General features: G+C 63.8%; 61 protein-coding genes and 2 pseudogenes (1 of these 63 running past the window's edge). 10 read left to right on the top strand and 53 right to left on the bottom strand.

Annotation, left to right across the window (positions count from 1 at the left end):
- From HUK82_RS01095 to HUK82_RS01080, 4 genes are all read right to left on the bottom strand, one after another.
- On the bottom strand, nt 1–109 hold the 5' end (the start) of the coding sequence (locus HUK82_RS01095) for a hypothetical protein (RefSeq protein WP_176612179.1). The gene continues 143 nt to the left of window position 1, outside the view; 109 of the gene's 252 nt are visible here — the first part of the coding sequence; it begins with the start codon at nt 107–109; its stop codon lies beyond the left edge, outside the window.
- A 246-nt stretch (nt 110–355) separates the two neighbouring features.
- Nucleotides 356–1,483, bottom strand: a complete 1,128-nt coding sequence (locus HUK82_RS01090) for an acetoin dehydrogenase dihydrolipoyllysine-residue acetyltransferase subunit (RefSeq protein ID WP_176612178.1) — start codon at nt 1,481–1,483, stop codon at nt 356–358.
- A 1-nt stretch (nt 1,484) separates the two neighbouring features.
- Nucleotides 1,485–2,513: an alpha-ketoacid dehydrogenase subunit beta gene (locus HUK82_RS01085; protein ID WP_176612177.1), complete on the bottom strand. Its 1,029-nt coding sequence runs from the start codon at nt 2,511–2,513 to the stop codon at nt 1,485–1,487.
- A 15-nt stretch (nt 2,514–2,528) separates the two neighbouring features.
- Nucleotides 2,529–3,503, bottom strand: a complete 975-nt coding sequence (locus HUK82_RS01080; protein WP_176612176.1) for a thiamine pyrophosphate-dependent dehydrogenase E1 component subunit alpha — start codon at nt 3,501–3,503, stop codon at nt 2,529–2,531.
- Nucleotides 3,504–3,749: 246 nt separating this feature from the next.
- Here HUK82_RS01080 and HUK82_RS01075 point away from each other — a divergent pair, with 246 nt between their 5' ends.
- The 3 genes and pseudogenes from HUK82_RS01075 to HUK82_RS17640 all read left to right on the top strand — a co-directional run.
- Entirely contained in the window at nt 3,750–4,685 is a 936-nt protein-coding gene (locus HUK82_RS01075; RefSeq protein WP_176612175.1) for a helix-turn-helix domain-containing protein, read from the top strand.
- Between the two features lie 153 nt (nt 4,686–4,838).
- Nucleotides 4,839–5,036, top strand: a complete 198-nt coding sequence (locus HUK82_RS01070) for a hypothetical protein (RefSeq protein ID WP_176612174.1) — start codon at nt 4,839–4,841, stop codon at nt 5,034–5,036.
- Between the two features lie 166 nt (nt 5,037–5,202).
- Nucleotides 5,203–5,460, top strand: a pseudogene (locus tag HUK82_RS17640) (diguanylate cyclase); the annotation flags it as partial.
- A gap of 303 nt (nt 5,461–5,763) precedes the next feature.
- On the opposite strand, the gene HUK82_RS01055 reads toward HUK82_RS17640, so the two are convergent.
- On the bottom strand, nt 5,764–6,528 hold the full coding sequence (locus tag HUK82_RS01055) for an aspartate dehydrogenase domain-containing protein (protein WP_212647831.1): 765 nt from the start codon (nt 6,526–6,528) through the stop codon (nt 5,764–5,766).
- Between the two features lie 624 nt (nt 6,529–7,152).
- Between HUK82_RS01055 and HUK82_RS01050 the strand changes: the two genes are divergently transcribed.
- Nucleotides 7,153–7,944: an NADPH-dependent F420 reductase gene (locus tag HUK82_RS01050; RefSeq protein ID WP_306308927.1), complete on the top strand. Its 792-nt coding sequence runs from the start codon at nt 7,153–7,155 to the stop codon at nt 7,942–7,944.
- 136 nt (nt 7,945–8,080) lie between these two features.
- Nucleotides 8,081–9,217 (top strand): annotated as a pseudogene (gene tal / locus HUK82_RS01045) (transaldolase); the annotation flags it as partial.
- A gap of 56 nt (nt 9,218–9,273) precedes the next feature.
- Here tal and HUK82_RS01040 read toward each other — a convergent pair.
- A complete protein-coding gene (locus HUK82_RS01040; protein ID WP_176612188.1) occupies nt 9,274–9,837 on the bottom strand; it encodes a DsbA family protein in 564 nt (187 codons plus the stop codon).
- Nucleotides 9,838–10,026: 189 nt separating this feature from the next.
- Here HUK82_RS01040 and HUK82_RS01035 point away from each other — a divergent pair, with 189 nt between their 5' ends.
- Nucleotides 10,027–10,566 carry a Dps family protein gene (locus HUK82_RS01035; protein ID WP_176612171.1) on the top strand — a complete coding sequence of 180 codons (540 nt, stop codon included), beginning with the start codon at nt 10,027–10,029 and terminating at the stop codon, nt 10,564–10,566.
- A gap of 80 nt (nt 10,567–10,646) precedes the next feature.
- Here HUK82_RS01035 and HUK82_RS01030 read toward each other — a convergent pair whose 3' ends face one another.
- The 46 genes from HUK82_RS01030 to HUK82_RS00805 all read right to left on the bottom strand — a co-directional run bounded on the left by HUK82_RS01030 (nt 10,647) and on the right by HUK82_RS00805 (nt 49,986).
- Nucleotides 10,647–11,087 carry a Fur family transcriptional regulator gene (locus HUK82_RS01030; RefSeq protein WP_176612170.1) on the bottom strand — a complete coding sequence of 147 codons (441 nt, stop codon included), beginning with the start codon at nt 11,085–11,087 and terminating at the stop codon, nt 10,647–10,649.
- A 224-nt stretch (nt 11,088–11,311) separates the two neighbouring features.
- The gene (locus HUK82_RS01025) at nt 11,312–11,464 is read right to left on the bottom strand and encodes a DUF3309 family protein (RefSeq protein ID WP_176612169.1); all 153 of its coding nucleotides are present in this window, start codon (nt 11,462–11,464) and stop codon (nt 11,312–11,314) included.
- A 147-nt stretch (nt 11,465–11,611) separates the two neighbouring features.
- Entirely contained in the window at nt 11,612–11,785 is a 174-nt protein-coding gene (locus tag HUK82_RS01020; RefSeq protein ID WP_176612168.1) for a DUF1328 domain-containing protein, read from the bottom strand.
- Nucleotides 11,786–11,918: 133 nt separating this feature from the next.
- Nucleotides 11,919–12,149 carry a hypothetical protein gene (locus HUK82_RS01015; protein ID WP_176612167.1) on the bottom strand — a complete coding sequence of 77 codons (231 nt, stop codon included), beginning with the start codon at nt 12,147–12,149 and terminating at the stop codon, nt 11,919–11,921.
- Between the two features lie 162 nt (nt 12,150–12,311).
- Complete coding sequence (gene rplQ, locus HUK82_RS01010; protein WP_176612166.1) at nt 12,312–12,737, bottom strand: 50S ribosomal protein L17; 426 nt, start codon at nt 12,735–12,737, stop codon at nt 12,312–12,314.
- 33 nt (nt 12,738–12,770) lie between these two features.
- Nucleotides 12,771–13,790: a DNA-directed RNA polymerase subunit alpha gene (locus tag HUK82_RS01005; protein ID WP_176612165.1), complete on the bottom strand. Its 1,020-nt coding sequence runs from the start codon at nt 13,788–13,790 to the stop codon at nt 12,771–12,773.
- 88 nt (nt 13,791–13,878) lie between these two features.
- Nucleotides 13,879–14,271 (bottom strand): 30S ribosomal protein S11, encoded by a 393-nt coding sequence (gene rpsK, locus HUK82_RS01000; RefSeq protein WP_003621069.1) that lies wholly within the window; start codon nt 14,269–14,271, stop codon nt 13,879–13,881.
- Between the two features lie 117 nt (nt 14,272–14,388).
- A complete protein-coding gene (rpsM, locus tag HUK82_RS00995; RefSeq protein WP_176612187.1) occupies nt 14,389–14,766 on the bottom strand; it encodes a 30S ribosomal protein S13 in 378 nt (125 codons plus the stop codon).
- A gap of 168 nt (nt 14,767–14,934) precedes the next feature.
- On the bottom strand, nt 14,935–15,603 hold the full coding sequence (locus HUK82_RS00990; protein WP_176612164.1) for an adenylate kinase: 669 nt from the start codon (nt 15,601–15,603) through the stop codon (nt 14,935–14,937).
- Nucleotides 15,600–16,946 carry a preprotein translocase subunit SecY gene (gene secY / locus HUK82_RS00985; protein WP_176612163.1) on the bottom strand — a complete coding sequence of 449 codons (1,347 nt, stop codon included), beginning with the start codon at nt 16,944–16,946 and terminating at the stop codon, nt 15,600–15,602. The genes HUK82_RS00990 and secY overlap by 4 nt, the downstream gene beginning before the upstream one ends.
- A gap of 123 nt (nt 16,947–17,069) precedes the next feature.
- Nucleotides 17,070–17,552, bottom strand: coding sequence for a 50S ribosomal protein L15 (gene rplO, locus HUK82_RS00980; protein ID WP_176612162.1), 483 nt, complete (start codon nt 17,550–17,552; stop codon nt 17,070–17,072).
- 1 nt (nt 17,553) lies between these two features.
- Entirely contained in the window at nt 17,554–17,742 is a 189-nt protein-coding gene (rpmD, locus tag HUK82_RS00975; protein ID WP_176612161.1) for a 50S ribosomal protein L30, read from the bottom strand.
- On the bottom strand, nt 17,735–18,304 hold the full coding sequence (gene rpsE / locus HUK82_RS00970) for a 30S ribosomal protein S5 (RefSeq protein ID WP_176612160.1): 570 nt from the start codon (nt 18,302–18,304) through the stop codon (nt 17,735–17,737). The genes rpmD and rpsE overlap by 8 nt, the downstream gene beginning before the upstream one ends.
- Nucleotides 18,305–18,321: 17 nt before the next feature.
- On the bottom strand, nt 18,322–18,684 hold the full coding sequence (rplR, locus tag HUK82_RS00965; protein ID WP_176612159.1) for a 50S ribosomal protein L18: 363 nt from the start codon (nt 18,682–18,684) through the stop codon (nt 18,322–18,324).
- Nucleotides 18,684–19,217, bottom strand: coding sequence for a 50S ribosomal protein L6 (rplF, locus tag HUK82_RS00960; RefSeq protein ID WP_176612158.1), 534 nt, complete (start codon nt 19,215–19,217; stop codon nt 18,684–18,686). The genes rplR and rplF overlap by 1 nt, the downstream gene beginning before the upstream one ends.
- A 10-nt stretch (nt 19,218–19,227) precedes the next feature.
- Complete coding sequence (gene rpsH / locus HUK82_RS00955; RefSeq protein ID WP_176612157.1) at nt 19,228–19,626, bottom strand: 30S ribosomal protein S8; 399 nt, start codon at nt 19,624–19,626, stop codon at nt 19,228–19,230.
- A 12-nt stretch (nt 19,627–19,638) separates the two neighbouring features.
- Complete coding sequence (rpsN, locus tag HUK82_RS00950; protein ID WP_176612156.1) at nt 19,639–19,944, bottom strand: 30S ribosomal protein S14; 306 nt, start codon at nt 19,942–19,944, stop codon at nt 19,639–19,641.
- 105 nt (nt 19,945–20,049) lie between these two features.
- The gene (gene rplE, locus HUK82_RS00945) at nt 20,050–20,619 is read right to left on the bottom strand and encodes a 50S ribosomal protein L5 (RefSeq protein ID WP_176612155.1); all 570 of its coding nucleotides are present in this window, start codon (nt 20,617–20,619) and stop codon (nt 20,050–20,052) included.
- Nucleotides 20,620–20,629: 10 nt separating this feature from the next.
- On the bottom strand, nt 20,630–20,950 hold the full coding sequence (gene rplX / locus HUK82_RS00940) for a 50S ribosomal protein L24 (protein WP_176612154.1): 321 nt from the start codon (nt 20,948–20,950) through the stop codon (nt 20,630–20,632).
- A complete protein-coding gene (gene rplN, locus HUK82_RS00935) occupies nt 20,950–21,318 on the bottom strand; it encodes a 50S ribosomal protein L14 (RefSeq protein WP_048847724.1) in 369 nt (122 codons plus the stop codon). The genes rplX and rplN overlap by 1 nt, the downstream gene beginning before the upstream one ends.
- A gap of 15 nt (nt 21,319–21,333) precedes the next feature.
- A complete protein-coding gene (gene rpsQ, locus HUK82_RS00930; protein WP_176612153.1) occupies nt 21,334–21,606 on the bottom strand; it encodes a 30S ribosomal protein S17 in 273 nt (90 codons plus the stop codon).
- A 13-nt stretch (nt 21,607–21,619) separates the two neighbouring features.
- A complete protein-coding gene (gene rpmC / locus HUK82_RS00925; RefSeq protein WP_176612152.1) occupies nt 21,620–21,859 on the bottom strand; it encodes a 50S ribosomal protein L29 in 240 nt (79 codons plus the stop codon).
- A gap of 1 nt (nt 21,860) precedes the next feature.
- Nucleotides 21,861–22,277, bottom strand: a complete 417-nt coding sequence (gene rplP / locus HUK82_RS00920) for a 50S ribosomal protein L16 (RefSeq protein ID WP_176612151.1) — start codon at nt 22,275–22,277, stop codon at nt 21,861–21,863.
- A gap of 57 nt (nt 22,278–22,334) precedes the next feature.
- A complete protein-coding gene (gene rpsC / locus HUK82_RS00915; RefSeq protein WP_176612150.1) occupies nt 22,335–23,012 on the bottom strand; it encodes a 30S ribosomal protein S3 in 678 nt (225 codons plus the stop codon).
- 3 nt (nt 23,013–23,015) lie between these two features.
- A complete protein-coding gene (rplV, locus tag HUK82_RS00910; protein ID WP_176612149.1) occupies nt 23,016–23,426 on the bottom strand; it encodes a 50S ribosomal protein L22 in 411 nt (136 codons plus the stop codon).
- A gap of 2 nt (nt 23,427–23,428) precedes the next feature.
- Nucleotides 23,429–23,707, bottom strand: coding sequence for a 30S ribosomal protein S19 (gene rpsS, locus HUK82_RS00905; protein ID WP_176612148.1), 279 nt, complete (start codon nt 23,705–23,707; stop codon nt 23,429–23,431).
- 11 nt (nt 23,708–23,718) lie between these two features.
- Nucleotides 23,719–24,549, bottom strand: coding sequence for a 50S ribosomal protein L2 (gene rplB / locus HUK82_RS00900; RefSeq protein WP_176612147.1), 831 nt, complete (start codon nt 24,547–24,549; stop codon nt 23,719–23,721).
- A 16-nt stretch (nt 24,550–24,565) separates the two neighbouring features.
- Nucleotides 24,566–24,862: a 50S ribosomal protein L23 gene (locus HUK82_RS00895; protein ID WP_176612186.1), complete on the bottom strand. Its 297-nt coding sequence runs from the start codon at nt 24,860–24,862 to the stop codon at nt 24,566–24,568.
- Between the two features lie 35 nt (nt 24,863–24,897).
- Nucleotides 24,898–25,512, bottom strand: a complete 615-nt coding sequence (gene rplD, locus HUK82_RS00890) for a 50S ribosomal protein L4 (protein WP_176612146.1) — start codon at nt 25,510–25,512, stop codon at nt 24,898–24,900.
- A gap of 10 nt (nt 25,513–25,522) precedes the next feature.
- The gene (gene rplC, locus HUK82_RS00885; protein WP_176612145.1) at nt 25,523–26,206 is read right to left on the bottom strand and encodes a 50S ribosomal protein L3; all 684 of its coding nucleotides are present in this window, start codon (nt 26,204–26,206) and stop codon (nt 25,523–25,525) included.
- Between the two features lie 10 nt (nt 26,207–26,216).
- Complete coding sequence (gene rpsJ, locus HUK82_RS00880; protein WP_007282720.1) at nt 26,217–26,525, bottom strand: 30S ribosomal protein S10; 309 nt, start codon at nt 26,523–26,525, stop codon at nt 26,217–26,219.
- Between the two features lie 125 nt (nt 26,526–26,650).
- On the bottom strand, nt 26,651–27,841 hold the full coding sequence (gene tuf, locus HUK82_RS00875; protein WP_176612144.1) for an elongation factor Tu: 1,191 nt from the start codon (nt 27,839–27,841) through the stop codon (nt 26,651–26,653).
- 93 nt (nt 27,842–27,934) lie between these two features.
- Nucleotides 27,935–28,411 carry a 30S ribosomal protein S7 gene (gene rpsG / locus HUK82_RS00870; protein WP_176612143.1) on the bottom strand — a complete coding sequence of 159 codons (477 nt, stop codon included), beginning with the start codon at nt 28,409–28,411 and terminating at the stop codon, nt 27,935–27,937.
- Between the two features lie 13 nt (nt 28,412–28,424).
- Complete coding sequence (rpsL, locus tag HUK82_RS00865) at nt 28,425–28,796, bottom strand: 30S ribosomal protein S12 (protein ID WP_176612142.1); 372 nt, start codon at nt 28,794–28,796, stop codon at nt 28,425–28,427.
- Nucleotides 28,797–29,222: 426 nt separating this feature from the next.
- Nucleotides 29,223–33,407 (bottom strand): DNA-directed RNA polymerase subunit beta', encoded by a 4,185-nt coding sequence (rpoC, locus tag HUK82_RS00860; protein WP_176612141.1) that lies wholly within the window; start codon nt 33,405–33,407, stop codon nt 29,223–29,225.
- Between the two features lie 100 nt (nt 33,408–33,507).
- A complete protein-coding gene (gene rpoB, locus HUK82_RS00855; RefSeq protein WP_176612140.1) occupies nt 33,508–37,683 on the bottom strand; it encodes a DNA-directed RNA polymerase subunit beta in 4,176 nt (1,391 codons plus the stop codon).
- Between the two features lie 252 nt (nt 37,684–37,935).
- On the bottom strand, nt 37,936–38,310 hold the full coding sequence (gene rplL / locus HUK82_RS00850) for a 50S ribosomal protein L7/L12 (RefSeq protein WP_176612139.1): 375 nt from the start codon (nt 38,308–38,310) through the stop codon (nt 37,936–37,938).
- Nucleotides 38,311–38,418: 108 nt separating this feature from the next.
- Nucleotides 38,419–38,943 carry a 50S ribosomal protein L10 gene (rplJ, locus tag HUK82_RS00845; RefSeq protein ID WP_176612138.1) on the bottom strand — a complete coding sequence of 175 codons (525 nt, stop codon included), beginning with the start codon at nt 38,941–38,943 and terminating at the stop codon, nt 38,419–38,421.
- 277 nt (nt 38,944–39,220) lie between these two features.
- A complete protein-coding gene (gene rplA / locus HUK82_RS00840; RefSeq protein ID WP_176612137.1) occupies nt 39,221–39,916 on the bottom strand; it encodes a 50S ribosomal protein L1 in 696 nt (231 codons plus the stop codon).
- A gap of 4 nt (nt 39,917–39,920) precedes the next feature.
- Entirely contained in the window at nt 39,921–40,355 is a 435-nt protein-coding gene (rplK, locus tag HUK82_RS00835) for a 50S ribosomal protein L11 (protein ID WP_176612136.1), read from the bottom strand.
- Between the two features lie 103 nt (nt 40,356–40,458).
- Nucleotides 40,459–42,063, bottom strand: coding sequence for an efflux transporter outer membrane subunit (locus HUK82_RS00830; protein ID WP_176612135.1), 1,605 nt, complete (start codon nt 42,061–42,063; stop codon nt 40,459–40,461).
- Nucleotides 42,060–43,355 carry an efflux RND transporter periplasmic adaptor subunit gene (locus HUK82_RS00825; RefSeq protein WP_176612134.1) on the bottom strand — a complete coding sequence of 432 codons (1,296 nt, stop codon included), beginning with the start codon at nt 43,353–43,355 and terminating at the stop codon, nt 42,060–42,062. The genes HUK82_RS00830 and HUK82_RS00825 overlap by 4 nt, the downstream gene beginning before the upstream one ends.
- Complete coding sequence (locus tag HUK82_RS00820; protein WP_176612133.1) at nt 43,352–46,525, bottom strand: efflux RND transporter permease subunit; 3,174 nt, start codon at nt 46,523–46,525, stop codon at nt 43,352–43,354. Before HUK82_RS00820 ends, HUK82_RS00825 begins: the two co-directional genes overlap by 4 nt.
- Before the next feature lie 89 nt (nt 46,526–46,614).
- On the bottom strand, nt 46,615–48,009 hold the full coding sequence (locus HUK82_RS00815; protein WP_176612132.1) for a sensor histidine kinase: 1,395 nt from the start codon (nt 48,007–48,009) through the stop codon (nt 46,615–46,617).
- Nucleotides 47,996–48,715 (bottom strand): response regulator transcription factor, encoded by a 720-nt coding sequence (locus HUK82_RS00810; protein ID WP_246495121.1) that lies wholly within the window; start codon nt 48,713–48,715, stop codon nt 47,996–47,998. Before HUK82_RS00810 ends, HUK82_RS00815 begins: the two co-directional genes overlap by 14 nt.
- A complete protein-coding gene (locus HUK82_RS00805; RefSeq protein ID WP_176612185.1) occupies nt 48,712–49,986 on the bottom strand; it encodes a DNA recombination protein RmuC in 1,275 nt (424 codons plus the stop codon). Before HUK82_RS00805 ends, HUK82_RS00810 begins: the two co-directional genes overlap by 4 nt.
- A 225-nt stretch (nt 49,987–50,211) precedes the next feature.
- On the opposite strand from HUK82_RS00805, the gene dctA reads away from it, so the two are divergent.
- From dctA to HUK82_RS00785, 4 genes are all read left to right on the top strand, one after another.
- Entirely contained in the window at nt 50,212–51,501 is a 1,290-nt protein-coding gene (gene dctA / locus HUK82_RS00800; protein WP_176612130.1) for a C4-dicarboxylate transporter DctA, read from the top strand.
- A gap of 64 nt (nt 51,502–51,565) precedes the next feature.
- The gene (locus HUK82_RS00795) at nt 51,566–52,828 is read left to right on the top strand and encodes an MFS transporter (protein ID WP_373318287.1); all 1,263 of its coding nucleotides are present in this window, start codon (nt 51,566–51,568) and stop codon (nt 52,826–52,828) included.
- A 121-nt stretch (nt 52,829–52,949) separates the two neighbouring features.
- Nucleotides 52,950–54,236, top strand: a complete 1,287-nt coding sequence (locus HUK82_RS00790) for a sugar porter family MFS transporter (protein WP_176612128.1) — start codon at nt 52,950–52,952, stop codon at nt 54,234–54,236.
- Complete coding sequence (locus tag HUK82_RS00785) at nt 54,209–54,349, top strand: hypothetical protein (RefSeq protein ID WP_176612127.1); 141 nt, start codon at nt 54,209–54,211, stop codon at nt 54,347–54,349. Before HUK82_RS00790 ends, HUK82_RS00785 begins: the two co-directional genes overlap by 28 nt.
- A gap of 18 nt (nt 54,350–54,367) precedes the next feature.
- On the opposite strand, the gene HUK82_RS00780 is transcribed toward HUK82_RS00785, so the two are convergent.
- Nucleotides 54,368–55,843: a SulP family inorganic anion transporter gene (locus HUK82_RS00780; RefSeq protein ID WP_176612126.1), complete on the bottom strand. Its 1,476-nt coding sequence runs from the start codon at nt 55,841–55,843 to the stop codon at nt 54,368–54,370.
- Nucleotides 55,844–55,997 lie beyond the last annotated feature (154 nt).

Genomic DNA, 55,997 nt, shown 5'->3' with positions numbered 1-55,997 from the left:
GGGTCGCGTTGTCGAGCACCAGCGTGCCCGACCCGCTCAGGCGCGTTGAATCGAGGACGACGTTACCGTCGTTGTTACGGATCGTCAGCGTGCCTTCGATCTCGTTCACACCGCCAAGTTCGACCCCTGGACGGTGTGTCGACGACGATCGCGCCGTTGCCGCGAATCTCGAAACCCTGCGTCGCAAAGGCATAGCCGGGGCCCGATGTCTGCGCAGTGATGACCAGCGTCGCATCGCTCATGACCGACAGGCTGGTGAACTGGCGACGCGTGATGGTTCAATCGGTCTGAACTGGGGCTTTTCGAAAACACGAACGCCGCGTCCGCTAAGCAGCGAGCGCGGCGTGTGGTCTACTCAATGGGCGGCAAGAAAAGCGATCAGAAGTTTGTTGACCGCAGCCGTTTGCTCCATCTGCGGCATATGCCCGGCACCGGCCAGAACATGGACCGCGATACGATCGGGCAGGTCGGCCGACTGGGCCACCGGCACGACCGCATCGGCCTCGCCCCAGATGATCTGGACCGGGGCCGACAGTTCCTCCAGCCTGGACCGTGTGAGGTCGGCCTGATGGCCGTCGGGGAAGTTGGCAGCCGCAATGGCGCGCAGTGCCGCTGTCACGCCATCGATGCGCTTGAAGCGCTGCATGTCCTGAACCATGTCGCGGCTGACCAGCCCGGGATCGGCGAACAGTGGGCGCAACCCGGCTTCTATGTCGCGCGTGCGCGTCGCCTCGGCCATCGTCGTGATGAAGTCGCCATTGATCTCCGAACCCAATCCGGCCGGTGCGATCAGGCTCAGCGACGCGACGCGTTCCGGTGCGGCGGCGGCCGCAGCGATCGCTACCCCACCGCCGAGCGAATGCCCGACCAGATGCGCCTTGTCGACACCCAGCGCATCGAGAACGCCCAGCGCCACCTTCGCCAGGGCTTCCTTGCTGCCGTCCTCGACGGTCTTGTCCGAACCGCCGTGACCAGGCAGATCGAAGCTGATCGCCCGACGCTCGACGGCCAACGGCGGCTGGGTGAACAGCCAGCCGTTCAGATCGCCGCCAAATCCGTGGATCAGCAGCACCGGCACACCGTCGGGGCCATGCAGGTCCAACACACGGATGGATTGGCCGCCGATGTCGATCTGCGTGGGTTCGGTGACCGTCGCGACCGCGCCCTCGTCATCCTCGACGACGGCGGTGGACTGGAACGTCTCGATGAAGCTGTCGATGTCGGCATCAGACACGTCGGCCGGAGCCACGACACCGATCAACGCACCGACGCGCAGCGTGTCGCCCGCCGCCGCGACCTTGCGGCGCAGGACACCATCGACCGGGCTTTCGTAGGCGTTGGTGATCTTGCTGGTCTCGATATCGGCGATTTCGTCACCGACCTTCAGCGTGTCTCCATCATCCACGGACCAGAACGCAAGCTTGCCCTCCGTCATGGCCAGACCGAACTTGGGCATGACGATCGGGGTAATGGTGTCGGCCATGTCAGGCGACCCTTTCGGCGGTTTGAGGCGCGACGGACCGAACCGCCGAGATGATGCGGTTGACGTCGGGCACGTAGAGGGACTCGAGCGTGCTGGCGAACGGCACCGGGGTGTGCGGCGGCATCACGCGACGGATCGGCGCCTTCAGGTCGGCGAACGCTTCCTCGGCGATCAGGGCCGACAGGTCAGCCGCCATACCGCAGCGCGGGCTGGATTCATCGACGATAACGACCCGGCCCGTCTCGGCCACGCATTCCAGGATGGTCGCGGTGTCGAGTGGCGATGTCGTGCGCGGGTCGATCACGGTGCAGCCGATGCCCTCGGCCTTCAGGCGGTCGGCGGCCTCGTTGGCCAGCTTCACCATGCGCCCGATGGCGATCAGCGTCACGTCGCCGCCCTCGCGGGTCAGGTTCGCCTCGCCGAACGGGATGGAATACATCTCGTCGGGCACTTCTTCCTCGTCGTCATACATGACCTTGTTCTCGAAGAAGATCACCGGATCATCGTCGCGGATCGCCTCGATCAGCAGCCCCTTGGCTTCGTACGGCGAGGACGGGACCACGACCTTGAGGCCGGGAATATGCGTGAACAGCGGATACAGCGCCTGGCTGTGCTGTGCCGCCGCGCTGAAGCCCGCGCCATACATGGTGCGGATGACCAGCGGGGTGCGCGCCTTGCCCCCGAACATATAACGGAACTTGGCCATCTGGTTCATGACCTGATCCAGACAGCTGCCGATGAAGTCGACAAACATCAGTTCAGCGACCGGACGCAGACCTGTAGCCGCCGCACCTGCCGCAGCGCCGATGTACGAGGCCTCGCTGATCGGTGTGTCGAGCACCCGGTCAGGGCCGAATTCGGTGTACAATCCCTTGGTAACGCCCAGAACGCCGCCCCAGGATTCGTTGTTCCCCGCTGATCCTCCACGGCCGCCGGCCACGTCCTCGCCGATCAGGACGACGCGCGGATCACGCCGCATTTCCTGCCGCAGCGCTTCGTTGATCGCCTGGCGGTAGCTTTTCTTGCTCATGATGTCGTATCCCGCTCAGTAGGAAACATAAACGTCGGACAGCAGGTCGGGCGCCTCGGGCATCGGAGCCGCCTTGGCGTTGCGCACCGACAACTCGATCTCGTCGCGCACCGCCTGATCGACGGAATCCAGCTCGTCAGCGGTGAACAGGCCGGCCTCGGTCGTGCGGTTGCGGAACTTGACCAGACAATCGCGGTCGCGACGTTCGGCGGCAACATCCTCGGACTTGCGGTAGCTCATCGAGTCACCCTCGAAATGACCATACCAGCGCGAGAGATGGACATGGACCATTGAGGGGCCCTCGCCACGGCGAGCGCGTTCGATCGCCTTGCCGGCCACCTCGTAGACGTCGAAGAAATCAGTGCCGTCGCATTCAAAATATTCCATGCCGAAGCCGGCCGCGCGCGCTTTCTGCGTGCCTGCCACGGCATAGCTGGCGGCCGTCGCCTCGCCATAGCCGTTGTCTTCGACCACAAACACGGCCGGCAGGTGCCAGACGCTCGCCAAGTTAAGGCTTTCGAGCGTCGTGCCTTCGTTTGAGGCACCGTCCCCATAGAACGCAACCGCGACACCGCCGTCTTTCAGCAGCTTGTGCGAAAGCGCCGCACCACAGATCAGGGGCGGACCACCACCGACGATCCCATTGGCGCCCAGCATCCCGCGTGAGAGATCGGCAATGTGCATCGACCCCCCCTTCCCGCCACAGATACCGCTTTTGCGTCCATAGATTTCAGCCATCATCGCGCCCACATCGACGCCCTTGGCAATACAGTGGCCGTGCCCGCGATGGGTGCTGGCGATGGTGTCGTTGTCGGTCAGGTTTGCGCACACGCCCACCCCCGACGCTTCCTCGCCGCAATAGAGATGAACAAACCCCGGGATTTCCCCGGTGGCGAATTCGATATGCAACCGTTCCTCAAAATCCCGGATCGTGCGCATCGCGCGATAGGATCGGGCCATGACATCCCGATTGATCTGCAGGGTGGACATACGAGACTCCCCGTTTTCTTGCTTCGTTCCGGCCGGCCCGCGTCACTGACGAACGCGTTGTCTCCGACGGCGTGCACGATCCAAGCTCGGCCTGCGCCACCCCGGAAAGGCGCCACAGGTGGGGAGTCACGCCTTATTGAAGCTTCAAAGCCGGGGTGTCGCGGAATTGCGACAGGCATGCGCCGCCTATCGCTGGTATGAGCGCTGTAACGGCCCCGGCGGGGGCGAGAAGGCCCTGAGGTCCCGATGTCCGCAACCTTGCACACCCACACCAGCCGGAGTCCGGCCAACGCGTTTCTGGCCTCCTCCTGGCAGCGGTGCGAATCCCGATATCACCTCGACCCGTCGACGCGGAAAATCACGGATCTGCTGAGCAGTCACGAGGTCCGGTATCTGTGCGACCGGGCGGGGCCCCTCCTGTCGGCGGCACTACCCGAGATGCAGCGTCTTATCACCATGGTCGGCGACATGGGCTTCACCGTGCTTCTTGCCGATCCCCATGGCGTGGTCATCGCCCGCCAGAGCAGCGCGCAGACCGAACGCGGCTGCCGGAAGTGGCACCTGTGGACCGGGGGCGTCTGGGACGAGGCGACCGAGGGGACGAACGGCGTGGGTACCTGCCTTGCCGAGGAGAAGGCCGCTCTGGTCGTCGGCCGCGAACACTGGCGCTGGAGTTTCCATGCCCTGACCTGTCTGGCGGTCCCGCTGTATGATGCGCAGGGGCGTCTGGTCGGTGCCCTGGATATCAGCGCCATGGGCGTGGAACTGCCGCCCGGCTGTCTGAAACTTCTGCTCGACAGCCTGAGCCAGGCGGCGCGCCGGATTGAAATGCGCCTGTTCCGTGCCTGTTATGACACCCACATGCTGGTGATGATCGGCGAGGAAAGCGGCAGCTCCGCGCCGGTTCTGGCCATCGAGCATGGCGGTCGCGTGAACGGAGCCACGTTCGCCGCCCGCCAGTTTATGGGCTGGGGCCGCGACGGCGCACCTCTGCCCGACAGCGCTTTCGCCCCCGAACCCGGTCAGGCGAACGCCTCGTTCGACGACGCCGAACGCCAGGTGGTGCGCACGGCGCTTGCCGCCACGCAAGGAAACGTCACCGCGGCGTCCCGTGCGCTGGGGATCAGTCGTGCCACCCTGCATCGCAAGATACGTGCGCTGGGGCTCGGGGCCCCGTCCTGACCGACGTCGCGCGTTACGAACGGGGAACGACGGCGCACGGCGCTTCACGGGGTCTCAGGACGAAGGGATCATCGGCGGCAACGTCGCGCGCTTCTATACCGACATCGATCGCGCCAGGGCCCTGTCCGAAAGCGGTCTCTGCAAGGGCTGCTTTTGTTCGACCGCAACGAAGTGCTCGTCCTGCTGGACGCCCGGCGCGATGAGCTGCTGGGCGTCACACGCGCTATCCTCAAACCAGGCTCCATCGACAGAAACGTTTCGACATTTCATTACAAAGCATTGGATATTCCGAACGTCACCATCGCCGAACAGGCGGAGCGCGTGCAGCCGCCATCTCCATCGAGGGCATGACCGGGGTCGAAGAGCTGTCCCTGAACGGGCGCACAGTGTCGCTCAGCCACCGGCGCCTGCCACAAGGCGGTCGGTTGCCCACCCTTGACGACCTCACCGAGCAACGTCACCTCGCGAACCGGATCATCTATCTCGCGCATCATGATCCGCTGACCGGCTTCCAAATCGCAAACTGTTCAATGAACAGCGTCTCGATAGGACCACCGTGTCAGAGGGCGAAACGAGGGCGGTCGTTCTCTATGTCGATCTGGATCACGTCAGGCCGGTCAACGATAGTTCCGGCCACGTGACCGGCGACTGTGTGCTCGACTAGGTCGCCCGGCGTATCCAGTCGCATCTGCGCCCAGACGACAGCGTCTGCCGTCCGGGCGGCGACGAATTCGCTGTCCTGATGCCACGTTGCCGTGCCGAAACCGACGCGATCGGCGAGATCGCCGTGACAATCGGCGCCTGCGTGGGTATCGCGTTTTCGCCATCATACGGGACAGCGCCGGACATTCTTCTGCGCGATGCCGATCAGGCACTGTACCGTGCCAGGGAAACCGGTCGTGTTTGTCAGGGTGTTTACAACAATAACATGGAGTCTCTCCTCCGTGAGAGACGGGAGTTCCAGCGCGACCTTCAAGCGGCCATCGGCACTGCGGCGTTCCTTCTCCATGACCAGCCGGTCGTGGATGCGCGCCGCAGCCCCACCCCGACCCGTCGTGCGAACCGGCCTGAGGCGCCATCAGCCGCCCGATGCTCGCTCCAGATGCGCCAGAGCCAGCGCCGCCACGCTAAACGCCGTGATGCGCGACGTTTTCGGATTACGCGGGTCAGGCGCGTTCATGAATTCAAAATGCGCATGGCCGAGCGCGCTCTGAACCCGAACCTCGTGCGTATTGTCCCGCACGGTCGGATCGGCAACAACCCTTACCCGCGTGTGGTCGAGCCCGGCCGCCAGTGCGACAGCCAGCCCGGCGTTCAGGTTGCGCGGGTACCGCTGTGCCGCCGTCACGGCGTCCCCTTCAAACAGAACGACCTCGTTCCCGATATGGTCGACATCGTGACCCATCTGACGCAACTCGTCCCGCCAGGCCGCCACCGGCTTGCGCGACGTGTAAACCACGGACAGATCCGCCGCGCGTGACACGGTCGCCAGATAGTCCAGCCCTCCGACGGCGCCGTGGGGCAGCAAAAGTCTGGCAGCGGTCGTTGTCCTGAAAGCCTGCAGACGGGCACGAAAGACGGTATCGGCCAGCGCGCCAACCGAGGCCCCCACCACGTCGATCCCGGCCGCCAGAACCCGGGGGGCGATGTCGCACAACGCAGCCTGCCCGGCGACTTCGATCACCAGCGCCGGTCGCAGACGCAACGCCTCGTCCAGCGTACGAACGCCGTCCCGATCGCTGCCCGATCGGTTGAACCCGATGACGTCATGTCCCGCCGCACGCAGGGCATCGATCAGCGGGCGCCCGATCGCGCCCGTCCCGATCACCACACACAAAGGCATTTCATCTCTCCCCACGCCCGATGGGACAGTCCCTGTCCGAAGAACCGGCCGCACCTCACAACGTTGCCTGTCTATCGTCTTCAACCCCACCGTCTCACGCGCGGAGCGTTCCATGAAAGGTCGCTCGTTTGACGACATCCTCACACTGCCCGGATCCACGCTCGGCCAGGATCGTCTGTCGCGCGCACCGCCTTGACGACCGGGCCTGCCCGAACAGTGTACACTCGATCGTAAAGGCGGGGTGCCCGCGACGCCCGATCTGTCGGTCATCGTGTCGTGCGACGCGGTGGCTGTGTCAGGCAATGGTCCGACCGCCGCGTTCGACGACATATTCGCCGCGGATGACTGGCTGCCCCAGCGGCACAACGGCGTTTATGAGGCCCATCATTATCACAGGCGGACCACGAAACATGGCGTCTCCACCGGGGAGGCGCCGGTCGCACGCCGGTGGCTCCGGGGGCCGGACGATGATGGTCCGGGCCCGGGACGTGGCAGTCTTGCCGGCGGGAACACACCGCTGCACACTGGACCGGGATGGCGATTTCGCCGCCTCAGGCGTTCATCCGTCCGGTCCGTCGTTCGACATCGGGCGCACGGCACCGGACCCGGTCCGCGGGCACGGCCGTGGAACAGACCGCCGCCGCGACTGGACCCGATGACGGGGGAGGCGGCGTGCTGAAAAACTCTCTGGAGGTGTCGTTGATGCAGCGCCGATCGTTTGTCACAGCGTCAATCGCGACCATGGGGCTGAGCCTGACACGCCATGGCCTCGCCGCCCCGGTAGCCGCTCCCGCCATCGGCAGCCTCGGCGCCGGGCAAGTCGGCAGCACGCTGGGCGAACTCTGGATAAGGTCCGGTCTGCACGTCATGTTTTCGGCCTCGACACTCAGCCAGCCGCGCGCTCTCGCGGCGTCGCTCGGTCCGCTCGCATCGGCTGGCACGCCCGAACAGGCCGTTGCGTTCGCAGACGTCATCCTTCTGGCCGTGCCGTACGGCGCCATCCCGCACCTTGCGCCGCGTCTGGCGGCCGCGATGGCCGGCAAAATCCTTCTGGACGCGACCAACCCCTATGGCGGCCGCGATGGTGCCGTCGCCGCCCTCGCAGAGCGCGACGGCGCTGGCCCGACCACACAACGCTATTTTCCCGGCGCGCGGGTCGTGCGCGGCTTCAACGCACTAAGCATGAGCATCCTGCGGCGCGAAGCGTTTCGACCCTCCCCCCGGCTGGCGGTGCCCTTGGCCGGTGACGACGTCGATGCCGTCGCCACGGTTGAAACCCTCGTCCGCCGCGCCGGGTTCGACCCGGTCGTCACCGGCGGCCTGGACACCGCCATCCGGTTTCAGCCGGGCCACCCGGGTTTCGAGCGCCAGGACGACGCCGCCGGGCTACGGGCGGCATTGAGCGGCCGCGATTAGCCACGCCGGATGCCTTGCGGGGCGACGCCGGCTGTCCATCTGTTAAGGGACAGCGGCACCGGGCAATGCCGATGCGGGAACTGTGCTAGGCTTGCGGTGCGCTGCGTCACGCGACGCACGATCAGGAGGAACAATAATGTCCGCGTCATCACCCAACCCACTCAAGCAACTCGAACAGTTCGGCCAGTCGCCGTGGCTGGATTTCATCCAACGATCGTTCACGGAAGACGGCAGCCTTCGCAAGCTTGTCGCGGAAGACGGCCTGAAGGGCGTTACGTCCAACCCCGCGATCTTCGAAAAAGCCATGGGGCACGGCACGGATTACGACCCGCAGATCAAGGACATCCTTGCCAGGCAGCCCGACATCTCGGCGTCCGACCTGTATGAAACGCTCGCTATCGACGACATCAAGGCTGCGACACGGGTACTGAGGCCCGTCTATGACGCAACGCGCGGGCTGGACGGCTATGTCAGCCTCGAAGTCTCACCGTTTCTGGCCTTCGACACCGATGGCACGATCGAGGAAGCCCGCCGCCTGTGGAACGCCGTCGACGCGGAAAACCTGATGATCAAAATCCCTGGCACCAAACAGGGCACCGAGGCTTTCCGCGTCGCGACCTCCGAAGGCATCAGCGTGAACGTCACGCTCCTGTTCTCGCTCGACGCCTACAAGGCTGTGCTGGAAGCCTACCTGACAGGTCTGGAAAGCCGCCTTGAGGCAGGCCATGACATCGCGCGCATCGCCTCGGTCGCATCGTTCTTCGTCAGCCGCATTGACGGCAAGATCGACGGCGCGATCGACAAGCGTGTCGCGGCCGGTGACAAGGATGCCGATGCCCTGAAGGCGCTGCGCGGCAAGGTTGCGATCGCCAACGCGAAGGTGGCCTATCAGCATTACCTCGACGTGGTCGCCAGCCCGCGCTGGAAAAAGCTGGCCGACGCCGGCGCGCAGCCTCAGCGCCTGCTGTGGGCGTCGACGGGCACCAAGGACAAGGCCTACAGCGACGTGCTGTATGTCGACGAACTGATCGGCGCGGACACGGTCAACACCATTCCGCCGGCGACCTTCGACGCGTTCCGCGACCACGGCACGGCCAGCGAGACGCTGACCAAAGACGTCGACGCCGCCCGCGCCGTTCTGGCCGAGGCCGAGCGCCTGGGTCTCGATCTGGCCGGGGTCACGCAGACGCTGGTGACCGAGGGTTGTGCGTCGTTCGAGGTCGCTTTCAAGGCGCTTCTGGACTCGGTCGGCGCGAAAAAGGCTGAAGTCCTCGAAGCGGTGTCCTGATACGGGTGCCCCGGTAATCCGGGGCACACCGCCTGGCGACGTCAGGCCTGCGACGCCAGTGTGTCCGCCCACGCCTCGATCGAGTCGCCGCTGCTCATCCCCGGAGTGACAAGGCCGTCGATCATGAAGGTCGGCGTGGTGTGGATGCCATTCTGACGCGCATAGCGGCACTGCCATTTGATGGCCCGATCCAGGTCAGGGGTCGAGAACGCGGCGCGGAGAGGCACACCGCTCAGATGCTCCAGTCGAGCAATGATGTCATTCGGCGTCGCGTCCCGATTGGGGCCGTCGCAGTGATGTTCGAATTCGAACGCCTCCCGCCTCGCCGCAACGGCGGCCATCACGCGACGGGCCTGTTCCCTGCCCTCGGGCAGGGTCGATGCCGCCAGAATGCACCGCACGATGAGCCCGGAAAACAGGTGCCACGGCTGAGACTGCAGTCTGATGGTGATGGAAAGCCGATCCGGACCGACGTGCTCAAGTAGAACCCATAGCTTGTTGAAGGTCTTGACCGAAAACGGGCAGGTTGGTTCCAGAAAGACGTCCAGACGCCTGGGCCCGTGTCCCCACGTCAGTTCTGCGGCATGCCATGCGGTCGTAACCATGGTCGGGGTCCTCTCGATCCCGCCGTTGCGCAACGCGCCGGACGGACAGGCGTTGAACAGTGCCGACATCGCGCCGCCGAGGCGCCATGTGCAATGCCGGCATGTTTGATTAGGGTCATGGTATCAGCTCTGAGCCGCCCTACATATGTCTGGCGTGGCCACAAGGCTGCTCACACAAGGAGGATTACAATGGCCGAAAAGTCCACTGCCGCGAAATCTGCGCAGATCAAGTCGCACCTCGGCACCCCCACCGACCTCGGTGCCGATGCCGTGCGCGACGTAAGCGCTGGCCTTAAGGAACTGCTGGCCGATGTCTTCGCGCTTTACATCAAGACGAAGAATTTTCACTGGCACATGAGTGGTCGCCACTTCACGGAGTATCACGAACTGCTCGACGCACAGAGTGATCAGATCTTCGCCATGACCGATCCTCTGGCCGAACGCGCACGCAAGATCGGCGGAACGACACTGCACTCCGTCGGCGAAATCGCACGCCTCAAGCGCATCCCGGACAATGATGCCGAGTATGTCACCCCGGAAGACATGCTGGCTGAGCTCCGCGAAGACAATCTGTCCCTGACCCGCAGCCTGCGCGCGGTCCATGCCGTATGCGACGAGGGCAACGACGTCGCGACGGCCAGCCTTATTGAGAACTGGATCGACGAGACCGAGCGTCGGACGTGGTTTCTGTTCGAATCCACCCGACCGGCCCCGGGCGCCAACAGCTGATGTCAAAAAAAGCCTGGAGGCGCCCTGCGCACCTTCAGGCTAATATTCTCGTCTCAGGGCGTTCCTGATTGAACCAGGCGTCAGGCTTTGGACTTGCGAGACCGCGCCCGGCCGAACAGCTCGAGACGGCGGCTGACAAGGTCATAGCCCATTCGCGCGGCAATCGTCTCCAGCAGCTTCTCAAGCGCCGCGTCCTCGAATTCCGTCACGCGACCGCTTTCGATATCGATCAGATGGTAATGCTGATGGTCGTCCGTCCGCTCGTAACGCGCCCGACCGCCGCCGAAGTCCCGCCTGTGAAGGATGCCGTGCTCCTCAAAAAGTCGCACGGTCCGATAGACAGTCGCTATGGAAATACGTGGATCGACGGCCATGGCGCGCCGATAAAGCTCCTCAACATCGGGATGATCGTCTGATTCCGACAACACATGGGCGATTGTTCGCCGTTGTCCGGTCAGTTTCATTCCCTTTTCGCGGCATAGTTCAGCGATCGGGGAGTCCAGGGAGGGCGTATCACTCATCAGGAGGCAGTGTAGCGACGAAAGAGCATCAGGGTCCAACTGAATCAGAAAACACAGCGTCCGCGAAGCGGTGGACGATCACAGTCGATCAGCACGCTTTGGATGCCGCCGCGTTACACCACCATGTCCGCTCTGACCTCGTCTAGACGACCCGTGCGGCGGGCGCAATCGCCATCCGCCGGACCGAAGGGGTCGGGCCCGGCGTGACGCCAGGCCCTTATCCGTTACAACCGGCCCATCACCAGAAGAATGATCACGATCAGCAGTACCAGGCCAAGGCCGCCCGAAGGGTAATAGCCCCAACCAGCACTGTAGGGCCACGTCGGCAGCGCGCCCAGAAGCAGCAGGATCAGAATAATAAGCAGAATTGTACTCATGAACGGGGTCCCTTCGCTTTCTTGGCGCCAGCCCGTAAGACTGATCTTTCGTATAAGGGATGACGACGACAGAAGTTCGCGGCACCCATCACGATATTAAAACAAAAAAGGCGGCCCGGAGGCCGCCTTTCCTGTTTGTCGACATGCTTATGTAAATAGACTGACACCAAGAAGCGCCATGACCAGAAACACGACGAAAATCAGTATGGCGATAAAGAACAGGATACGGGCCACACCCGCAGCGGCGGACGAAATGCCCGTGAAGCCCAAGAGGCCCGCGACCAGCGAAATCACCAGGAAAAGAAGCGCAAGCTTCAACATGTGTGGAATTCCCCAACTTATACCCGCATCCGTGTGATACGGGCTCAGATGTGGGCTATACGCGCGAAATGCGTGTCAGTTCACGCCTGAAACGGCGCAGTAACGATGTTGTTCGCCGCTTCGCGTGCGCGCATTATCGACGCCGGATCATCCGCCCCAGCACCAGACCCACAAATGCCGAGACCCCAAGAGCCAGCAAGGGTCGGTCAACGGTCCAGTCCCGCAGCACACCCAGCGAACCGCATCCACTCTTGCACACGCAACGCGTCATACCGGCAACGCTGCAGCCGGACGCAGCCTCGGTCGCGAGGGGGCGCACGCCACTTTCGAGAGAGAATGGCTCCACAGTCGTATCGTCGCTCATCAGTTCCTCCTGTCACAAAACAACCCGAGTCTAGCGAACCCGAGTGCTGCAGGGAACGCCTGAGCGTGTCCCGGGTCCGTCTCCGTTCCCGACCGTTGTGCATAAAAAAAACCGGCCCCTGAGGGCCGGCTTTTCTCCACGCACCAACGGCGATCACGGAGATCAGGCCGCGAGAGCATCGTCGTTGTTGATTTCCGGCTTCGGGCCGCTGTCCTGACCCTTGGCCAGAACGTCGCGATCAACGAGCTCGATCACGGCCATGTCGGCGGCATCACCATAACGCATGCCGGCCTTCAGCACCCGGGTATAGCCGCCCTGGCGCGTCGCATAACGCTCGGCAACCGCCGAGAACAGCTTGGCAACAATCGTGTTATCGCGAAGCTGGGCATAGGCCTGGCGACGGGCGTGCAGATCGCCACGCTTACCGAGCGTGATCAGCTTCTCGACCACCGGGCGAAGCTCCTTCGCCTTGGGCAGCGTCGTCGTGATCTGCTCGTGCTTGATGAGGGCGACGGCCATGTTGCGGAACATGGCGGCGCGGTGGGTAGACGTTACGCCGAGTTTCCGGCCGGCAACACCATGACGCATGATAAGTTCTTCCTGTTCTTCCGGTCCAGAGGCTCAGAACGGCTCGTCGAGCCGCTTGGCCAGATCCTCGATATTCTCCGGCGGCCATGCCGGCACATTCATGCCCAGCGACAGACCCATGGAGGTCAGAACCTCCTTGATCTCGTTGAGCGACTTGCGGCCAAAGTTAGGCGTCCGCAGCATTTCCTGCTCCGTCTTCTGAACGAGATCGCCAATGTAGACGATGTTATCGTTCTTCAGGCAGTTCGCACTGCGGACCGACAACTCCAGCTCATCCACCTTGCGAAGAAGGTTGCGATTGAACGGAAGATCGTCCTGCGGCTCTTCGGTGCGGACCGGACGGGGCTCGTCGAAATTGATGAACAGCTGCAGCTGATCCTGAAGGATGCGCGCAGCGAGAGCCACCGAGTCCTCAGCCGTCACCGCGCCGTTCGTCTCAACCGTCAGAAGCAGCTTGTCGTAGTCGGTGACCTGACCAACACGGGTCGGCTCCACCTTGTACGACACGCGACGCACGGGCGAGTAGATCGCATCGATCGGGATAAGGCCGATCGGCGCGTCTTCGGGACGGTTGGCGGCAGCGGGCACGTACCCCTTGCCGACATTGACCGTCAACTCCATGCCGAGCTTCACGCCTTCGTCCAGCGTGCAGATCACCAGCTCGGGGTTCATCACTTCGATGTCGTGACCGGTCTGGATCTGCTTGGCGCGAACCTCACCAGGCCCGGTCGCCGTCAGCATCATCCGCTTCGGCCCCTCGCCGTGCATACGCAGGGCAAGTTGCTTGATGTTCAGCACGATGTCGGTGACATCCTCGCGGACGCCGGGCACCGACGAGAACTCGTGCAGGACGCCGTCGATCTGGATCGCCGTAACCGCAGCACCCTGCAGCGACGACAACAGGACACGCCGGATCGCATTGCCGAGCGTCATGCCAAAGCCGCGCTCAAGCGGCTCGGCGACAACCGTCGCGGTGCGAGACGGCTCGGAGCCCGGCTCGACTTCCAGCTTTTCCGGCTTGATCAGGGACTGCCAGTTTTTCTGGAGGACCAAGGTGATGGCCTTTCAAAATGCGTGACCCCGGCAGTCGCGGGGCAAGGAGGGCGAAGCGTTCCAGCCCCCGCTTTCGCGGGGCGTAGACTCAGACGCGGCGACGCTTGCGCGGACGGCAGCCGTTGTGGGGCACCGGCGTCATGTCACGGATCGCCGTGATCGAGAAGCCGACGGCCTGCAGCGCGCGAAGAGCGCTCTCGCGCCCCGAACCCGGGCCGGACACTTCGATCTCGAGGGTCTCCATGCCATGTTCACGGGCCTTGCGTCCCGCGTCCTCGGCAGCGACCTGGGCGGCATACGGCGTGGACTTGCGCGAGCCTTTGAAGCCCTGCGCGCCAGCCGACGACCAGGCGATCGCATTACCCTGCGCGTCCGAGATCGTGATCATGGTGTTGTTGAACGTGGAAAGCACATGGGCCACGCCCGAGATAATGTTCTTGCGCTCTTTCTTACGAATACGCGGAGCGGCGGCCTTCGCCATGGTTTCTTCGTCCTGTCAGTTCGGGCGCCGGTAAAGGCCGGATAACCCTTCAATATCGTCACTCAAACGCCGGGAGAGGCTCACCCGGTCACCCGGGCAGCCCCTACCGCATCGCTATCAGCGCGTGGCCTTCTTCTTGCCGGCGATCGCCACAGCCTTACCCTTGCGGGTACGGGCGTTGGTATGCGTCCGCTGACCGCGCACCGGAAGACCGCGACGATGGCGGAGGCCGCGATAGCAGCCCAGATCCATCAGACGCTTGATGTTCATCGCGACCTCACGACGAAGATCACCCTCGACACGATATTCGCCATCGATCAGCTCGCGGATCTTGGCAATTTCGTCATCGCTCAGCTCGTTAACACGACGGGCATCGGCGATCTCAAGGCGCTTGCAGATTTCCTGCGCCTTCGTCTCACCGATTCCGTAGATATAACGCAGCCCAATCGTCACCCGCTTGTTGGACGGGATATTCACGCCGGCAATACGCGCCACGCCATTCACTCCTAGCCTGCCAGGTGTTGTTCCCGGCATGAAAAATTGTCCCGCCCGTGTCCGGGTCCGGGCCTTCCCGCAGCAGCCGCTCGCCGCCGTCAGGGAAAAATGTCCATATCCAGAGGGCGCGGCATAAACCGAGACCCATCCAGAGTCAACGAAATCAGATCACTTTTTCGTGATCTCCTCGATCCGCTGCATGACGATATCCACCGCCTGGCTTACAGACGCGATGTCCTGCATGCCGTCGACACTGAAAAGTCGCCCCTGCGCACGGTAGTGCGGCAGGATGGGTGCCGTCTGCCGGTGGTAGGCCTCAAGTCGCGCCTTGACGGTTTCACGGTTGTCGTCGGCACGGCGGATGAACTCATGCCCGCCGCATACGTCGCAGACTCCGGCCACTTTCGTGGGTTTGGACACGTCATTGTATCCGGCACCGCACGCGGCGCACGTGAACCGTCCCGCGATGCGGTCGGCCAGTGCCGAATGGTCAACCTCCAGCGACAACACGCCGTCGATTTTCACGCCCCGAGACGCCAGCATAGCGTCCAGTGCGGCTGCCTGTGCTTCGGTTCGCGGGAATCCGTCGAGAATGAAGCCCCGCGCGCAATCCGGCTGCGACACACGAGACTCGAGCATCGCGATAATGATCGAATCGGGAACGAGCTGCCCGGCTTCCATCAAAGCCTTCGCCTCGAGGCCGATCGGTGTCGACGCCTTCACCTCCGCCCGGAGCATGTCCCCGGTCGAAATCTGAACGATCCCGTACTTCTCTTCCAGACGCTTGGCCTGCGTTCCCTTGCCCGCACCAGGGGGGCCCAGCAAAATGAGATTCATCGCCCGCGTCCCCGCCGCCGGGAGCGCTGGATCAGACCCTGATACTGGTGTGCCACGAGGTGGGACTGAATCTGGGTGACCGTATCGATGGTGACGGACACGATGATGATCAGGCTGGTCCCACCAAAATAGAACGGAACGTTGTAATGGCTGATCAGCACCTGCGGCAGCAAGCAGACCGCTACGAGATACAATGCTCCGATAACGGTCAGTCGCGTCAGGATACGGTCGAAATAGGTCGCCGTGTTGGCGCCGGGTCTGATCCCCGGCACGAAGCCGCCCTGCTTTCGCAGATTATCGGCCGTCTCTTCCGGATTGAACGTCACCGCCGCATAGAAAAAGGAGAAAAACAGGATCATCAGCGCATAGAACAGCATGTACAGCGGCTGCCCCTGCCCCAGTTCCTGCCCCAGGAACGAGAGCCAACCCGGCATGTTCTTGCCGTTCATGAAGCCCGCCACCGTGACGGGGATCAGCAGCACTGACGATGCGAAGATGGGCGGAATCACGCCCGCAGTGTTGACCTTGAGCGGCATGTGGCTCGACTCGCCGCCAAACATGTGTCGGCCCACCTGACGCTTGGGATACTGGATCACCACGCGGCGCTGCGCCTGTTCCATGAACACGATGAACGCGATCGTCGCCGCCGCCAGCATGAGAAAGATGATCACGAAGATCGGCGACAGCGCGCCCGTGTAGCCAAGCTGGAACAGACTGGCCAGAGCATGCGGCAGGTTCGCGACGATACCCGCGAAGATGATCAGCGAGATACCGTTGCCGACGCCACGGGATGTGATCTGCTCACCCAGCCACATCAGGAACATCGTCCCGCCAACCAGAGTGATGACGCAGGACACGATGAAGAACACACCGGGATTGATGACCGCAGAGCCTGCCTGGCTGTGCATGCTCTCAAGCCCAACGGCAATCCCGTAGGCCTGAAACAGCGCAATGACCACCGTCAGATAACGGGTGTACTGATTCAGCCGCTTGCGCCCCTGCTCGCCTTCCTTCTTCAGCGACTCCAGCGAGGGAAGCGCCGTCGACATCAGCTGAACGATGATGGACGCGCTGATATAGGGCATGATGTTGAGTGCGAACACCGTCATGCGCCCCAAGGCGCCCCCGGTGAACATGTCGAACATGCCAAGAATGCCGCCCTGATGCTGGGCAAGAAGTTGCCCCATCACGGTCGCATCCACCCCGGGGACCGGGATGTAGGTTCCCAGGCGATAGACGATCAAGGCGGCCAGAGTAAACCAGATCCGCTTCTTGAGTTCTGTCGCCTTGGAAAATGCCTTGATGTTGATGCTGGCAGCGATCTGATCCGCGGCGGATGCCATCCGCAGTCCTTTCACAAAAACAGCGTCGCCGCGAAGCGGGACGCTGTCATGGTCTCTGTCAATTCAGGATGACCGGCATCGCCGGAAAGGCAAGCGAATTCGCATCCGCTTGCCCCACCGACATCAGGCAGCGGCCGGGGCCTCGGTCGCCGGGACCTTCACCGATCCACCCGCCTTCTCCACCGCAGCAACGGCCGCAGCAGACGCGCCGGACACTTCGACAGTGACCGAGCGGCTGATCTCACCCGACGCCAGAAGGCGGACACCAGCATAACGGCCCGTGCCAACCAGACCAGCCTTGGCCAGAACCTCTTCGGTCACAACCGCAGAGCCGTCGATCTTGCCGTCCGCGATCGCCTTGTCGAGCGCACCGAGATTGACCGGTGCATAGACCTTGCGGAAGATATTCTTGAAGCCGCGCTTGGGAAGACGGCGATACAGCGGCAGCTGACCACCTTCGAACCCGTTCAGCGAGACGCCTTCACGCGCCTTCTGACCCTTCACACCCTTACCGGAGGTCTTGCCCTTACCGGATCCGATGCCTCGGCCGAGCCGCTTCTTACGATACCGAGAGCCCTCGTTATCGCGCAGTTCGTTCAAATTCATCTCAGTCCTCCACCTTCACCAGGTGGGCCACCTTGCGGATCATGCCGCGCACGGAGGGTGTATCCTCCAGCTCGCGCACGCGCCCGATGCCATTAAGGCCAAGACCAACCAGGGTTGCCTGCTGGCCCGGCTTACGTCCGTTACCCGATGCGATCTGACGGATACGAACGGTCGCTTTTGTCTCAGACATCTGCCACCTCCGCCGCTTCGCGCTTACCAAGGATATCGGACACCTTCTTGCCACGACGATTGGCAACCAGACGCGGGCTCGCACAACGCTCCAGAGCGGCAAACGTCGCCTTGACCATGTTGTGCGGGTTCCGCGTGCCGAGTGACTTCGCCACAACGTCGTTAACGCCAAGGCTCTCGAAGACGGCGCGCATCGGGCCGCCCGCGATGATTCCGGTGCCGGCGTCAGCCGCGCGCAGGATGACCTTGCCCGCGCCAAAGTGACCAGCGACGTCGTGATGAAGGGTACGACCCTCCTTCATCGGGACGCGGATCATGTGACGCTTCGCGTGCTCTGTTGCCTTGCGGATCGCCTCGGGCACCTCACGCGCCTTACCGGCGCCAAAGCCGACACGGCCCTTCTGGTCGCCGACGACAACGAGGGCCGCAAAGGCAAAACGACGGCCGCCCTTGACCACTTTCGCAACGCGATTGATCGTTACCAGCTTGTCGACGAGGCCATCGTCCTCGCGCTCACGTTGCTCGCGGCCGCCTCGGCCGCCTTCTCTCGGTTCACGTGCCATGTGCGTGATCCTTCCGCTCAGAACGAGAGACCGCCCTCGCGGGCAGCCTCCGCCAGGGCCTTGACGCGCCCATGATACAGATACGAGCCGCGGTCGAAGACAACCAACGACACACCCGCCGCGACCGCGCGCTCAGCAACGAGCTTACCGACCGCCGACGCTGCGGCGATGTCCGCCCCCGTCTTGCCACCTTCGCGAAGCGACTTGTCGAGCGTCGAGGCGGACGCAAGCGTCACGCCTGCGGCGTCGTCGATCACCTGAGCGTAAATGTTCTTGCCTGACCGGAACACCGACAGGCGCGGACGCCCGCCGCTCTTGCGGCGAAGCTGGAAGCGCAGACGCGTGCGGCGGCGCTCCCGCAGATCCTGCTGCGTGCTCATTACTTCTTCTTGCCTTCCTTGCGACGGAGGACTTCCGTCTCGTAGCGGACACCCTTGCCCTTGTAGGGCTCAGGCTTGCGGAAGCTGCGGATGTCGAGGGCAACCTGCCCCACGCGCTGCTTGTCGATTCCTTCGACCACCACCGCCGTCGGGCGGGGCGTCGTGATCTTGATCCCCTGCGGGATCGGATACACGACATCGTGCGAATAACCGAGATTCAGCACCAGGTTGGAACCCTGCACCGCGGCACGGTAACCCGTTCCGGTGATTTCGAGCGTCTTCGAATATCCTTCGGAAACCCCCTTCACCAGATTGGCGACCAGAGCGCGGGTCGTGCCCCACATCATCCGGGCCTGCGCGTCCTCGCCAATCGGCGTGACCGAGACCTTTCCGTCCTGAATTTCCGTCGTGACCTTGTCCGACAGAGGCAACTGCAGCTCGCCGAGCTTACCCGTCGCCTTGAGGATTCCGTCGACGATCGTCACCTGCACACCGGCAGGCAGTTCGACCGGATATTTACCAACTCGTGACATATCGCCCTCCTCAGAAGACGCGGCAGAGGACTTCGCCGCCAACATTGGCAGCGCGCGCCTCGGCGTCGGAGAGGACGCCACGCGGCGTCGACAGGATGGACACGCCGAGACCGGCATACACCCGCGGCAATTCCTTGATCTTGGAATACACGCGACGGCCCGGCTTGGACACGCGGTGGATTTCCTTGATGACCGGCTCGCCGTCCGTGTACTTCAGTTCAATGCGAAGCTGAGCGACACCCTTACGGATTTCCTCAAGCGAGAAACCGCGGATATAACCCTCGCGGCGCAGAGCCTCGAGGACATTCGCGCGCAGCTTCGAGGCGGGCGCAACACAGGCGGCATGACGCGCGCGCTGTGCGTTGCGGATCCGGGTGAGCATATCACCCAGCGGATCTGAAAGAGACATCTTAAACCCGCCTTACCAGCTCGATTTGACCATACCGGGAATCTGACCGTTCGAGGCCAGATCACGCAGCGCCACGCGGCACAGCTGGAACTTCCGGTAGTTGGCGCGGGGACGACCCGTCAGTTTGCAGCGAAGACGCACGCGAACGCGTGAGCCATTACGCGGAAGCTCCGCCAGCTTCAAGGACGCATCGAACCGCTCTTCCACAGGAAGGGTGCGATCCATGACGATGTTCTTGAGTGCGGTCCGCTTTGCCTCGTCCCGCTTCGCCATGCGCTCACGGCGATCGTTGCGGTTGACGGCAGAGATCTTGGCCATGCCTGTATCTATCCTCCGGAACCTGTCGGGCCAGTCCCAACGGTTTTCCAAACAACGTGTCTATAAAGTCTTTCGACCACCGGGCGAAAGCCCTAATTTGCCGCTTCAGGCGGCAAATGGCATGTCAAAAGCCTTGAGAAGAGCCTTTGCCTCGGCATCGGTCTTGGCGGACGTCACGAAAATGATGTCCATTCCGCGAACGTCGTCGACCTTATCGTACTCGATTTCCGGGAACACGATCTGTTCCTTGAGACCCAGCGCGAAATTGCCACGTCCGTCGAAGCCCTTGTTCGCCGGGAGTCCACGGAAATCGCGAATGCGCGGCATCGCGATCGTGACCAGGCGATCCAGGAATTCGTACATCTGCGCGCGACGCAGCGTCACCTTGCAGCCGATCGGCAGACCTTCGCGAATCTTGAAGCCGGCGATCGCCTTCTTCGCGACCGTCTTGACAGGCTTCTGACCTGCAATCAACGTCAGCTCCGCCACCGCGGTGTCGAGCTTCTTCTGGTCGCCGGCAGCTTCGCCCACGCCCATGTTGATCACGATCTTCTCGAGGCGCGGAACCTGCATCTCGTTGGTGTAGGCAAACTGCTCGCGCAATTTCGCGCGCAGCTCGTCCTGGTACAGCTTGTGCAGCCGGGGCGTCGGCCGGCCAACCGTTGAGTCAGACATCCCCGCCTCCTCAGCCTTCGATGACTTCGCCGGTCGCCTTGGCGACGCGGACCTTACGACCGTCCTCGAGCACACGGAAACCAACGCGCGTCGGCTTGCCACTCTTGGGGTCAACGAGCTTCAGGTTCGACAGGTGCACCGATGCCTCACGCTCGATGATCCCACCTTCCTGACCCATGCGGCCGGGCTTCGTGTGACGCTTGGCCACGGCAACACCACGCACCACAGCGCGGTCATCCTTCGGCAGGACGGCCAGCACCTCTCCCTGCGTTCCCTTGGAGGAACCCGTCACGACGACGACCTGGTCGCCTTTCTTGATTCGCGCAGCCATCACAGCACCTCCGGCGCCAGCGAGATGATCTTCATGAACTTGCGCGCGCGCAGTTCACGGACGACCGGGCCAAAGATACGCGTGCCAATCGGCTCCTGCTGCTTATTGATCAGCACGGCTGCGTTCTTGTCGAAACGGATGGCCGAACCATCGGGGCGGCGAACCGGGTAGGACGTACGAACGATGACGGCCTGATGGACATCACCCTTCTTTACCTTGCCACGGGGGATCGCTTCCTTGACGGACACGACGATCACGTCGCCGACCGAGGCAGTCTTCCGCTTGGAACCGCCCAGCACCTTGATGCACTGCACCTGACGCGCACCCGAGTTATCGGCGACGTCGAGGTTGGTCTCGGGATGGATCATTCTCTAATGCCCCTCTTACGCTTCGACGCCGACTGCGTCAGCGCCAATGGTCGAGCCATTGCGTGCGACGACGGTCCAGGTCTTGCGCTTTGAAATCGGCGTGCATTCTTCGATGCGCACCATATCCCCGATCTTGCACTCGTTCAGTTCATCATGAGCCGCATACTTCTTCGAGCGGCGGATGAACTTCTTATAAAGCGGATGCATGACGCGGCGATCGACAAGGACGGTCACCGTCTTGTCCATCTTGTCCGACGTCACGCGCCCGGTAAGGACGCGCTTTGGCATCGTCCCGAACTCCTTACGATTTAGCCGCAGGCGCAGTGGCGCCCGCGGTATTCTTTGCCACGGCCTGCGCCGCGAGAGTCTTGACCCGGGCGATGGCGCGGCGCACCACGCGAACCCGGCTCTGTCCTTCGGTCTGACCAGTCGCGCTCTGGAACCGCAGATTGAACTGCTCACGCTTCAGCTCCAGCAGCAGCGCCTGCAATTCGTCCGCGGTCTTGGCACGCAGATCAGCCGGCTTGTATGCCTCAGCCATCTTACGCCTCCCCGACACGGGTAACGAATTTCGTCTTGATCGGCAGCTTCGCGGCACCCAAGGTCAAGGCTTCCTTGGCGACTTCCGGCGGCACGCCTTCGATCTCGAACAGGATGCGGCCGGGCTTGACCCGTGCCACCCAATATTCCGGAGATCCCTTGCCGGAGCCCATACGCACTTCTGCAGGCTTTGTCGAGACCGGAAGGTCGGGAAAGATACGAATCCACACGCGACCGGCACGCTTCATCGCGCGGGTGATGGCCCGGCGCGACGCCTCGATCTGTCGCGCGGTGATGCGCTCTGGCTCAAGGGCCTTCAGGCCGAACGCACCGAAGTTCAGTGTCGTGCCGCCCTTCGCCAGCCCATGAATGCGGCCCTTGTGGGCCTTGCGGAATTTCGTCCGCTTCGGAGAAAGCATTGTCCTGTATCCTCTGCGCCGCGCGGCGCCCTAGCGTCCAGTGACCAGTCCTGCAGCTTAGCGCTGCGGAGCCTGCTCGGCAGCGCGACGATCCTGCGCCAACGGGTCATGGGCAAGAATTTCGCCCTTGAAGATCCAAACCTTCACGCCACACGTGCCGTAGGTGGTCTTCGCCGTCGCGACACCGTAATCGATGTCGGCGCGCAGCGTGTGCAAAGGCACGCGGCCTTCGCGATACCACTCGACACGGGCGATCTCGGCACCACCCAGACGGCCACTGCAGTTGATCCGGATCCCCTGCGCACCCAGACGCATTGCCGACTGAACCGCACGCTTCATGGCGCGACGGAAGGCGACTCGACGCTCGAGCTGCTGCGCGATGTTCTCGGCGACCAGGGTCGCATCGATCTCGGGCTTGCGGATCTCGACGATGTTCAGCGCGACGTCGGCCTTGGCCATGCGCGTCAGCTCCTTGCGGAGCGCGTCGATATCCTGACCCTTCTTGCCGATGACAACGCCAGGGCGTGCAGCGTAGATCGTCACGCGCGGCTTCTTGGCCGGGCGCTCGATGACCACGCGCGACACACCAGCACCAGAAAGCTTGCGACGCAGGTGCGAACGCAGCTTCAGGTCATCATGCAGCAGACGGGCATAGTCCGCACCGGCATACCAGCGGCTGTCCCAGGTGCGATTGACGCCGAGACGAAGCCCGACAGGATTGACTTTGTGTCCCATGGATCAGGCCGCCTTCTGCTCGGTCGAGGGTGCTTCGGCTTCGGGCGCGCGCTCGGCGACGACGATCTTCAGATGACTGAAGAACTTCTCGACGCGCGCCGACCGGCCACGGCCACGCGCATGGAAACGGCGCATGACGATGGACTTGCCAACCTCGGCCGTCTTGACCACGAGCTGGTCGACGTCGAGCTGATGGTTGTTCTCCGCGTTCGCGATCGCGCTCTCCAGGGTCTTCTTGACTTGCTGGGCGATGCGACGCTTGGAGAAGGTCAGCGTCGCGACGGCCTGCGAGGCAGGCTTGTTGCGAATCAGACCGGCAACCAGGTTCAGCTTGCGCGGGCTGACGCGGATATTGCGCGTCACGGCCTGCGCTTCGGTTTCCGCGAGCGTGCGCGGATGCTTCGGCTTGCTCATGATCAGCCCCGCTTCGACTTCTTGTCCGACGCATGGCCGGTGAAGGTGCGGGTCGGTGAGAACTCGCCGAACTTGTGTCCGACCATGTTCTCGGTGACCTGCACCGGCAGGAATTTGTGACCGTTATAGACGCCGAACGTCAGACCGACGAACTGCGGCAGGATCGTGGAACGACGCGACCAGATCTTGATCACCTCGTTGCGACCGGAAGCGCGGGAGGCTTCGGCCTTTTTGAAAAGGAACCCGTCAACGAACGGTCCCTTCCAGACGGAACGTGCCATCTCTGTGCCCCTTACTTGCCGGTCTTGCGGCGACGGATGATCAAGCTGTCCGTCTTCTTGTTGACGCGGGTCTTGTAACCCTTCGTCGGCTTACCCCATGGCGTGACCGGATGACGGCCGCCCGACGTACGGCCTTCACCGCCACCGTGCGGATGGTCGACCGGGTTCATGACGACGCCTCGGTTGTGCGGACGACGGCCCAGCCAGCGCGAACGGCCGGCCTTGCCCATATGCTGGTTCATGTTGTCCGGGTTGGACACGGCGCCCACGGTCGCCATGCACTCACCGCGCACAACGCGCAACTCGCCCGACTGCAGCTTGATCTGTGCGTAGCCGGAGTCCTTGCCCACCAGCTGGCAGTAGGTGCCAGCCGAACGCGCAATTTTGCCACCGGCGCCCTGCTTGAGCTCGATGTTGTGCAAGATCGTGCCGACGGGAATGGCCGACAACGGCATAGCGTTGCCCGGCTTGATGTCGACGCGCTGGCCGGCGACAACCTGGTCGCCCGCCTTCAGACGCTGGGGTGCCAGGATGTAGGACAGCTCGCCGTCCTCATACTTGATCAGCGCGATGAAGGCCGTGCGGTTCGGATCGTATTCCAGCCGTTCGACAGTGCCGACCACGTCGAACTTGCGACGCTTGAAGTCGACGTAACGATACGACTGCTTGTGACCACCGCCACGAAAGCGCGACGTCGTGCGACCGTGATTGTTACGGCCGCCGGACTTGTTCTTGCCCTCGGTCAGCTGCTTGACAGGCTTGCCCTTCCACAGTTCCGACCGATCGATCAGAACCGTTCCGCGCAGGCTCGGCGTAACGGGATTAAAGTGCTTGAGTGCCATGGTGTCCTATCCCGCGTCAGCCCAGCTTCGCGGTCAGGTCGATCGACTGACCTTCGGCAAGCTGAACAAACGCCTTCTTGATGTCGGAACGCTGGCCGGGACGGCCCTTGAAGCGCTTCGTCTTGCCCTTCTGGACAAGCGTATTCACGCCCAGGACCTTCACACCGAACAGGGTCTCAACCGCGACCTTGATCTCCGGCTTGGTCGCGTCGATCGCAACCTTGAAGACCACCTGGTTCTTTTCGGAGAGGGCCGTCGCCTTCTCCGTGATCAGCGGCGCGCGAACGATGTCATACATCGCCTCACGCGACAGCCGCTCCGCCTTGCGACGGATTGCAAGCACGTTGGTCATGCCAGGCGCTCCTTCAGGCCCTCGACCCCGGCGCGGGTGATCACCAGCACCTCGTGGTTGAGGATGTCATACACATTCGCGCCCACCGTCGGCAGAACGTCGATCTTCGGCAGGTTGCGTGCCGCACGGCTGAACTGCTCGTCCACCGTCGCGTCGACGATCAGCGCCGATGTCCAGCCCAGCACCTTCAGCTTCGCCGCGAGATCGGCAGTCTTCGTCGCACCTGACGCAGCGTCGAGCACGATAAGCTTGCCATCCGCCGCCTTCTGCGACAGGGCCGAGATCAGACCGAGGCGACGAACCTTCTTCGGAAGGTCATAGCCATGGTCACGCACGACCGGGCCATGCACGGCGCCACCGGTCCGGAACTGCGGCGCGCGCAGCGAACCCTGACGGGCCGAGCCCGTGCCCTTCTGCTTGTAGGGCTTCTTGGTCGTCCCGGAGACCTCCCCCATGCCCTTCACCTTGTGGGTGCCGGCACGGCGCTTGGCGAGCTGCCAGTGAACGACGCGCGCCATGATGTCGGCACGCGGAGTTGCTCCGAAAATCTCGTCCGGCAGCGTGGCCGTGCCTGCGCTGCCATTGTCGAGGGTCTTGATATCGTAATCCATAACCCGCACCTCAGCCCGCAGCCGCTGCCAGAGCCGCCGGATACGGCGCCTCGGCATGACGGGCCTTCTTGATCGCATCCCGAACCAGAACGAGACCATTCTTGCCGCCCGGGATCGAGCCGCGCACCATGATCAGGTTCTTGTCAACGTCGACAGCCGCGATCTCGAGGTTCAGCGTGGTCACACGCTCAGAACCGAGATGGCCTGCCATCTTCTTGTTCTTGAAGGTCTTGCCCGGATCCTGGCGGTTACCGGTCGAACCATGCGAACGGTGCGAAACCGAGACACCGTGCGAGGCTTCGAGACCGGCGAAGTTCCAGCGCTTCATCGCGCCCGCGAAGCCCTTACCCTTGCTGGTGCCGGTCACGTCAACCTTCTGGCCGACCACGAAATGGGCCGCCGTCACGGTTGCGCCGGGCTCAAGCAGGGCGTCGTCGGCGACGCGGAACTCAACCAGGTTCTTTTTGGGCTCCACCTTCACGCGGGCAAAATGGCCGCGGTTCGGCTTGGAGACATTCTTCACCTTGGCGTTGCTGATACCCAGCTGCACGGCGGTGTAGCCGTCGCGCTCCTGAGTACGGGCATCGACCACCTGCACATTATCGAGATGCAGGACAGTGACCGGCACATGTGTGCCGTCTTCCTTGAAAAGCCGGGTCATACCCAGCTTCTTTGCGATCAATCCGGTGCGCATCGTCTGGACCTTAGAGTTTGATCTCGACATCCACGCCAGCGGCGAGGTCGAGCTTCATGAGGGCGTCCACGGTTTGCGGCGTTGGCTCGACGATGTCGAGCAGGCGGCGATGAGTCCGAATCTCGAACTGCTCGCGGCTTTTCTTGTCCACGTGGGGTGAGCGGTTCACCGTGAACCGTTCGATATGCGTCGGCAGCGGGATAGGACCCCGAACCCGCGCACCCGTACGCTTCGCCGTGTTCACGATCTCCTTCGTGCTGTTATCCAGCACGCGGTGATCATATGCCTTCAGGCGAATGCGGATGTTCTGGTTGTCCATCTTCTGTTCAGTCCAACTGTGCTGGGTCTGCCAGCGATAACTGGGGGTACTGTCCCGACCGCTAAAGCAGACCCCGGCCGGATTGCTCCGGCCGGGGCCGCCAGTTCCGGGCCGTGTGACCCGTTTTACTCGGTGATGGAAGCCACCACGCCGGCGCCAACCGTGCGGCCGCCTTCGCGGATCGCGAAGCGCAGGCCTTCATCCATGGCGATCGGGGCGATCAGCTCGACATCCATCGAAATGTTGTCGCCCGGCATCACCATTTCCGTGCCTTCCGGCAGATGGACGACGCCCGTGACGTCGGTCGTGCGGAAGTAGAACTGCGGACGATAGTTGGTGAAGAACGGCGTGTGACGGCCACCCTCTTCCTTCGTCAGGATGTAGGCTTCCGCCTTGAACTTCTTGTGCGGCGTGATGGAGCCCGGCTTGGCCAGAACCTGACCACGCTCGACGTCTTCACGCTTCGTGCCGCGCACCAGCGCACCGATGTTGTCGCCGGCCTCTCCACGATCAAGCAGCTTGCGGAACATCTCAACGCCGGTCACGGTCGTCTTGACGGTCGCGCGCAGGCCCACGATTTCCACTTCGTCACCGACATTGACGACGCCACGCTCGACACGGCCGGTCACCACGGTGCCACGACCCGAGATCGAGAACACGTCTTCGATCGGCATCAGGAACGGACGGTCAACCGGACGCTCCGGCTGCGGGATGTAGTCGTCAACCGCCGCCATCAGCTCAAGAACGCGGTTCTCGCCGACTTCAGGATCGCCCTCTTCGAGCGTCACAAGAGCCGAGCCCTTGACGATGGGGATATCGTCGCCGGGGAACTGGTAGGACGACAGAAGCTCGCGGACTTCCATCTCGACCAGCTCGAGCAGCTCCGGATCGTCAACCTGATCGACCTTGTTCAGGAACACGACCAGGGCCGGAACGCCAACCTGACGGGCCAGCAGAATGTGCTCACGGGTCTGGGGCATCGGGCCGTCAGCGGCCGACACGACCAGGATCGCGCCGTCCATCTGCGCCGCACCGGTGATCATGTTCTTCACGTAGTCAGCGTGACCCGGGCAGTCGACGTGCGCGTAGTGGCGCTTCGCCGTCTCGTACTCGACGTGCGCGGTCGAGATCGTGATGCCACGAGCGCGCTCTTCCGGCGCCGCATCGATCTGGTCATACGCCTTGAAGGTCGCGCCGCCGGTCTTGGCCAGCGTCTTGGTGATCGCGGCGGTCAGCGAGGTCTTGCCGTGGTCGACGTGACCAATCGTGCCGATATTGCAGTGCGGCTTCGTCCGCTCGAATTTAGCCTTTGCCATCGTCTCTCTCCGTTACCTTGGTCAGCGACCAGGATGCGGTTGTGAATTCTCAATCTTGGCTCGCGCCGACCGAAACCGGCCGACACGACACCATTACCAGCGGTAGTGGCTGAAAGCCTTGTTGGCTTCGGCCATACGGTGCGTGTCTTCGCGCTTCTTGACGGCGGAACCACGATTATTGACCGCGTCCATCAGTTCGTTGGACAGACGGTCCTGCATCGTGTTTTCGCCACGCTTGCGCGACGCATCGATCAACCAGCGGATCGCCAGCGCCTGACGACGCTCGGTGCGAACCTCGACCGGGACCTGATACGTTGCACCGCCGACGCGACGCGAACGCACCTCGACGGCCGGCTTCACATTGTCCAGCGCCGCATGGAACATAGCGACCGGATCAGCGGAAGCACCACCACGACGACGCAGAACGTCGAGCGCACCGTAGACGATGCCTTCGGCAGTGGACTTCTTGCCATCATACATCAGCGCGTTCATGAAACGCGTGATCACGACGTCCCCAAATTTGGGATCGGGAAGAATCTCGCGCTTCACGGCGCGATGACGACGACTCATAACTCGGTATCCCTTACTTCGGACGCTTCGCGCCGTAGAGCGAACGGCGCTGACGACGCTTGGCAATACCCTGGGTATCGAGCACGCCGCGCAGAATGTGGTAGCGCACGCCCGGAAGATCCTTGACGCGACCGCCACGGATCAGAACCACGGAGTGCTCCTGCAGATTGTGCCCCTCGCCGGGGATGTAGCTCACGACTTCGTAGCCGTTGGTCAGACGAACCTTCGCCACCTTACGGAGCGCCGAGTTCGGCTTCTTCGGAGTCGTCGTGTAGACGCGCGTGCAGACGCCGCGCTTCTGCGGACAGCCCTGAAGGGCCGGCACCTTGTTGCGCTTGGCCGCCGGCTCGCGTCCGTTGGCGATCAGCTGATTGATGGTCGGCATTCGCCTTTCCCGATCCTTACAAAATTCGGCCGGCCAACCCAAACCGGCTGCCGACTGTCGTTCACAGTGCACCCGCGCAGCGGAAAAACCGCCACCGAGCGTATATCCACATCCGGCCTGGCCCGAACGATGTTCGGAGAACCGCATGCGCCCAATGCTGTATGCGACGGCCAACAGCACCCAGATGGATGGGGCTAGCCGAGGGCGCGGAACCTACGAAGACCAGACGCGGGAGTCAAGGGCGAGAGCGGAGTCGCGAAACTTATCATGTCGACGACAGCGATCAGGCCTCCGCGCGCATGGCCGGACGGAACCGATGGCGCCTTTTAGCGGTGAATGCCCGGATTTACCACAAAAAAAGACCAGTGCGACTCGCGTCGCACTGGTCTTTTTCACGATTCGACGCCCAGAGCGCCGAACGCCCTTTTACTCGGCGGCGCGCGGCGTGCCGGTGGCCTTCAGACGCTGACGATCCTGGCTTGCCGCCACGGCCCGCAGCTTATTCATCACGCTGCCGGTGCCGGCCGGGATCAGACGCCCGACGATGACGTTCTCCTTCAGGCCGTTCAGCGTGTCGACCTTGCCCGCAGTTGCGGCCTCGGTCAGAACGCGCGTCGTCTCCTGGAACGACGCGGCCGAGATGAACGACTGCGTCTGCAGGGACGCCTTGGTGATGCCCTGAAGGACCGGCATTGCCACCGCCGGGCGCTCACCCGCGTTGAGACGCTTCGTATTCTCGGCCTCGAACTCGATCCGGTCCGCCGTCTCGCCGATCAGATAGGTGGTATCTCCCGGCTCGAGGATCTCGACCTTCTGCAGCATCTGCCGGACGATGACCTCGATGTGCTTGTCGTTGATCTTCACGCCCTGCAGTCGATAGACGTCCTGAATTTCGTTCACGAGGTAGTCGGACAGAGCCTCCACCCCCATGACCTTCAGGATGTCATGCGGCACGCGCGGACCGTCGACCAGCGGATCGCCCTTCTGGACGAAATCGCCTTCCTGCACCGAGACGTGCTTGCCCTTCGGGATCAGGTAGTCCGTCTCTTCGCCGGTCTCGTCGTTCTTCACGATGATACGGCGCTTGGCCTTGTAGTCCTTGCCGAACTCCACGCGACCTTCGGTCTCCGCGATGATCGCGTGATCCTTCGGACGGCGTGCCTCGAACAGTTCTGCCACGCGCGGCAGACCACCCGTGATGTCACGCGTCTTGGAGCCCTCGCGCGGGATACGGGCCAACACGTCACCGGCATGCACGGTCGCGCCATTCTCCACCGACAGCAGCGAATCGGGCGACAGGAAATAGCGTGCATCGTTACCGTTGGCGAGCTTGACCACCTCGCCCCTCGCGTCCTTGAGCTGCAGACGCGGACGCAGATCGACCCCCTTGGACGCCTGCTTGTAGTCCACGACCACCTTCGACGTCAGGCCGGTCACCTCGTCCATCCGCTCGACCAGAGTGATCGAGTCGATCAGGTCGAGATACTCGACCGTGCCAGCCTGCTCGGTGATGATCGGGAGGGTGTAGGGATCCCACTCGGCCATCTTCTGCGCGCGTGCGACCTCGACCCCATCGTCGACCAGAAGACGGGCACCGTACGGCACACGGTAACGGGCACGTTCGGTGCCCTTCTCGTCCGTCAGCAGGATTTCGCAGTTACGCGACATCACGACCGGGACGTTCTGGCTGTTCTGCACCACGTTGCGGTTACGGATCGTGACCTTGCCGTCGCGCGAGGCCTCAACCATCGACTGTTCCGCGCCGCGGGTCGCCGCACCGCCGATGTGGAAGGTACGCATGGTCAACTGCGTGCCGGGTTCGCCGATCGACTGCGCCGCGATCACGCCGACGGCCTCACCGATGTTCACCGGCGTGCCGCGCGCAAGGTCGCGGCCATAGCAGTGGCCGCATACGCCGACGCGCGAGTCGCAGGTCAGGACCGAGCGGATCAGCACGCTCTCGACCCCGGCCTTCTCGATCGCCTCGGCCTCGGCCTCTTCGACTAGGGTGTTGCGCGGATACAGAACCGCACCGGTCGCCGGCTCGACGACGTCGGCGGCCAGCGTGCGGCCCAGGATACGCTCCGACAGCGACGACACGACTTCGCCGCCATCCATGACGGCACGCACGGTCAGGCCGCGTTCGGTGCCGCAGTCTTCCTCGACGATGATGCAGTCCTGAGCCACGTCGACCAGACGGCGCGTCAGGTAGCCCGAGTTCGCGGTCTTCAAAGCCGTGTCCGCCAGTCCCTTACGGGCACCGTGGGTCGACGTGAAGTAATCGAGAACCGACAGACCTTCCTTGAAGTTCGCGATGATCGGCTGCTCGATGATCTCGCCCGACGGTTTAGCCATCAGGCCGCGCATACCCGCAAGCTGCTTCATCTGCGCCGGCGACCCACGCGCGCCGGAATGGCTCATCATCCAGACCGAGTTCGTCGGCTTGCCAATCTCCTGACGGGAGATCTCCTTCATCATCGCGGCCTGCACCTCATCGGTGCACCGCGACCATGCGTCGACGACCTTGTTGTAACGCTCGCCGGCGGTAATCAGGCCGTCCTGATACTGCTGCTCGAACTCCTTGATCTCCGCCGCTGTCCGCTCGACCAATTCCTTCTTCGCATCAGGGATGATCATGTCATCCTTACCGAAGGAGATGCCGGCCTTAGCTGCATGACGGAACCCGAGGCCCATCAGGCGGTCACAGAAAATGACGCACTCTTTCTGGCCGCAGTGACGATAGACCGCGTCGATCACGTCCGAGACGTTCTTCTTGGTCAGCTGCTTGTTGATCAGCGTGAACGGAATTGCATGATGACGCGGCAGGATCTGCGCGATCAGCATGCGGCCCGGCGTCGTGATGAACGACTGCAACACGGACTTGCCATCCGCGTCGACCGTGTCGAAACGCGCGCGGATCTTGTCGTGCAGCTTGATCGCGCCCGTCGTCAGCGCATAGTCGATCTCGCCGATCGAGGCAAAGGACGACGCGCCCTGAACCGTCAGCTTGCCGTCGGCATCGTACTCGTTCTTGTCCGGCGTCACGCCGAACTCGGGCACCTCGAGGCTGAGATAGTACAGCCCGAGCACGATGTCCTGCGACGGCACGATGATCGGCTTGCCGTTCGCGGGGCTGAGGATGTTGTTGGTCGACATCATCAGCACACGCGCTTCAAGCTGGGCCTCCAGGCTCAGCGGCACATGAACGGCCATCTGATCGCCGTCGAAGTCCGCGTTGAACGCGGTGCACACCAGCGGATGCAGCTGGATCGCCTTACCTTCGATCAGGATCGGCTCGAACGCCTGGATGCCCAGGCGATGCAACGTCGGCGCGCGGTTGAGCATCACCGGATGTTCGCGGATAACCTCTTCCAGGATATCCCAGACTTCCGGACGCTCCTTTTCCACCATCCGCTTCGCGGCCTTGATGGTCGTGGCGTGCCCATAGAGTTCGAGCTTGGAATAGATGAACGGCTTGAACAGCTCGAGCGCCATCTTCTTCGGCAGACCGCACTGGTGCAGCTTCAGCTCGGGACCGACGACGATCACCGAACGACCCGAATAGTCGACACGCTTGCCGAGCAGGTTCTGACGGAAGCGGCCCTGCTTGCCCTTGAGCATGTCGGACAGCGACTTCAGCGGACGCTTGTTGGCGCCCGTGATGGCCCGGCCGCGGCGGCCGTTGTCGAACAGGGCGTCAACCGCCTCCTGCAGCATGCGCTTTTCGTTGCGCACGATGATATCGGGCGCGCGCAGCTCGATCAGACGCTTCAGACGGTTGTTACGGTTGATGACGCGGCGATACAGGTCATTCAGGTCCGACGTCGCGAAGCGACCACCGTCCAGCGGCACCAGCGGGCGCAGTTCGGGCGGGATGACCGGCACAAGATCCAGAATCATCCATTCCGGCTTGGAGCCGCTCTCGGCGAAGGCCTCGACCAGCTTCAGACGCTTGACCAGCTTCTTGCGCTTGGCCTCGGAGGTCGTCTCCTTCAGTTCCTGACGCAGATGGACCTTCTCGGCATCACAGTCGATGCGGGCGAGCACCTTCTTGATGGCCTCGGCGCCGATCCCGACCTCGATGCCCTCGTCGCCGTACTCGTCCATGACGTCGACATACTGGTCTTCGTTCAGCAGGCTGTACTGCTTCAGCGGCGACGTGCCCGGCTCGAGAACCACGTAGTTCTCGAAATACAGGATCTTTTCGAGATCCTTGAGCGTCAGGTCCACCATCAGGCCGATGCGCGAGGGCAGCGACTTCAGAAACCAGATGTGCGCCACGGGGCTCGCGAGTTCGATATGGCCCATGCGCTCGCGGCGCACCTTGGCCAGCGTGACTTCCACGCCGCACTTCTCGCACACGATGCCGCGGAACTTCATCCGCTTGTACTTGCCGCACAGGCACTCATAGTCCTTGATCGGACCAAAGATGCGCGCGCAGAACAGGCCGTCACGCTCCGGCTTGAACGTGCGATAATTGATCGTCTCGGGCTTCTTGATCTCGCCGAACGACCACGACCGGATCTGCTCGCTCGACGCAAGCTGGATCTTGATCTGGTCGAAGCTCTGGCTCTGGCCGGTCTGGCCGAGAATTTTCATGAGTTCATTCATGCGCCGAAAACCCCCTGAGGGAACAGGACAGGGCATGCTCGCAGCACCCCTGTCCCAGTAAAGAAAAACGAACCGGACGACACAGCAGGAGGGTTCACCCTCAAACCGACCCCTGCTCCAGATCGACATTGAGACCGAGCGACTTCAGTTCCTTGATCAGAACATTGAAGCTCTCCGGGATGCCGGCCTCGAAATCGTCCTGCTCGCGCACGATGGCTTCATAGACCTTGGTACGCCCGGACACGTCGTCGGACTTCACCGTGAGCATTTCCTGAAGCGTGTAGGCCGCGCCATACGCCTCAAGCGCCCACACTTCCATCTCGCCGAAGCGCTGCCCGCCGAACTGCGCCTTACCGCCCAGGGGCTGCTGGGTAACAAGCGAGTACGGACCGATCGAACGCGCATGGATCTTGTCGTCGACCAGGTGATGCAGCTTCAGCATATAGATGTAGCCGACAGTCGTGCGCCGCTCGAACGGCTCGCCCGTGCGCCCGTCGATCAGCTGCGACTGACCCGACGTGTCCACGCCCGCCTTCGTCAGCATCGCCTCGATATCGGGGATCGACGCTCCATCGAACACCGGAGTCGCAATCGGCACGCCCTTGCGAAGGTTGTTCGCCAGCTCGAGCAACTGCTCGTTCGGCAGCGTCGCGATGTCCTCTTCAAACACCGTCTCGCCATAGACGCTCTTCAGCTCGTCCAGCAGCTCCATCTTGCGTTCGCCGGTGCGCTGGTAGTCGTCCACCAGATCACCGATCCCCCGACCGATATTCGCGCAGGCCCAGCCGAGATGCGTCTCGAGGATCTGACCGACATTCATGCGCGACGGCACGCCCAGCGGGTTCAGCACGATGTCGACCGAGGTACCGTCCTCAAGGAACGGCATGTCCTCGACCGGCACGACGCGCGAGACCACACCCTTGTTGCCATGACGTCCGGCCATCTTGTCGCCCGGCTGCAGCTTGCGCTTCACCGCCACGAACACCTTGACCATCTTCATGACGCCGGGCGGCAATTCGTCACCGCGCTGCAGCTTCTCGACCTTGCTGTCGAAACGCGCGTTGATGCGCTTGATCGTCGCATCGAACTCACGCTTCAGCGTCTCGATCTCGGCCACCGCCGAATCCGATGCCACTACGATCGTGCGCCAGACGCCGCGCGGGTGCTCGTTCAGCACCTCATCGGTGATGACCGTGCCCGACTTCACGCCCTTCGACCCCGCAGCCGCGGTCTGGTCCAGAAGACGCTCGCGCAGACGGTTGTAGAACGAACGCTCCTGAATCGCGCGCTCGTCGTCGCGGTCCTTGGACAGACGGTCGATCTCGGCACGCTCGATCGCCATCGCGCGCTCGTCCTTGTCGACGCCGCGACGCGAGAACACGCGCACGTCGACGATCGTGCCCGTCGTGCCCGGCGGCAGCTTGAGGGACGTGTCGCGCACATCGGACGCCTTCTCACCGAAGATGGCGCGCAGAAGCTTCTCTTCCGGCGTCATCGGGCTCTCGCCCTTCGGCGTCACCTTGCCGACCAGAATGTCGCCTGGGTTCACCTCGGCCCCGACATACACAATGCCGGCTTCGTCGAGGTTACGCAGTGCTTCTTCGCCCACGTTCGGGATGTCGCGGGTAATTTCCTCCTGGCCCAGTTTGGTATCGCGGGCCATGACCTCGAACTCCTCGATATGGATCGAGGTGAACACGTCATCGCGCGCGATACGCTCGGAAATCAGGATCGAATCTTCGAAGTTGTAACCGTTCCACGGCATGAACGCGACCAGCACGTTCCGGCCCAGCGCCAGTTCACCCAGCTCGGTCGACGGACCGTCCGCGATGATGTCGCCAGCCTTCACCCGGTCACCGACATAGACCAGCGGACGCTGGTTGATGCAGGTCGACTGGTTGGAGCGCATATACTTGCGTAGACGGTAGATATCGACGCCCTGCGTCGCACCCGTCTCGTCGGTGGACCGCACAACGATGCGCGCGCCGTCGATCTGGTCGACCACGCCGTCGCGACGGGCCACGATCGTCGCACCGGAATCGTGCGCAACAGCCGCTTCCATGCCCGTGCCGACCAGCGGCGCGTCCGAACGCACCAGCGGCACAGCCTGACGCTGCATGTTCGAGCCCATCAGCGCGCGGTTCGCGTCGTCGTTCTCAAGGAACGGGATCAGGGCGGCGGCGACAGAAACGAGCTGCTTGGGCGAGACGTCACAGGCCGTGACCTCCTCCGGCTTGACCAGACGGAAGTCGCCGCCACGACGCACCGACACCAGCTCGTCGGTCAGGGCGCCGCTTTCCGCGTCCTGCTTAGCGTCCGCCTGCGCGACGATCAGCTTTTCCTCTTCCATGGCGGAGAGGTACTTCCAGCCCGACTGCAGCACCCCATCCTTCACCAGGCGATACGGCGTCTCAATGAAGCCGTACTTGTTCACCTTGGCATAGGTCGCCAGCGAGTTGATCAGGCCGATGTTCGGCCCTTCCGGCGTCTCGATCGGGCAGATACGACCGTAATGCGTCGGATGGACGTCACGTACCTCGAAGCCGGCGCGCTCACGCGTCAGACCACCCGGTCCAAGCGCCGAGAGACGACGCTTGTGGGTGACTTCCGACAGCGGATTGGTCTGGTCCATGAACTGGCTGAGCTGGGAGGACCCGAAGAACTCGCGCACGGCGGCGGCGGCCGGCTTCGCGTTGATCAGGTCGTGCGGCATGACGGTGTCGATATCGACCGACCCCATCCGCTCGCGGATCGCGCGCTCCATGCGCAGCAGACCCAGGCGATACTGGTTTTCCATCAGCTCGCCGACCGAACGAACGCGACGATTGCCCAGATTATCGATGTCGTCGATCGTGCCCCGGCCGTCCTTCAGCTCGCACATGATCTTGACGGTGCGCAGGATGTCGTCCTTGCGCAGCACACGCATCGTGTCCGGCGCATCGACCTCCAGCCGCATGTTCATCTTCACGCGACCAACGGCCGACAGGTCGTAGCGGTCGGAGTCGAAGAAAAGGCCCTGGAACATGGCCTCGGCCGTCTCCGGGGTCGGTGGCTCACCGGGACGCATGATGCGATAGATGTCGATCAGCGATTCATCACGTGACTGGTTCTTGTCGACCGTCAGCGTGTTGCGGATCCACGGACCATTCGCCGCATCGACCGCCAGAGTCGGCAGAGACGTAAGCCCCGCGTCCTCCAACGCCGTCAGACGCGCTTCGGTCAGTTCCTCGCCGGCCTCGGCGTAGATTTCACCCGTTTCCGTGTTGACGATGTCCTGCGCCACGAAGCGACCCAGCAGATCAGCCCGACCGACAAGAACGACCTTCGTGTTCTCTGCAATCTGACGCACCTTGCGGGCGGTCAGCTTGTCACCCTCGGCCGCCACCTCTTCGCCCGTGTCGGCGTCATACAGCGGCGACAGCAGCTTGACGTTGCGGAAGGCTTCCGGCGTGAACGGACGTGCCCAGCCCTTGGGCAGCTTCTCGAACACTACCTGCCCGTAGAAGTAGCCAAGGATTTCGTCCGCATCCATGCCACGAATATCCATGGCATCGACATCACCGCCCTCAGCCGCCTTGGCAGCGCGCGCAGCGATAGAGTTCCGGCCCTCGAGCGCACGCAGAAGCGTGGTCACCGGCAACTTGCGCTTGCGATCGATACGGACGTAGATCAGGTCCTTCGCATCGAACTCGAAGTCCAGCCAGGAGCCGCGATAGGGAATGACGCGCGCGGCAAACAGATACTTGCCCGACGAATGCGTCTTGCCCTTGTCGTGGTCGAAGAACACGCCGGGGCTGCGGTGCATCTGGCTGACGATGACGCGTTCTGTGCCGTTGATGATGAACGTGCCGTTGTCGGTCATGAGCGGCATGTCGCCCATGTAGACCGGCTGCTCCTTGATATCGCGGATGGAGCGCGAGCCGGTGTCCTCGTCCACGTCCCAGACGATCAGGCGCAGGATGACCTTCAGCGGCGCCGCGAAGGTCAGACCGCGCTGGATGCACTCCTCGACGTCATACTTCGGCTCTTCAAGCTCATAGCTGACGAACTCGAGGCGACCGCGACCCGCGAAGTCGTTGATCGGAAACACCGAGCGGAACACTTCCTGCAGACCGGCCTGCTGGCGGCTGTCAGGCGCGACGTTCATCTGCAGGAACGCCTCGTAGCTCGCGCGCTGCACATCGATCAGGTTCGGCATCGGTGCGATTTCGGGGATGCGCCCGAAGCTCTTGCGGATCCGTTTGCGCCCCGTGAAGGATTTCGTAATGGCGTTCATCGTCTATCCTACCCCGCACTAACACCAGATTTTCGAGCCGCCGGTGATGGCGGGTTTCCCCGCGCCGACGGCCGGAAGGTCCGGCCCGTTGTCCACATCGCCCAGGCCATAACGCCTGCCCGTCCAAGGGAGCCGACGGGAAACACACCCCCGAACGGCGAAGCGGGCGGGAACCGAGACGATTCCCACCCGAACTTCAGATCGATATCGTTGGACGACACCCCGAGGGGCGCCGTCCGGCGATCGTCGAAATCACTTAACTTCGACGGTCGCCCCGTTGTCCTCGAGGACCTTCTTGATCTTCGCGGCTTCGTCCTTGCTGACGCCTTCCTTGACGGTCTTCGGCGCGCCTTCGACCAGATCCTTGGCTTCCTTCAGACCCAGACCCGTGATGCCACGGATTTCCTTGATCACGTTGATCTTCTTCTCGCCGGCAGCGGCCAGGATCACGTTGAACTCGGTCTGCTCTTCGGCAGGCGCGGCAGCGGCGGCGGCCGGAGCGGCAGCAGCGGCAACCGGAGCGGCAGCGGAAACGCCCCACTTCTCTTCGAGCAGCTTCGACAGCTCGGCGGCCTCGAGAACGGTAAGGGCGGACAGCTCGTCAACAAGCTTGGTCAGATCGGCCATGGTAATTTTCCTAATGTATAGACTGGTTGGTTCAGCGCAACCCCACACACGGCGGCGTCACGCAGGATTCTGTGCGCCCGGGCCGTTGCCGCCCCAAAGCGCTCGTTGTCAGGCTGCTTCCGCGTCGCCCGCCTTGGCATAGGCGCCGAAGACCCGAGCGAGCTGCCCTGCCGGTGCCTGAACGACGCTGGCAATGCGCTGAGCCGGCGTGGAGATAAGCCCCACCAGCTGTGCGCGCAGCGTGTCCAGCGACGGGAGCTCGGCCAGCGCTTTGACACCGTCGGTGTCAAGCGTCTGGCTGCCGAGCGATCCGCCGAGCAGAACTAGCTTTTCATTGGTCTTGGCGAACTCGACGATCACCTTGGCCACGGCCACCGGGTCGGCCGACCACGCAAGCGCGGTCGGACCCTTCAGCAGCGGCGCGATGCCGTCGAACTGGGTCCCATCCAGGGCGAGAGTGGCCAGCCGGTTTTTCGCGACCTTGTAAGTCGCACCAGCCGCGCGCACACGCCGCCGCAGATCCGTCACATCGGCAACCGTCAGCCCGTCATTGCGGGTGACGACAACCATCGACGTCTCGGCAAACACGCCCGCGAGGTAGGCGACAAACGCCCGCTTCTCCGTACGGTCCAAATCCCGTCTCCATCATGATCCGCCGGAAGGCCGGCAGACCGGGTTGCCCAAGGGAAGGTTTCCCCTCCCGCTCGCCTGTCCGCGATTCCTGGGAACCACCAGCCAACGGGACACATCCCGAAACCGGCACTCCCGCCTCCTGCGCGCAAGGGTTGCCCCTCATTATGGACACGTCCACGTGCAGTCTCGGACAGGTCGGAAAAGACGGGGCGGCCAGGCCGCTCGCCCTCCCTGTGCGCCGCCCCGGACTAGCCGGAGCGACGTCATCTTCGATCGATCAGGCCGCGGAGAAGCCCGCGACGTCGACGCGCACACCCGGACCCATGGTCGACGACAGGGCCGCCTTCTTCAGGTAGGTGCCCTTCGCGCCAGCCGGACGCGCCTTCTGGACCGCATCGACAAGCGCGCGAATGTTCTCAGCAAGCTTGTCAGCTTCGAACGAGGCCTTGCCGACACCGGCGTGAATGATACCGGCCTTCTCGGCGCGATATTCGACCTGACCCGACTTGGCCGCCGTGATCGCGCCCTTGACGTCCATCGTGACGGTGCCGAGCTTCGGGTTCGGCATCAGACCACGCGGGCCGAGGATCTTACCCAGACGACCGACCAGCGCCATCATGTCCGGCGTCGCGATGCAGCGATCGAAGGCGATCTCGCCGGCCTGGACCTTCTCAGCCAGGTCTTCCGCGCCGACCACGTCGGCGCCAGCGGCCAGAGCCTCTTCCGCCTTCGGCCCACGGGCGAACACGCCCACGCGCAGGGTCTTGCCCGTGCCGTTCGGCAGCGAGATCAGACCACGCACCATCTGGTCAGCATGACGCGGATCGATGCCGAGGTTCAGCGAGATCTCGATCGTCTCGTCGAACTTGGCTTTCGCGTTCGTCTTCACCAGCGCAATGGCGTCGGCGAGGTCGTACGTCTTGTTTGTGTCGACAGCCGCGCGGGCGGCGGTCAGGCGCTTGTTGCTGGCCATCAGATCAGCCCTCCACCACCGTAAGGCCCATCGACTTGGCGGAACCGGCGAGCATGCGCACCGCGGCGTCCAGGTCGTTGGCGTTCATGTCCTTCTGCTTCTCCTCGGCGATCGCGCGCAGCTGCGCGGTCGTCACCTGGCCAACAGGGGCGGACTTGCCGACCGTCTGCGAGCCCTTGGAGATCTTGGCCGCCTTCATCAGGAAATAGGTGTTCGGCGGGGTCTTGGTGATGAAGCTGAAGGTACGGTCGGCGAACGCCGTAATCACGACCGGAATGGGCATTCCGGGCTCGAGATTCTGGGTCTTCGCGTTGAATTCCTTGCAGAACTGCATGATGTTCAGACCGCGCTGACCGAGCGCGGGACCAACCGGCGGCGAAGGATTGGCCTTGCCGGCCGGAATCTGCAGCTTGATGTAGCCAACAATTTTCTTGGCCATATCCGGGACTCCTTAGAGGTTGTCGTTCCCGAACCGCGGTTCACACGAACAGGCTGCCGATAGCGGCGCCCTGCCCTCCCGCGTTTCGCTTGAGCGCGGGGCCTTAGCGGCTCTTCGCCCCCTGTGTCAAGCCCCCGCGCGTCAGGTCATCGGCGCTTGGCGGCGTGTCGACCGGAATTCCCCCCGTCGGCCGGGGATGATGCAGCCCGTCATATTGCAGCGGCCCGAACGGATCGATCGTTTTCGTGCCCGGCAATTCCGCCCGCGACCAGCCACCGCCAAGGGCCCGAATCAGACGAACCGTGGCCTGAAGATGCTCGGCCTGCACCTTGACCTCCGCGATTCGGGCGGTCAGCGCCGCGACCTGCGCCACCACGACATCGAGATAGTTCGTCAGGCCACCGGTGTAGAGCGCCATGGACATGCGCTGCGTGCGCATCGCGGCACCGACCGCCTGTTCCTGCTGCTGGGCCTCGGTCTGCAACCGGGTCCGCAGGCTCAACCCGTCCTCGACATCCTGAAAGGCGTCCAGGACCGTCGCGCGGTACTCGTCCTGCGCCTGCCGGTACTGCGACCAGCTACGCTGCAGCTCCGCGCGGCGCAGCCCCCCCTGGAACAGCGGCAGGACCGCCCCCACGCCGAACTGGTACATGGCGTTCGACAGGCTGGCGAGATCGAAGCCGTTATCCATGAAGCCGGTCATGGCATTGAAGGTGATATGCGGATAATAGGCCGCCCGCGTGATCCCGATCGCCCGGTTCGCCTGCTCCACCGCCCGTTCGGCGCCCGCGATGTCGGGACGGCGCTCCAGCAGCGTCGAAGGCACACCCGCGCCCAGAGCCACGGGACGGAACGACAGGGACGGAACGGGTTCCAGGTGAAACGCCCCCGGCGCCACGTTCACCAGCACGGCGATCGCGTGCTCCAGCACCGAGCGCTGCGCCAGAATGTCGGTATCGGCAGCCTGCGTGGCATAGAGCTGGTTCTGCGCGCGTGAGACGTCGATGCCGGCGGCGATGTCGCCCGCCTGCCGCATCTTCGTGATCTGCACCGCCGTCTGATAGTAGGCGATCGAATCCGTATACACCGCGTGCTGGGCATCCAGACCACGCAGCGCCATGTAATCGGTCGCCAGTTCGGCCTGGATGCTCAGACGCGCGAGGGCATAGTCCGCCGCCTTCTGCTGGGCATAGGCCTTGCGGACCCGGGTCTGGTTGCGGATCGAGTCCCAGAAATCCGGCTCCCACGACGCCGCCGCCCAATACTGTTCGGACGACATGTAAATCGGGCCCGTGGCCGTTCCGCCGCGGTACAGCCTCTTTCGGGAACTTTTGTACTTATAGCCGCTCGCCCCGCCGGTAAGCTGCGGATAGAGCTTCGACTCCGCCTCCCGCGCGATGTCGCGCGACTGCGTGAAGGACTCCGCTGCGGCGTTGAGATCGGGGTTGGCCTCCGTCGCCTGCGCCTCCAGCCGATCCAGCACCGGATCACCGAACATGGTCCACCAGTCCGGACGCAAGGCGGCATCATCGGGATGCGCCGTGCGCATGACCGGGTCCTCCCCCCACGCCGCCGGCAGGGTCAGTGCGGGCGGGTGATAGGCCGGGGCCAGATCGCATCCCGACAGCAGGGCCAACATGGCGCACCCCGGCACCAGGACGGCACGGCGTGTCCCGCGCAGCACGCGGAGCGTGGACAGAGGCCTCATCGCCGCCCTCCGGCCTCCGGCGCGGCATTATCGATCGGCATAGCCCGCGTATCAGAGTGCTCTGCCGGCGGTGTGACACTTTGTGTCGGAGCGTTGTACCCCGGCGTGCCGTCAACCACGCGCACTTCCTCGCCATCAAGCAGCCCGGCCGACGGGCTGCTGATAATACGGTCGGTGGGCTTGAGGCCACTGATCACCTGCACCGACTTGCCCAGGTTCGTACCGACCTGGACGTCGCGCAGTCGCACACGATTGTTTTCATCTACGAGAGCGACCTGCATGCCTTCCGCCCGGAAAAGCAGCGCGCCCACCGGCACAATCAGAATGGAGGGGTCGGACGGGGCCTCGAAATGGACCATGGCGAACGAGTCGGGCCAGAGTTCGCGCTTGTCGTTTTCAACCGCCAGTTCGGTGGTCACTGTGCGCGAGGCGGCGTTAAACGCGCTCGCCGTGGCGAGATAAGTCGCATGGAAGACGCGGCCCGGATACTGCGGCACCTTCAGGGTCGCTGTCATCTTCGGCGAGATGATATCCGCGTAGTCCTGCGGAACCGAGACGAAAACACGCATGCGATGCACGTCGGCCACGCTATACAGCTCGGTCGCCGTCCCACGGGAACCGACATCGCCACCGCCAGCATTCACGTAGTCACCGATATCAGTCGTACGCGACGTCACGACACCATCAAACGGCGCTACCAGCTTCTTGAAGCCCTCAAGTGCCTCGAACCGGGCGACTTCGTGCCGGGCGGCCTCCACCTGCGCCTGCTGGGCTTCGGCGTTGGCCGCCTGAACGTCGACTTCCTGCTGCGAGACCGCCTGCGTGCCCTGCAGCGCCTTCCAGCGCTTGGCCGTGATCACCGCGAGCTTGTAGCGCGCCATGGCCACGTCAAAATTCGCCTTTGCCGCCGCATATTGGGCGTCGAGCCCTGGTGTAGAGATCGTCGCCAGCACATCGCCGGTTTTCACATCGGCGCCGAAGTCCTTGTACCACTTATCGACGTAGCCGGAGACCTGGGCGTAAATCGGCGCCTGATACCAGGCCCGAATGTTGGCCGGCAGGTCCAGCGTACGCACCGGCGGCCCATGCTGGGGCGCAATCAGATGCACGCGCGGCAGGGCCCCGTCCTGGGTCTGACGGTCGACCGCGTCAAAATGCAGACGTCGTTCGACAATCCCACCCACAGCCAGCACGACCGCGACCACCACGACCACGCCGCCCAGCAACCTGCCCCGGCCGGACCGGTGCTGCGGACCGGATCCGTTGGGCCCAGCCCCATGCGCGCCACTCATCGCTGATCTCCTTCGGCACCGGCGTGCCTCTTGCCATGCACGATGGCGAAAACACAGGGAACGAACAGAAGCGTCGCGCAGGTCGCGACCAGAAGGCCGCCCATGACCGCACGCCCGAGCGGCGCGTTCTGGGAATTACTCAGCGACATCGGCAGCATGCCCACGATCATCGCGAGCGCCGTCATCATCACGGGCCGGATACGCTCGAAGCCCGCCTCCGCCGCGGCGAGGATGGCATCGCCATGCTCGTCCATCCGTTCGCGGGCGAACGCCACGACCAGAATGGCATTCGCGGTGGCCGTGCCCATGCACATGATCGCACCCGTCAGCGCCGGCACCGACAGCCGCGTCCCGGTCAGGAACAACGCCCAGCCGATACCACCCAAAGCCCCCGGCAACGCCGTGATGATGACGAAGGGGTCCAGCCAGGACTGGAAGTTTACCACCACGACCAGATAGATCAGCAGGATCGACATCGCGAGACCGCCGATCAGTTCAATATAAGCGCTGTTCATCGTCGTGGCCTGACCCCGGATGGCCAGCGATGAGCCACGCGGCAGGTCCCCGCGCGCGGCTTCCACCACCCGACCGACCTCGCGCGATACCGCGCCCAGATCCAGGTTCTCCGCCGACACATAGATGTCGAACACCGGCATGATGTTGTAGTGATCGACTTCGCCCGGCGTGCCGCTGTGCACGATCCGGCTGACCGCGCCAAGGATCTGCGGCGCCAGATTGTTCGGGTTGCCGTCGCCGTGATCGATGGGGATTTCTTCCAGATCATGCAGCGTCTGCAGGAAGTTTGGCGGCGTCTGCACGTCCAGAAGATGCGACACCCCCGTCTTGGGATCGAGCCAGTAGACCGGCGCGACCTGCCCGCTGCCCGACAATGTCGCCAGAGCGTTGTTGGCAACGTCGACTTCGGTCAGGCCCGTGCCCAGGGCGAACGACCGGTGGGCGTTCACCCGAAGCGTCGGCGTGGTCATCGTCTCCTGAACGGAGACGTCGGTCGCCCCCGTCACGCGACGCAACTTGGCCGCCAGATGATTGGCGAACCGGAAATTGGAGTCGAGGTCACGGCCGACCACCTGCACGATGATCGGTGCGGGCATGCCGAAATTCAGGATCTTGGCGGTCAGGTCAGCCGGCTGGAAGGTGAATTGCGTGCCCGGAAAGCGCTGGACGAGACCCCGGCGAAGCGTCTGGCGATACTCCGCGACGGGCGACTGCTCATTACGCAGCGAAATCGTCAGATCACAGTCCTGCGTGCCGATCGTGGGAGTCGGAATATAGGCCTGGTTCAGCTGACTGAACGGCAGGCCGCAATTGTCCACGATGTTCTCGACCTGACCCGGCAGGAGACGCTCGATCTCCTGATTGACCAGCACCGCGACCTTGCCCGCCTCCTCGATGCGATAGCCCAGAGGCGCGCGCATGTGCATCTGAAGCTGGTTCGAGTCGATCTCGGGGAAGAAGTCCTGCCCCACGAAGGCCAGCAGCCCGGTCGACAGCACAGCCGCCACGAAAAATACGCCAACGAACAGACCGCGTATTCCGATCAACCCTTCGAGCAAATGGCGATACGCATGACGGAAACGCTGGAAACGCGCCTCGAAGCCAGCCTGAAAGCGCCCGAACACACCCTTCTGCGGAGCATGCCCATGCTTGGCCGCATGATGAGCCGCCACCTGTGCGGGCAGAAGAAAGGCCGCCATCGTGGGCACCAGCGTCCGCGACAGGATGAAGGATGCAATCATCGCGAAAATGATCGCCTCGGCCATCGGCATGAACAGCCAGCCCGCGACGCCGTCGAGTTCGAACAGTGGCATCCACACGATGCAGATGCAGGTCGTAGAGACGAAGGTCGGAATGACGATCTGGTTGGCCGCGTCGATGATCGCGGTTTCCAGGTCCTTGTCCATCTCCAGGTGGGTATCGATGTTTTCGATCATCACGGTCGCGTCGTCGACCAGAATACCGACGGCCAGAGCCAGACCACCCAGAGTCATGACGTTGATCGTCTGACCGACCCAGTTCAGGCAGATAATGGAGCATAGCATCGCCAGCGGGATCGACGTCGCGATAATCAGGGTCGAGCGCCACGATCCAAGGAACAGCAACACCACGATACCGGTCAGGAACGCCGCGGTGACCATCTCACGCACGACATCGATCACCGAGTCCTTCACGAAGGTCGAGGCATCGCCGATAACGTCGATATGCACGCCCTCCGGCAGGGTATTGATGATGCCCGGCAGAAGACTTTTGACGCCATTCACGACGGCAAGAGTCGACGCGTCGCCACTCTTCATCACCACGATCAGCACGGCCTGCTGACCACGGACCAGCACCGCGTTGGTCTGGGGCGGACCGCCCGAGTGCACCCAGGCCACATCGCGCAGATACACAACGGAATTACCGATCTGCTTGATCGGAATATTATTGAACGTGTCTATTTCCAGCGGCGTCGCGTTGGTCTGGACCATGAAGTCCATCGGACCGATCTTCTGGTCACCGGCGGGCAGCACCACGTTCTGCTTGTTCAGGGCAGCCGCCACATCCTCGGCCGACAGGTTGTGCGCCAGCATCTTGTTCTGGTCGAGATCGACCATGATGTTACCCGGTGAACCACCATACGGATTGGGAATGGCGGCACCCGCTACCGACACCAGCGACGGCCGAATCAGGTTCGACGACATGTCGTACAATTCGGATGCCGTCAGACGGTCCGACGACACCTGCAGCGTCAGCACCGGCACGGACGAGGCGTTATAGGTCACGATCAGCGGAGGGGTCATCCCGGTAGGCATCTGCTTGATGACCGTCTGCGAGACCGAGGTGATCTGGGTCTGCGCCACCGAGGTATCGGTCCCCGGCTGAAAGAACACCTTGACGATGCCGCGCCCGTAATACGACGAGCTCTCGATATGTTCGATATTGTTGACCGTCGCGGTCAATGCGCGCTCGTAGTAATAGACGACGCGACCGGACATATCCTCAGGCATCAGCCCGGTATAGTTCCATGCGATCGCCACGACGGGTATCTTGATGTTGGGAAACACGTCGGTTGGCGTCTTGAAGATCGACTGTACCCCGAACACCAGGATCAAGATCGACAGAACGACGAATGTATAGGGCCGCTTCAGCGCGGTAACGACGATCGCGTTCATGGATACAATCTGATCCTCATGCGGACAGGTCCCTCCTGCATTGAGGGTGGCTTACAGGCCATGCTGCCGGGCGGAAATGAAATTCTCGTTTAATGCCGCACCACCGGGCGCGGCATCTCGGGGAACGACACACGAAAACGTGTGCCGGGCGATGCGGCCCGACCGTCCCCGGCGTCGATCGACAGGGTCGCGCCGTGCAGGGCGGCAATCGCCGACACAAGGCTCAGCCCCAGCCCGCTTCCCGGGACATGGCGGCTCTTGTCGGACCGATAGAACCGGCTGAGCACCGCGACGCGCTCGGACTCCGCAATACCGATGCCGGTGTCGACCACACTCGACTCCGGCCCGGTCGCCGTGACCCGGACCACCAGCTTGACCGTGCCCGCGTCGGGCGTGAACTTGATCGCATTGTCGATCAGATTGGCGTACAGTTCGACCAGCAGGTCGCGGTCGCCATGTGCCCAGACCGGCACGGCCGGCACCACCAGATGCAGCCCGATCGCTTTCGTTTCCGCGATCGGTTCATACAGATCGACGATGTCAGCGGCGATCTGGCACAAATCCACGGTCCCAAAGCCCGCACGGCGGCGGCCGTTCTCGATCTCGCCGATCCGCAACAGGGCGGTGATGACGGAAAAGCACTGATCCAGATCGTCACCCGCCCGCGCGATCCCCTCGCGCAGTGTGTCGATGTCGGTCGAAGTGGTCAGCGCACGCTCCAGGCGGACGCGCACACGCGTCAACGGCGTGCGTAGGTCGTGGGCGATGTCGTTGCCCACGTTGCGAATCTCGTCGAGCAGATGTTCCAGGCGATCGAGCATGCGATTGACGCTGCCCGCCAGACGCTCCAGATCGTCCCGCTCACGCGCGACGGGCAGACGCTCGTGCAGGTCGCCACCCATGATCCGGTCGATGGCCTCATGCATGGTCTTGACCCGTGACAGCGCGCGATGGCTGAGCACCACCCCCATCAGCAGCGCAAACGCCACGGTGGGCACGATCGACAGCCACATCGCCCGCCGCGTCATCACCTCAAGCTCGCCCAGCATATGCAGGCTGCGGCCCAGAACCAGAATCCGCCCCTGATCCACCGGGACCGCCAGGAAACGCATCGCGTAGGGTTCGTCTTCCGGCGCGCGGACGGTGATCTGCCGCACGACATGATCGGGCTTCAGGCCGTCGGGGATGAGTTGCAGGTCGCCGACGATATAGTGACCATCGGCGTCGAACAGGCCGATATCGTTGATGACGATGCGCAGATCGTCGGTCGCCCGATGCTGGATGAGATATTCGAGCCGCGCGGCCGGCTGCCGGGCGAGGATCTCGGCCTCACGATGCAGCATCGCCTCCGAACGCCGCGCCTCGAAATGGGTCATCTGCATATACAAGAGCAGGAACTGGGCCAGCATCGCCGCCACCATCGCGCCGGCTACCATCAGAGTCAGGCGGAATGTCGCGGTCCGGAAAAGCTCAATCCGGGACATGAAACATGAAACCCACGCCGCGAATGCTCTGGATCAGCGCGGGTTCGCCGGGGGCGTCGACCTTGCGCCTCAGCTTGCCGATATGAACGTCGACCAGATTGGTCTGGGGGATGAAGCGGTAATTCCACACTTCCTCGAGCAGCATCGTGCGCGTCAGCACCCGGTCGGGCCGGCGCACCATATATTCCAGCAGACGGAATTCACGGGGCAGCAGTTCGATCGGGCGACCGTCCCGCGTCACCGCGCGTTCGATCAGGTCGATCTCCAGCGGCCCCACACGCAGCATCGTCGCGCGCGTGTCGTTCGGGCGGCGCAGCAGCGCCTCCAGCCGGGCGGCCAGTTCCTCCATCGCGAAGGGCTTGGTCAGGTAATCGTCACCACCCGCGCGCAGCCCGCTGACCCGGTCATCAACGGCCGACAGCGCCGAGAGGACAAGCACCGGCGTCGTGACCTGCTGGCTGCGCAGGGTCTCGATGACCGTCAGCCCGTCCATCTGCGGCAGCATTCGGTCCACGATCATCACGTCGAACGTCTCGGCCTGAGCCGCGGCCAAACCGGCTGTGCCCGTCGCCTCATGCCGCACGACGAAGGATCGCGCGCGCAGATCATCGCTGATCTCGTCCGCGATCCGCTCGTCGTCTTCGATAAACAGCACGCGGGGGCCCGGTTGCGGCTCCGGCGTCGAGGCTGCGACCTGATCCGTCATGGCGCCATACATGACGCGTCCCCGTCGTCGCCGACACTAAAATCTGTTTGAAACTCCGCCCCCGCGCCCCCGGGCCGCCCCCGGGTCGCCGGGGCTTCCTCCACCGCGTCCAGCCCGCGCAGTTTCTGCCCCAGCACGCGGGTGCGGGTGCGCGCCTCCTCGATCGAGGTGCTCATCGCCGACGCATTGCGCGCCAGACGGTCCAGCACCGTGTCCATGCGCACCATTTCCTGCCGTGTCTGCCCCAGCAGGCGCGCGATCGCGTCGGTACGCTCTTCCAGCGCGAGCGTGACATAGCCGAGATGGATGGTGCGCAGCATCGCCGGCATCAGGGCGGGCCCCATGACGATCACACGGCTGGTGCGGCCGATCTCGTCGATCAGGCCCGGTACACGGGCGATTTCGGCATACAGACCGTCGGTCGGCAGATACAGAACGGCGAAATCGACCGTCACGGGCGGCGTGATGTACTTGGCGGCGATCTTGCGGCTTTCCATGCGCATCGCCGCCTCCAGCGATCGCCGCGCCGTGCGCTCGCCCTCCGCATCCCCCCGCTCGGCCGCGTCCAGCAGACGCTCGTACGCCTCGAGGGGAAATTTCGAATCGATCGCCAGCCACTGCGCACCGCCGCCCCGCACCGGCATGCGCACCGCGAACTCCACCACCTCGCGCCCGTCGCCCAGCTTCATGTTGCGGCCATACGCCCCCGCGGGCAGCACATCATCCAAAATGGCACCCAGTTGCGCCTCCCCCCAGCCACCACGCGTCTTCACATTGGAAAACAGGCGCTTGAGGTCGCCGATCTGGGCAGTCATGGCCGTCACCTCGCCCATGGCCTTCTGCATCGCGCTAAATTGTTCGATCACCCTCTGGAAAGAGGTCTGCATCTGGCGCTCGACCGCCTTGTGCAACTGCTCATTCACCGCAGCGCGGATCGTCTCGAGCTGTGCTGCCGTCTGCTGGGCCATGTCGCGCAGCGCCGTCTCCTGCGCCAGCCGTGCTTCCCCCTGCGCGCGTGACTGGCTGAGCGCCAGTGCGCCAAGCCTCTCGGCCAGTTCGTGGCGCACCTGTTCCAGCCGCGCGGTCAGCGCGCGCTCCGTCTCGGCCTGACGGGCGCCGTCACGCTCGACCATCACATACAGCCGCGCCAGCAGATCATCGTCACCCCGGCCGCCACGACGCCCGCGCGTCACTGCCCATACAAGGGCGATACAGACGATCAACGCGCACGACAGCGCGGCCACGGCGGGCAGAGAGACGGGAGAAAACAGGGAATCGGACACGACGGCAACCCACCGGAGAAGATGTTGTTCACTGTTTGTCTACATGATGCGCGCCCCGTCCTCCAGCCCCGGCCCGAAGGCGCTCGCCGGAGAGTGGCTCTGGACGTCGCGCGGCGGCTGGGTCAGAACAGCCAACGCGCACACCGAAACGTTTCCCGCCCGACACCAGACGCGGCACCGACCGCGGGGCACCCCACGAGGACACGACCGTTCATGCATGCCGCCTCCGTCACACCACCCTCGGGCAACGGCTCCCACCGTCTGTATCTGCAGGTGCTGGCCGCCGTCGCGCTGGGCGTCGCACTGGGGCACCTCGCGCCCGGCCTGGCCACGGCCCTCCAGCCGCTGGGCAACGGATTCATCGCCCTGGTCAAGATGGTCATCGCGCCGCTGATCTTCCTGACCGTGACCACCGGAATCGCCGGCATGGCGGGTCCGGCCTCGGCGGGGCGTGTGGCCGGACGCGCGCTGCTCTATTTCCTGGTGATGTCGACCGCCGCCCTGTTCGTGGGGCTGGCGGTCGGCAATCTGGTGCGCCCGGGTGCGGGCCTGCACGTCGATCCACACGCGCTCGACAGCCACGCGGTCAGCGGCTTCGTCGCCGCCGCCGAACACCACGACATGGTGGCGTTCTTTCTGGGCATCATCCCCGCCACGACGGCGAGCGCCTTTACCTCGGGCAATGTGCTGCAGGTCCTTCTAGTCGCCATCCTGTTCGGCGTCAGCCTGTCGCGCATGGGCGAGCGGGGCGAGCGCGTGCTGAGCCTGTTTCGCAGCCTGACCGAACTGACCTTCGGCGTGGTCGATATCGTGATGAAATTCGCACCGATCGGCGCGTTCGGCGCGATCGCCTTCACGATCGGGCGGTTCGGGCTGCATAGCGTGGTCGACCTCGCGCTGCTGGTCGGATCGTTCTACATCACCGCCATCCTGTTCGTGACGATCGCCCTCGGCCTCGTGGCCCGCGCCTGCGGCTTTTCGATCCTGCGGCTGCTGGTCTATCTGCGCGACGAACTGCTGATCGTGCTGGGCACGAGTTCCTCCGAAGCCGCCCTGCCGTCCCTGATGTCCAAACTCGAGCGGGCGGGTGCCAGCCCATCGGTCGTGGGGCTGGTCGTGCCGATGGGCTATTCGTTCAATCTCGACGGCACCAATATCTACATGACGCTGGCATCCCTGTTCATCGCGCAGGCCACGGGCATACATCTGTCGTTCGGCGATCAGATGACCCTGCTGGCGGTAGCGATGATCTCTTCCAAAGGGGCGGCCGGCGTGTCCGGCGCGGGTTTCGTGACGCTTGCGGCAACGCTGTCCGTGGTGCCGTCCGTGCCAGTCGGCGGCATGGCCCTGATCCTGGGCGTCGATCGCTTCATGTCGGAATGCCGCTCGCTGACCAACGTCACCGGCAACGCCGTGGCGACACTGGTCGTCGCCCGCTGGGAGGGCGTGCTCGACATGACCCGCCTGAACGCCGTCCTGCACCGCACCGCCCACACGACCTGAAAGCTTGTTCATGGACACCGCCGCCCGCCACGACCTGTCCCGCGACGCATCCGCTGCCGTCCCCCTGACCAACCTCGATCGCGTGCGCGGGATCTTCGCGGGGTCCGCCGGCAACCTGATCGAGTATTACGACTGGTACGTTTATTCCGCGTTCGCGCTGTATTTCGCGCATGCGTTTTTCCCCTCCGGCAGCCAGACCGCACAATTGCTGCAAACCACGGCCGTGTTCGCTGTGGGCTTTCTCATGCGCCCGATCGGTGGCTGGCTGATGGGGGTCGTGGCCGACCGTCACGGGCGGCGGCTGGCCCTCAGCGTGTCGATCGTCGTGATGTGCGCGGGCTCGCTGGTCATCGCCCTGTGCCCGGACTACGGCCACATCGGCGTGGCGGCCCCCGTGATTCTGCTGCTCGCACGCCTCGTGCAGGGACTGAGCCTCGGCGGCGAATACGGCGCCAGCGCGACATATCTGTCCGAAATCGCGCCACCGGGCCGACGCGGTTTCTTCGTCAGCTTCCAGTACGTCACGTTGGTGGCAGGCCAGCTTGTCGCACTGCTGGTGCTGCTGGTGCTGCAATTCGTGCTTCTGACGCCCGCCCAGATCGGGGCCTGGGGCTGGCGCGTGCCGTTCTTCATCGGGGCGCTTCTCGCCCTGCTGACGCTATGGCTGCGGCGCGGCATGCACGAGAGCGAACAGTTCACACAGGCCCATGCCGACGAAAGCCGCGGCGGTATCCGGCTGATGCTGCGGGACCCGACGGCCAGCCTGCGCGTGTGCGGCCTCACGCTGGGAGGCACAGTCGCGTTCTATACCTACACGATTTACATGCAGAAATACCTCGCCAACTCGCTCGGGCTGACGCGCGAGTCCTCGACCCTGATCTCGACCGGCACGCTGATCGTCTTCGCCATGCTCCAGCCGCTGATCGGCGCCCTGTCCGATCGCGTCGGGCGCCGGAGGCTGCTGATCGCGTTTGGCATCGGCGTGACCCTGGGCAACGTGCCGCTGATGCATGTGCTCGCGGCCACGCACAGCGCCTGGGCCGCGTTCGGGCTGATCTGTGCGGCGCTGGCCGTCGTCTCGCTCTATACGTCGATCAACGCCGTGGTGAAGGCCGAACTGTTTCCCGCCCGTGTGCGAGCGCTGGGGGTCGCGCTGCCCTATGCGCTGACCGTATCGGTCTTCGGCGGGACGGCGGAATATATCGCCCTGTGGTGCCGGAGCATCGGGCACGAAGGCTGGTTTGCCTGGTATGTGTCGGCCTGCGCCCTCGTTACCCTGCTGACCGCGCTGACGCTTCCACGCGAAGGCGAGGGCCAGCTGGACTGATGCCCACCCCTTCGTTGTCCGCGATCAAGGCTCCGCGTCCGCCGAACCGCTAAAGCCGACCCGTCCGCGCGGTTTGCCGTCCGGCGACCTGCGACCAAGGAGACTGAGAGGCGATGCCCGGATGCCTGCCACCCGACCCCACGGCATGACCGGCGCAGGCCTTCCCGCAGTGCTGCTGGCCGTGACGGGCCTTCTGGTCGGCCTCGACACCGGCCTGATTTCCGGGGCGCTCGACCCGATCGCCCGGCACTTCGCCATGGGCCTGACCGCGCAGGAACAGACGGTCTCGATCGTCATGATCGGGGCCGCGTGCGCGTCCTGGACGGCGGGTATCTGCGCGCGGCGGCTGGGTCGTCGACGCACACTCCGTCTCGCCCTGCTGTGCGCCCTGGCCGGGGCCGCGCTGTGCGTGACGGCCCCCTCGCCGTTGCAGATCATGGCCGGGCGACTGATCATGGGCGCCGCGATCGGGACATTCGCATTCCTGACGCCGCTCTATGTGGCCGAACTCGCGCCCGACCGTCTGCGCGGCCGTCTGATCTCCACCTACTCCCTGTTGCAGTCGGCGGGCATCCTGCTTGGCTATCTGACGGGCGCAGCACTTGATCCGGCGACGATGTGGCGCGTCATGATCGGCGTGCCCTTTCTTCCGGCGGCCCTTTTGCTGATCCTGTCGAAACTCGTGCCGGAAAGCCCGCCATGGCTGGTCGCGCAGGGACGCGTGCCTGACGCACGGGCGGTTCTGAGGCGCCTGCGGAACGACGCAACCATGGCGGAGCGCGAACTGACCGATATCGAGCGTGCGGGCGGCACGACGACCACGGCCGGTTTCGCGTTTCTGCGTGGTCACCCGTTTTTCCGACGGACGCTGATGCTCGGCATTGCCCTGCAGGTGTTTCAGCAGTTTTCGGGCGTCAACGTCATTCTGTACTATGCTCCCCGGCTGACCCGACAGGCGGGGGTGGCAGACGCATGGGTTCCTTGGGTGCCGGTGGCCGTCGGCGTGGCGAACGTGCTTGTCGGGGTCGTCGCGGTTCTGGTGGTGGACAGGCTGGGACGACGACGCCTGCTGATCGCGAGCTTCCTCATCATGGCCGTGGCCCTCGCGCTGTCGGCAGTCTGCGCGGGCGCGACCTTTGCCGGCGCGCCATGGGGTCTGATCGCCGGACTGGTGCTGTTCGTGATCGGTTTCGGCCTTGGTGCCGGCCCGGTCGTGTGGATGCTATGCTCCGAAATCCAGCCCGAGGAGGGGCGCGAGTTCGGGGTCGCGTGCTCCACGCTCGCGAACTGGATCGCCGACTGGCTGATCAGTTCGCTGTCCTCAATGTCGTGGCGGCCCTGGGGCTCGGGGCGTCCATGGGCGTTCTGGCCGCCCTCAACATGGCCTTCGCGGTCGTGGCATTCCTGATCGTGCCCGAAACCCGGGGTGTCCCGCTGCCCTGTATCGAGCGCAACCTCCGCGACGCCGACCGTCTGCGCGATCTGGGCCGCAGACGCCCGGACACCGTCACACCCGGCTGAGGACACCGGGCGGCTGCCTCAGACGGGCGCTGTGTCGGGCGCGACCTGCTGCGACTGTGCCGCGATCACCGCATGCGGACCGTCGGCGGACAACCCTATGACGGCAACGTCGTGGTCGCGCGCGCGCAGGCGCTCGATCACCCGGTCGAGACTACCCACCGCCGTGATGTCCCAGAAATGTGTGTCGGACACGTCGATGCGCACGTGCCGCGCCGTGTCGCGCAGATCAAACTGGTCGGCAAACAGGTCGGCGGACGCGAAGAACACCTGCCCGGACACGATGTAGGTCCGGGTGTCGGTCGCCGCATCGTAGGACGTGTCGACCCGCAGCACGCGCGAAGCCTTTTCGGCAAAGAACACGCCGCTCAGCAGCACGCCCACGGCGACACCCGCCGCCAAATCGTGCGTCGCCACGACAACCGCGACGGTGACGAGCATCACAACGCTGGACAGGCGCGGATGACGCGCCAGATCGCGCAGCGAGCCCCACGCGAAGGTGCTGACCGACACCATGATCATGATGGCGACAAGCGCCGCCACCGGCACCCGGGCGGCGAGCGGATGCAACACCACCATCAGCAGCAGCAGAAACGCGCCGGCCGTGAATGTCGACAACCGTCCGGACCCGCCGTAGCGCAGGTTGCCCACCGTCTGACCGATCATGCCGCAGCCCGCGATGCCGCCGAACAGTCCGACCGCCAGATTGGCCACGCCAAGCCCCCAGCTTTCCATGCGTTTGTCGCTATGCGTATCGGTCATGTCGTCGACCACGCTGGCCGTCATGAGGGATTCGAGCAGCCCCACCATCGCCATGGCCAACGCATACGGGGCCACGATCTCCAGTGTCGCCAGCGTCGCGGGCACGTGCGGCCACACGAGATGCGGCAGGCCGGTCGGCAGTGCCCCCAGATCGGCCACGGTGCGCACCGGCACAGGCCACGCCCAGGTCAGGCCGGTCAGCACCACGATACAGATCAGCGGCGAGGGGATCGCCGTTGTCAGTCGGGGGACGCCGTAGATGATGGCCAGACCCAGCGCGATCAGCGCATAGGTGTGCCAGCTCACATGCAGCATCTGTGGCACCTGGGCCGAAAAGATGAGGATCGCCAGCGCATTGACGAACCCGGTCCGGACCGAGCGCGAGACGAACCGCATCAGCACATGCAGCCCGAACAGCCCGAACACCACCTGGATCGCACCGGCCAGCAGGGTCGCGGCCAGCAGGTAGTCTATCCCGTGCGCGTGCACTAGGCTGGCCGCGACCAGCGCCACCGAACCGGCGGCACCCGAGATCATCCCCGGGCGACCGCCGACAAGGGCGATGGCGATCCCGATCACGAACGAGGCGAACAGCCCGACCTCGGGCGACACACCCGCCACGTAGGAAAACGCAATGACCTCGGGGATCAGGGCGAAGGTGCCCACCATGCCGGCCAGCACCTCGCGCGGCGCGTTGGCGCTCCATTGGGAGGCATAGGTTTTCGCGGTGATCATGATGTCCTTGTCACATATACAGGCATGGGTGGGCTCCGCAGGCTGGCGTGCGGGTCAGGGCGACGTCGACGCCGCCCCCCCGGCCGATATGTCCCCGTCCGCAACGGACGCGGATGAGTGCGTCAGTCCGCGCCGCGACCGTGCCCCGGGCGCC

It is taken from the genome of Ameyamaea chiangmaiensis, from assembly GCF_013376175.1.
GTDB classification, from domain to species: Bacteria; Pseudomonadota; Alphaproteobacteria; order Acetobacterales; family Acetobacteraceae; genus Ameyamaea; species Ameyamaea chiangmaiensis.
The sequence above is the reverse complement of the archived record's forward strand: the minus strand, read 5'-3'. Positions and strand labels throughout refer to the sequence as shown.

Bases quoted from the DNA above. Each gene is read 5' to 3' on its own strand.
- HUK82_RS01090 (WP_176612178.1), bottom strand. From the start codon at position 1,483: ATGGCCGACACCATTACCCCGATCGTCATGCCCAAGTTCGGTCTGGCC.
- HUK82_RS01085 (WP_176612177.1), bottom strand. From the start codon at position 2,513: ATGAGCAAGAAAAGCTACCGCCAGGCGATCAACGAAGCGCTGCGGCAG.
- HUK82_RS01080 (WP_176612176.1), bottom strand. From the start codon at position 3,503: ATGTCCACCCTGCAGATCAATCGGGATGTCATGGCCCGATCCTATCGC.
- HUK82_RS01075 (WP_176612175.1), top strand. From the start codon at position 3,750: ATGTCCGCAACCTTGCACACCCACACCAGCCGGAGTCCGGCCAACGCG.
- HUK82_RS01055 (WP_212647831.1), bottom strand. From the start codon at position 6,528: ATGCCTTTGTGTGTGGTGATCGGGACGGGCGCGATCGGGCGCCCGCTG.
- HUK82_RS01040 (WP_176612188.1), bottom strand. From the start codon at position 9,837: ATGGTTACGACCGCATGGCATGCCGCAGAACTGACGTGGGGACACGGG.
- HUK82_RS01035 (WP_176612171.1), top strand. From the start codon at position 10,027: ATGGCCGAAAAGTCCACTGCCGCGAAATCTGCGCAGATCAAGTCGCAC.
- HUK82_RS01030 (WP_176612170.1), bottom strand. From the start codon at position 11,087: ATGAGTGATACGCCCTCCCTGGACTCCCCGATCGCTGAACTATGCCGC.
- HUK82_RS01025 (WP_176612169.1), bottom strand. From the start codon at position 11,464: ATGAGTACAATTCTGCTTATTATTCTGATCCTGCTGCTTCTGGGCGCG.
- HUK82_RS01020 (WP_176612168.1), bottom strand. From the start codon at position 11,785: ATGTTGAAGCTTGCGCTTCTTTTCCTGGTGATTTCGCTGGTCGCGGGC.
- HUK82_RS01015 (WP_176612167.1), bottom strand. From the start codon at position 12,149: ATGAGCGACGATACGACTGTGGAGCCATTCTCTCTCGAAAGTGGCGTG.
- rplQ (WP_176612166.1), bottom strand. From the start codon at position 12,737: ATGCGTCATGGTGTTGCCGGCCGGAAACTCGGCGTAACGTCTACCCAC.
- rpsK (WP_003621069.1), bottom strand. From the start codon at position 14,271: ATGGCGAAGGCCGCCGCTCCGCGTATTCGTAAGAAAGAGCGCAAGAAC.
- HUK82_RS00990 (WP_176612164.1), bottom strand. From the start codon at position 15,603: ATGAATCTCATTTTGCTGGGCCCCCCTGGTGCGGGCAAGGGAACGCAG.
- secY (WP_176612163.1), bottom strand. From the start codon at position 16,946: ATGGCATCCGCCGCGGATCAGATCGCTGCCAGCATCAACATCAAGGCA.
- rplO (WP_176612162.1), bottom strand. From the start codon at position 17,552: ATGAATTTGAACGAACTGCGCGATAACGAGGGCTCTCGGTATCGTAAG.
- rpmD (WP_176612161.1), bottom strand. From the start codon at position 17,742: ATGTCTGAGACAAAAGCGACCGTTCGTATCCGTCAGATCGCATCGGGT.
- rpsE (WP_176612160.1), bottom strand. From the start codon at position 18,304: ATGGCACGTGAACCGAGAGAAGGCGGCCGAGGCGGCCGCGAGCAACGT.
- rplR (WP_176612159.1), bottom strand. From the start codon at position 18,684: ATGAGCACGCAGCAGGATCTGCGGGAGCGCCGCCGCACGCGTCTGCGC.
- rplF (WP_176612158.1), bottom strand. From the start codon at position 19,217: ATGTCACGAGTTGGTAAATATCCGGTCGAACTGCCTGCCGGTGTGCAG.
- rpsH (WP_176612157.1), bottom strand. From the start codon at position 19,626: ATGTCTCTTTCAGATCCGCTGGGTGATATGCTCACCCGGATCCGCAAC.
- rpsN (WP_176612156.1), bottom strand. From the start codon at position 19,944: ATGGCCAAGATCTCTGCCGTCAACCGCAACGATCGCCGTGAGCGCATG.
- rplE (WP_176612155.1), bottom strand. From the start codon at position 20,619: ATGTCTGACTCAACGGTTGGCCGGCCGACGCCCCGGCTGCACAAGCTG.
- rplX (WP_176612154.1), bottom strand. From the start codon at position 20,950: ATGGCTGCGCGAATCAAGAAAGGCGACCAGGTCGTCGTCGTGACGGGT.
- rplN (WP_048847724.1), bottom strand. From the start codon at position 21,318: ATGATCCATCCCGAGACCAACCTCGACGTCGCCGATAACTCGGGTGCG.
- rpsQ (WP_176612153.1), bottom strand. From the start codon at position 21,606: ATGCCAAAGCGCGTCCTTACCGGGCGCGTGACGTCGGACAAGATGGAC.
- rpmC (WP_176612152.1), bottom strand. From the start codon at position 21,859: ATGGCTGAGGCATACAAGCCGGCTGATCTGCGTGCCAAGACCGCGGAC.
- rplP (WP_176612151.1), bottom strand. From the start codon at position 22,277: ATGCTTTCTCCGAAGCGGACGAAATTCCGCAAGGCCCACAAGGGCCGC.
- rpsC (WP_176612150.1), bottom strand. From the start codon at position 23,012: ATGGGACACAAAGTCAATCCTGTCGGGCTTCGTCTCGGCGTCAATCGC.
- rplV (WP_176612149.1), bottom strand. From the start codon at position 23,426: ATGAGCAAGCCGAAGCATCCGCGCACGCTCGCGGAAACCGAAGCGCAG.
- rpsS (WP_176612148.1), bottom strand. From the start codon at position 23,707: ATGGCACGTTCCGTCTGGAAGGGACCGTTCGTTGACGGGTTCCTTTTC.
- rplB (WP_176612147.1), bottom strand. From the start codon at position 24,549: ATGGCACTCAAGCACTTTAATCCCGTTACGCCGAGCCTGCGCGGAACG.
- rplD (WP_176612146.1), bottom strand. From the start codon at position 25,512: ATGGATTACGATATCAAGACCCTCGACAATGGCAGCGCAGGCACGGCC.
- rplC (WP_176612145.1), bottom strand. From the start codon at position 26,206: ATGCGCACCGGATTGATCGCAAAGAAGCTGGGTATGACCCGGCTTTTC.
- rpsJ (WP_007282720.1), bottom strand. From the start codon at position 26,525: ATGGACAACCAGAACATCCGCATTCGCCTGAAGGCATATGATCACCGC.
- tuf (WP_176612144.1), bottom strand. From the start codon at position 27,841: ATGGCAAAGGCTAAATTCGAGCGGACGAAGCCGCACTGCAATATCGGC.
- rpsG (WP_176612143.1), bottom strand. From the start codon at position 28,411: ATGAGTCGTCGTCATCGCGCCGTGAAGCGCGAGATTCTTCCCGATCCC.
- rpsL (WP_176612142.1), bottom strand. From the start codon at position 28,796: ATGCCGACCATCAATCAGCTGATCGCCAACGGACGCGAGCCGGCGGCC.
- rpoC (WP_176612141.1), bottom strand. From the start codon at position 33,407: ATGAATGAACTCATGAAAATTCTCGGCCAGACCGGCCAGAGCCAGAGC.
- rpoB (WP_176612140.1), bottom strand. From the start codon at position 37,683: ATGAACGCCATTACGAAATCCTTCACGGGGCGCAAACGGATCCGCAAG.
- rplL (WP_176612139.1), bottom strand. From the start codon at position 38,310: ATGGCCGATCTGACCAAGCTTGTTGACGAGCTGTCCGCCCTTACCGTT.
- rplA (WP_176612137.1), bottom strand. From the start codon at position 39,916: ATGGCCAGCAACAAGCGCCTGACCGCCGCCCGCGCGGCTGTCGACACA.
- rplK (WP_176612136.1), bottom strand. From the start codon at position 40,355: ATGGCCAAGAAAATTGTTGGCTACATCAAGCTGCAGATTCCGGCCGGC.
- HUK82_RS00830 (WP_176612135.1), bottom strand. From the start codon at position 42,063: ATGAGGCCTCTGTCCACGCTCCGCGTGCTGCGCGGGACACGCCGTGCC.
- HUK82_RS00825 (WP_176612134.1), bottom strand. From the start codon at position 43,355: ATGAGTGGCGCGCATGGGGCTGGGCCCAACGGATCCGGTCCGCAGCAC.
- HUK82_RS00820 (WP_176612133.1), bottom strand. From the start codon at position 46,525: ATGAACGCGATCGTCGTTACCGCGCTGAAGCGGCCCTATACATTCGTC.
- HUK82_RS00815 (WP_176612132.1), bottom strand. From the start codon at position 48,009: ATGTCCCGGATTGAGCTTTTCCGGACCGCGACATTCCGCCTGACTCTG.
- HUK82_RS00810 (WP_246495121.1), bottom strand. From the start codon at position 48,715: ATGACGGATCAGGTCGCAGCCTCGACGCCGGAGCCGCAACCGGGCCCC.
- dctA (WP_176612130.1), top strand. From the start codon at position 50,212: ATGCATGCCGCCTCCGTCACACCACCCTCGGGCAACGGCTCCCACCGT.
- HUK82_RS00790 (WP_176612128.1), top strand. From the start codon at position 52,950: ATGCCTGCCACCCGACCCCACGGCATGACCGGCGCAGGCCTTCCCGCA.
- HUK82_RS00785 (WP_176612127.1), top strand. From the start codon at position 54,209: ATGGCCTTCGCGGTCGTGGCATTCCTGATCGTGCCCGAAACCCGGGGT.
- HUK82_RS00780 (WP_176612126.1), bottom strand. From the start codon at position 55,843: ATGATCACCGCGAAAACCTATGCCTCCCAATGGAGCGCCAACGCGCCG.